Source organism: Streptomyces sp. NPDC107765, assembly GCF_055657085.1.
Genome location: NZ_JBVKBL010000029.1, coordinates 1 through 53530 on the forward strand (window position 1 = coordinate 1; position 53530 = coordinate 53530).

Below are 53530 nucleotides of genomic sequence, written 5' to 3' on the forward strand. Positions count from 1 at the left end.
TCCGTCCACGTGCCGCGCCGGCTGCAGGAACTCCGTATCGACCTCGCGCGGGCCTTCGATGACCTGGAGGCCGCCGACAACCACAATCCCTCCCCAGCCGAACTCGCCGCGCATCTGAAGCTGCCGGAGGACGAGGTGCGAGAAGGGCTCATCGCCTGCAACGGCTATGACACCGACTCCATCGACCGGCCGATCCAGACCACGGGAAAGAATCAGGCCGGGCTGGTGGCGGACCTGATGGGCAACAACGACCCAGCGCTGGACCTCGCCGAAAACATCCAGGCTCTCAAGCCCCACCTGGCACAGCTCGACGAGCGCGAACGTCACCTGCTCCAACTCCGATTCGGGCAAGAGATGACACAGGCCGACATCGGACGGGAACTCAACCTCTCCCAGATGCACATCTCCCGACTGCTGAACCGCATCTGCACCAAGCTGCGCAAGGGCTTGCTCGCCGAGGCGTGAGTACTGGGGCGCCCTGACGTGCCGAAATGGCCCGGCGTTGATGGGGATGCCCGAAATTGGCTCTGACCGCGATTACGTGAATCCCCAGGTCAGCGGTGGGAACGCGAGATCGTTTCTTCGGGGTCTTGCACTCCGTGACGGTCAAGGTGGTAGAGGATGCGCTGTTTCCCGGGATCGGTGTGCGAGTGGTGCGCATCAGTGCCTCGTCTGACGGGCTCATGGTCGAGGCGGTACCCACGAGTCGGCCGGGCCGGTGTCCGGACTGCCGTCGTCGGGCGTGGCGGGTGCACAGCTCGTACCAACGTCGCCTCTCCGAAAGGCCGGTGGGCTCTCAGCGAGTCGTGGTCCGGCTCCGGGTCAGGAGGTACTTCTGTGACCGGGAGTCGTGTTCCCGGAAGACCTTCGCCGAGCAGATCGACGGCCTGACCGAGCGATATCGGCGGTCGAGCGTGGGGCTCAAGCGGTGGCTGCGGTCCATCGCGGCGGAGCTCGGCGGCCGAGCGGGCGAGCGTCTTTGCCGCCAGTTACGGCTGGCTGCGGGCCGGACCCAGCTGCTTGATCTGCTGGAGGCGCCTCTGGTGCCAGAGCAAGCGCCGCGAGTGCTGGGCGTCGACAAGTTCGCCTTCCGCAAGGGGTGCACTTACGGCACGGTCCTGGTGGACGTCGAAGCCGGGAGAGTGGTGGATGTGCTGCCCGATCGCACGTCGGAGGCGTTCGCCGGCTGGCTGCGGGAGCATCCCGGAGCCGAGATCATCTGCCGTGACCGGGCCACTGCCTACACCCGTGCGATCAAGCAAGCCGCCCCCGGCGCCCTGGAAGTCGCCGACAGGTGGCACTTGCTTCAAAATCTGTCCTCCCCAGTCGAGAAGACCTGCCATCAGCATCGCGCCTGCCTGCGTAAACGCATTGACGAGGAGGAAACGAGCAAGCCGCCGAAGCCCCAGCTCATCGAACTGCCGCCGCCTGGTCTGCCGCGCACCCAGATCATCGAGCGGACTCGCCACCGTTACACGGACATCCACCGGCTCGTCGACGCCGGCTGGACCATCAGCGCCATCGCCCGCCGCCTGAACCTGGACCGTAAGACCGTCCGCCGCTTCCGCGACACCGACCTCGACGAGCTCCTTGCCTCCGCCCACGACCGCCGGCCTGCCGGGGTGCTGGAGCCGTTCAAGCCGTATCTCAACGCACGGTTCACAGGCACCCTCGGGCAGGTCAGCGCCAGCCGTCTGTTCCGGGAAATCTGTGAACGGGGCTACCGCGGCAGCTGTCAGGTCGTCCGCAGGCACCTTGCTGCCCTTGCGGGCTGGCACCGCCGAGCCCGTCCGGGCAGACATTCCCAGCCCACGCAAGATCACCTCATGGATCATGCGGCCCCGCGAGACGCTCACCGACAGCCAGGAAGAGCGGCTGCTTGAAGTCCGGGTCGCCTGCCCGGACATCACCCGCGCTTGCGACCTGGCCCGCGCTTTCGCAGACCTCGTTCGTCACCAGCGCGGGCACTTCCTGCTGGAGTGGATCCGCCAGGCCGAGCAGGACGCTCCCAAGCCGATGAAGAGCTTCGCCGGTTCCCTCCGCCACGACCTAGACGCCGTCACCGCCGGACTGACTCTTCCTTGAAGTTCAGGCGTTGTGGAAGGCCACGTGAACAGGGTGAAAACACTCAAGAGGGCAATGTATGGCCGGGCTTCCTTCGAACTCCTCCGAACCCGCGTCCTTACCCAGCCGTGATCTTGACGGAACTGCGGACAGAGTCGTGTGTATCGTCAGTGCGGCACCCGCCCCACGGAAAGCCCCTCACCATCCTGGAACTCGATCAGCACCCCGCTGTCGGTGAGGTAGATCCAGCACTCAGGGCCGCACTCCAACACCGCCTCCGCATGGTCCGCCACCAGTGCGGCTTCCAGCGCAACCGACGGCACCGCGAGGTTGGCCCAGAAGAGGACTACGAGTTCGTTCGTCCCGGCATACGCACGCACCAGCCTGCGCAGCTGTTCACCATCGAACGCGCTGCACCGCTCGATCACCTCGACCCCGTACCAGTCCAAGCGACTCGATCCCACCGCATTGAAGCGGCTCAGGCTTAGTGCGGCGAACTCCCGGTCCTCCTCATACGAGAGCACCATCGCCGAGTCGCCAACGGCTTCCAGGACATCCGCGAGCCACTCAGGATGTGTGCCGTACATTCCACTACCGCTCAAGATGGCCCCCGAACGTGCCCTCACCTGTGTCCACGCCAGCTGATCGGAAGGCTAGGCCCTTCGCGGCACTAAACAAGTCGGCGGGGGTACCGTCGCGCTCGTCGCGCTGCCAGTCCTGCCTCGTGACCGCCACTTCGGCCCCCGGCCTCCCACGCAACTGAACGAAGAGCGAACCTGTGGATTCACGCAATCGCGGTCAGAGCCTTGAAATTCCCACCCCTGTTCATGGGCTCCCAGACCTGCTCACCCCCCATTCCCCGCCCATTCAGGACTGTCGTATTGATGGTGCCAACGCCCACAGCCTCTGTCGATTGGCACACTATCCGTGGTGGGCCCCGGCGGTGTCAGTGCGGGAGATGGCGGAGGCGTGTACCCCGGCCGAGGCAGTGGCGATGACTTCGTCCAGGACGTCACGAGAGCGGAGGAGATCGGTGATCATTCGATTGATGCGATCTCGTTCCGCAGTGAGGTCGTTGACCAGCTGTGGTGTGGCGATCTCGCTCGGGGCCCCGTCGGCGTCCCGCATGCAGGGGAGCAGTTGCGCGATTTTCTTGCTGTTCAGCCCAGCGGCGTAGAGGGCCTGGATGCGGATGACCCGGTCGACCGCCCACTCACCGTATTGCCGTTGGCCACCCGGAGTACGCTCGGCTCTGAGCAGTCCCTGCGTCTCGTAATAGCGCAGCGAACGCTCGCTCACGCCGCTATGCCGAGCCAGTTCACCGATCCGCATTCCCCACCTCGCATGCCGACCCAGCGCTTGAACCTGACACCAATGTCAACTCCTACGGTACAGGCATGACGAACCCACCAGTTGACTCCAGCCTCTTCGAGCCCGCTCGCCTCGGCGCCCTGCGCATGCCGAACCGTTTGGTGATGGCGCCAATGACCCGCAACCGCGCCGGCGTCGACGGCGTCCCGCAACCGGTGATGGCCACCTACTACGCCCAGCGTGCCTCAGCGGGGTTGATCATCGCCGAGGCATCCACACCGAACGCCGTGGGGCAGACCTACCCCAACATCACCGCGATTTACAACGAGGCGCATGTGGCCGGATGGCGGCGCGTCACCAACGCCGTGCGCGCTGCGGGCGGCCGGATGTTCTTGCAGCTGCAGCACGGTGGCCGGGTCGGCCACCCCGACACCAGCGGGTTGACGCCGGTTGCGCCCTCTCCGGTCCCGCTCACGGAGACGATCTTCACTCCCAGCGGCCACCAGAGCGCCATCGTGCCCCGCGAGATGACGATCGACGAGATCCACTCCACCGTAACCGACTTCGCCGCTGCTGCCCGCAACGCCATCGACGCCGGCTTTGCCGGTGTGGAGGTGCACGCCGCCAACGGCTACCTTCTGCACCAGTTCCTGGCACAGGGAACCAACCACCGCACTGACGCCTATGGCGGATCGGTGGCTGACCGCATTCGGTTCACGGTCGAGGTGGTCCAGGCCGTCGCCGACGCGATCGGCCCCGAGCGGGTGGGCGTGCGGATCGCGCCCGGACTCACCGTCAACGGCATAGAGGAGGGCGATACCGAGGACATCTACCCGGCGCTCATCGCTGCCCTGGCCGACGTTGGCCTCGCCTATCTGCACATTGTCTTCGCGGATCCGGACCAGCCCCTCTTCCAGGAGATCCGTAAGACCTGGCCGGGCACGCTGATCGCCAACCCGGTCCTCGGGTGGGGCAAGCCGTTGCCGACCGACGGCGGAAAGCACCAAGGCGAGCGGCTTCTCGCCGCAGGAGCCGACCTGATCTCACTCGGCCGTCCCTTCCTCGCCAATCCCGACCTGGTCGAACGACTGCGCATCGGTGCGCCGATCAACCAGGTACGAGACCAAGGCCTGATGTACACGGGCGGTGAGACCGGGTACACCGATTACCCCCTGCTGGCCGCCGCCCAGACTCGAGCTGAGACGCCCGAACCCGTCGGGCCGTGACCACTTCGAGTCGGGACCGCCCGCACTTGCCCGGGGCTCCCTCTGCCACATCCCGACCGCCCCATCGTTGAGGGCAGCCGGCCCCGCGTAGGCGATTCCCTAAATTCGCGTATCCGTTTTCGATCTACCAGCGCTCGTGATAGATCATCGCGAATTGACGTGCGGGGCGAGTCGGTGCTCCAGCAGGCTGGTGGCCAACTGGAAGATCTCGGTGCGGGGTGCCCCAGTGTGTGGGTGGACAGGCACGGTGCAGTCGATGATGCGCACCAGGTGGCCCTGCGGCGGGTCGGACAACGTCCGCTCGGCGGCGCGAGCATGGCCGTGACGGAGTTTGGACTGCGGAGTGCCCATGACCGATAGGTAGGACGGGAAGTGGGGAGGTCGTTGGGCCGGTCACCGCAGGGTCTCAACGAAATCCTGTACCGACTGCGTACTGGGGTGCCATGGCGGGATCTACCTGCGCGTTTCGGTCCATGGAAGACGGTGTACCCACAGACGTTGGTCCGCGGACGGCACCTGGGAGGGGCTTCGCGGCCGTTCCACACCGGCCGGAGGGCAGGCCGCCTTCTGGAGCAGGAGTCCGGCGTCGGCGTCGACACGGTGGAGCAGTCCCGCCGGACCTTCGAAGCAGCCGCTCGGCTGGCCGTCAGGCTCCAGGACGGCATGCGGGAGCGCGCCGTCGCCCGCGGCCCCCGGCCACAGCCTGCCCCGGTGACGGCCTTGCCGCCGCACACCCAGCAGCCCGGCGTCCAGCACTCGCCGGGCCGGACCGCAGGAGGAGTTGGGTGAGCACGGGGCGGTCTAAATTTCTGGGCACTCTCGCGAGCCGTGCTGTCGGAGGCGGCTTGTACCCTGCACTCATTCGACGATCGGACATCTCGGGTACGGGCATGCGGGCACGGGGCGGGCGTCCAGGGGCGGGAGCGCGGGGATTTCGATGAGTGACGCCCATCCGATACGAAGCCGCAGACCGGGCCTCTCGGTCGGGGCGTGCATCATCGCCGGGGTCGTCCTCGCCGCGATCGGGGCCGTCGGCGCCTGGCTCCAGCACGACGCTCCCGGCCGGAGTGCGGAGCCGCGTACGGAGTTCACCGCGAGCAACCCGCCCGCCGGTCTGCCCACCGCGCTCACCACCGGCCAGCACCTGCACTGGTCCCGCTGCACCTCGCCGCCCGCCGCGCGTACGGGCTACGACTGCGCCGCCATGAAGGCCCCCCTCGACTACCGGAAACCAGACGGCAGGACGATCGACGTCGCCCTGATCCGCCGCAAGGCCACCGGCCCGAACGCCCGGCGCATCGGCTCGCTCGTCCTGAACTTCGGCGGCCCCGGCGTGTCCGGTGTGAGTGGACTGCTCGAACGCCTCAACCAGTACAAGCCGCTCCTCGACCGCTACGACCTGGTCTCCTTCGACCCGCGCGGCGTTGGCGCGACCATCCCCGTGCGCTGCGGGAAGACCGCGGATGACACCGGCTACGACGGGGCCGACGCCTGCGCCGAGCACTCCGGGGCGCTCCTTCGGTACATCGGCACCTCGCATACCGCGCGCGACCTCGACCTGATGCGCTACCTCCTCGGCGACGAGCGGCTGCACTACTTCGGCGTCTCGTACGGAACGGCGCTCGGCGCGGTCTACGCCCACCAGTACCCGTCGCACGTCGGACGGCTCGTCCTCGAAGCGTCCGTCGATCCGACCGAGGACCTCGACGAGGAGCAGGTGTCCCAGGTCAAGGCGGTCCAGGCAGCGTTCGACCGGTTCGCCGCGCACTGCGCGGCCCGTATCCGCCACTGCCCGACCGGCGACGGGCCCGAGGAGGCCGCGCGACGCATGGCGCGCCTGGCCGACCGCCTGAAGAAGAAACCCGCCCCGGCCGGCGGCGGAAGGAACCTCGACGCCAAAGACCTCGCATACGCCGTCAGCGACCATCTCGACCTCGGCACAGACGGCTGGTCGCCGCTCGCCAAGGCCCTCACCGCCCTGATCGACCACAACGACGGCCGTCCGCTGAGCAAGGGCGCGGACGACATCGGCTCCGCCGACCGCGCGGCGACCCCGCGCAACAGCAGCCGCGCCGCCCGGACCGCGATCACCTGCGCGGACTCCAGTCTGCGCCCCGGCTTCGAACGCCTCGACAGGGACGAGGCCCGCGTCAAAGCCGCCTCACCCGTCTTCGGCGCGGCCTGGTCCACCGGCGTCTACCTCTGTTACGACTGGCCGTTCCACGGCGAGCGCGCCACGCTCCAGGTGAACGCCGATGGCGCGGCCCCTGTCCTGGTGGTCGGCGGCACCGGCGACCCGACTACGCCATACCCTGGCGCCCGCCACATGGCCCGCGCCCTGGGCGACGGTGTCGGCGTGCTCCTGACGGCCGAGGAGGAGGGCCATGGCACGTACCCGCAGAACCGCTGCGTCATGGAGACGGTCGACCAATACCTCCGCACGGGCCGTACCCCGGCCCCGGGGACGGTGTGCCGGGGCAGCATGTCCTGAGGCCCGTACGGATCCGCCGGGCGGCCGTCAGCACACCGGTTCGCTCGCAGGGGCCCCGGGCGTGCACCGCCACAACGCCCGGTCCAGGACCGCCTTCGGGCGGGTGCCGGGTCGATCGCCTGCGGCATGATCGCCGACGGATACCGCCCCGACCGCTTCGACGTCATCTCCGTTGTGGCGGGCCGTCTCCTCGATGAGGTGCAGGAGGATCCAGCGCAGGTCAACATGGAGGCCGTTGCGAATGGCTCGCTGGGCATGCTTGTCCAGGCCCATCCCGGCGACCAGCTCGCGGTAGCCGGCGCTCTGTTCGGCGTATTGGTCGAGCAACTGCGTGAGCGGGAAGTCGACGGCGATACGCATCTCGCGGTCGGGGTCCTCCTCGGTCCAGGGGCCCCGGTCTTCCTCGCCGAGGAAGACCACTTGGAACCAGTAGTACTCGACCCAGCGGTGGTGGTTGATCACTCCGCTCATGGTCATCAGCGGTGAGCCCGGCAGGAGCGCCTTGCGTGCGTTCTCCGCAGAGACGCCATCGCACTTGGCTGGGGCGGTGTCACGTGCGTAGTCGAGGACGTGGTGAGCTGGGTGCGCTCGTCCCACGCGGGCGGCGGCGCCCTGCTCGCCCAAGCCGACACCGAGGAAGACCTGGACTGGGTTGTCGCGGTGGATTCCACAATCGTCCGTGCCCCATCAGCACGCTGCCGGGGCCCGTCAAAAGGGGCATCGGACAGCGAGCCGCACGGCTACGGCCTCGGCCGGTCCCGCGGCGGACTGACGACGAAGATCCACCTCGCTGAAAGACGGCCGGTGCCGGCCCCTGGCCTTCCGCCTCACCCCTGGGCAAGCCGGCGATGCCCCCGCGTTCACCCAGGTCATGGCTGCGATACGGGTGGAACGACCCCGAGCCCTGCCAGGATTGGCCCAACGGCCAACCCACAGCGCCTATTAGGTTTACAGCTCCCACGGCTTCCGCACATACCTGCGCAAACGTAGCATCGCACACGCCATCCCGGAGAAGACGGACCAACGAAGGCACCGGCACAACCGCGGCCGTCGCGGTGGCAGGCCACCAGGATTCCGGCCTCGGGGAACATCGGTACAGCGGTTATCGGCGAGAATGATCACGGCCGTCCAGAGCGCGTTTCGAAAGGCGGGCGTTGAAGCGAAAAGGCCTGCTCAGGGTGAAGGTTCCCTGTGACGGGTAGCGTTGTCCGCCATGGGAGATCTTCGTGTCAGGACTGCCCGGCTTTCCGACCGTGACGTGATCACAGACATCCTCACGGCGTCCTGGGGCAGTACGACCGTGGTGGTGCACAGCACGGTCTACAACGCTGCGGACCTTCCGGCCCTGCTGGCCGAGGAGGACGGCCGTGTCGTGGGCCTGCTCATCTATGAGATCTCTGTCCAGGGGCTGGAAGTAGTGTCCCTGGACGCGGTGATGCGGCGCATCGGGGTGGGCAGCGTCCTGCTGGATGCTGCTGCCCAGGTAGCCCGAGAGGCCGGCAGCCGACGGATGTGGCTGGTCACCACCAACGACAATCTCGACGCGCTTCGGTTTTATCAGCGGCGTGGCATGCGGATCGTGGATGTCTCACCGGGTGCGGTCGATGCGGCCCGGGTTTTGAAGCCGTCCATCCCGCTGGTGGGCGATTACGGCATCGGACTGCACGATGAGCTGACACTAGAGCTGCGCTTGTGACTGAAGAGCCCAGCTACAGCCACTCGTTGATGGCCACGAGATACGAGGCGACCGTCCTCGTCGCGGCCATCAACGAGTGGCTGTGACCACACCCGCGCATCGCCTTTTCGTTAACCCGTTGCCCAGGAGCCAATCGGCCAGCTAGGTTCACCCAGCCGCCTGCATTGGTGCAGGCCGGCGCTGTCGACGAGGAGGTGTGGAGCACATGCGCAGGAGTGCCCAGGAGTTGAGCTCGCGTACTGACCTTTGCCACCTCCTCACGACGGAGACACCTTGTCCCTTCGCATCACCCCACTGACCGACCCCGCTCACGGGCCGCACGGCCGGCGTCTTGCCTGGTTGGCGTCGGACGCGGATTCCATCCCTGCCGGGACGGCCTTTCTGCGCCTGTTCGATGGCGGACAAGAGCACCTGGCCGAGCTCGACCTTCGTGTTCATCCCGCGGAGCGCCGCAAGGGCGTCGGCTCCCGGCTCCTCAACATCTCCGTGGCCACCGCCCGGGACAACGCCCGACGCTGCGTTGTCGCGCAGGCAGAAGCCGGATCGCCCGGCGACCACTTCCTGGCAGCGCGCGGTTTCCGGAAGGTCCTCACCTTGAGGTTCACCCGCTTGCCGCTGGCTGACGTGGATACCGCCGTCCTCGCCGAGGTCATCGAGCGTCCGCATCCCGGCTACCGGCTGATGTCCTGGCAGGGAACTGTCCCCGACGACCTTGCCCAGACGTTCGCCGCCTCACGCCGCGCCATGGACGACATGCCCATGGACGACACCGACTACGGCACCGTGACCTGGGACGTGGACCGCGTGCGGGCCGCGGCGAAGGCCGTCGAACAGCGAGGCGACCACCTGCACACCGTCGTCGCCATCGACGCCTCCAACGGTTCGATCGCCGGGTTCACCGAACTCGTCATCCCCGGCAACGGCGCAGGTGACGGCCAGCACTACGGCACCGGTGTGCTGCCCGAGCACCGTGGACACGGCCTCGGCCGATGGATGAAGGCCGAGTCGATCCGACAGGCCCATAGGGACTATCCGGACCTCGGTGGCCTCCTGACCGACACCGCCGACAGCAACACGCACATGAGACAGATCAACGACGGTCTCGGCTACGCACCCACGCACACGACACACCAGCATCAGCTCGACCTTTAGGGCCGGCCAGGCGCCAGTACGCCAGTGCCGCCGCCCACACCACCACGAACAGGCCGACGATGACGAAGCCGGCATTGTCGAGGTTGGAGGAGATCCAGCCGGTCAGTGGGTCGTTGAGGCCGAGTTTGTCGTGGAGGACGGTGACCAGCTCGATGGTGCCGATGAAGAAGGCGACGGCGATGACCATCACGGCCACGGTGGCGATGACCCAGCCGACCTTGGCCAGGTCACCGTCGGCGATGGCGGCACCGGCGTACGAGCCGACGCCGGGCAGTGCGTAGTTCCGCTGCGGGCCGAAGGTCGGGGACGTGGCCGACGGCGGCAAGAATCGGCCAGCCGAACCACATGCCGCCAGATCAGGCGTATCAGAGCGAGCGGTGCAGCAGCCCCCGCATGGTGATGCGGTCACCGCGGAACCGGATGAACTCGAGGTCGACGGGCCGGCCATCGGACAGATGGGTCAGCCGCTCCAGCATCAGCACCGCCGCACCGCGCGGCGCCTGCAGCACGGCCGCCGAGTGCGCGTCGGCGTTGACCGCCTCCAGGGTGATCTCGGCGGTGCCGAGCGGCTGCCCGGTGAGCTCCTCCAGAAGCCGGAAGATGTCGGTGTTCTCCAGGTCGGCACCGAGCAGCCGCACGCCGATGTCCAGGGGGATGTATGTGAGATCCAGCGACAGCGGCAGCCCGCCGAGCCGTCGCAGCCGCTCCACGTACAGCACCTCGTTGCCGTCCGGCACGCCCAGCCGCTCTGCCACACAGGCGGGGGCCACGACCGGCCCGACGGTGCGGACCTCATTGCTGACCCTGCCGTGTTCGTGCAGAGTCTCGGCCAGGCCCTGCAGACGGTTCAGTGCGTGCGGGTATTTCTCGGCGACCACCACCGTGCCCACCCCCGGTACCCGCTCCACCAGCCCCTCGGCGCGCAGCAGATCCGGCGCCTGGCGCACGGTGTTGCGGCTGGCTCGGTAGTCGGCACACAGGGTCGCCTCGTGCGGCAGTGCCCCGTCCGGGAACGCTCCGCCGAGCACCTGCTGCCGCAGCAGGTCCGCGAGCTGCCGAGCCTGGTCCGCGCGCAGCCGCCGACGCCACGCGGCGGCCGCGGTCGGGCTCGTCGGGTCGGCACCCTGCTGTTGGCGGAGGCGTTGTGTGGAGGGCATGGCAGGGACCGTAACCGCGTTTGCCGACCAGGTGTGTTGCCGGAGTATTGCGCCATGCCGTATCGCCACGGCGGGGCTGTGACCTGCGTGGATGCGCATGTGGGACTCGTCGGCATCTCACCAGGTTCACCCCGACTCGTTTTTTCGTCCCACAGGTCGGGCAGGCTTTGACAACCATGTCCGAGGTCTGTCTAACTTACGCCGCAGATCGGTCATGAGCGTCAGCGACAAGCCCTGGCTTGCTGACCGGCAACCCTCGCGCCGCGGTGGGGTGCCCCAGGTGACGACCGGACCGGAAGACATTCGGTAAGCGCGAGGCCCCCAGGGGCCGGAACAGTGACGGTGATGCAATGTACGCAGCTTTCGGGACGGCCGCATGGCGGCGCCGTGGCTGCCTGTTGCTGTGCGCGAACCGGTCGGTCGATCTGCTTCGCGTCAACAGCGCGCTGTGTACCGGCACCGGCACAGGCACCTGTACCGGCTGTGTCTTCTGCCAAGGCTGACGGTCTTCTGAATCTCTGATGCCACCGCTGTCGCGGTGTGCGTCCTTCCTGCCCAGCCCCCGTTCCGCGTGCCCCGTGCGCATCGTCACGCAGAGTCCTGTCGGCTCTGCGGTGCCGTTGCCGTATCTGCGGTCCGGGGTGTCCCAATTCGCTGGAGCCCTCCATGAGTCAATCTCCTGGCGCTGCGGTATCCCTCGCCTCAGCGCCTCCTGCCGAGGAGACCCCCAAACCCTCCTCCGCGCCTCGTTCCGTACGACCCGCCGAGGCCGAACGGCCGGGTGCTGACACCGCCCCGCGGCCACTGTCAGCACAGCGGATCCTGCCGCTGCGCAGACCAGGCCGCTGGATCGCCACGGCGATCGTGCTGGTGCTGGTCGCCCAGATCGTCCACGGACTGGTGACCAACCCCTTCTATCAGTGGGACCGGTTCCAGTACTGGTTCCTGCGCCCGACGATCCTCGACGGTCTGCTCATCACCCTCGAAGTGACGGCGTGCAGCGCCGTGTTGGGTCTGCTCGGCGGCATCCTGGTCGCCATGGGCAGGCTCTCCCGGAGCCCGGTGCTGCGGGCGGTCAGCTGGACCTATACATGGCTGTTCCGTTCGGTTCCGCTGATCGTGGTGCTGCTGTTCCTCTACAACTTCAGCGCGCTGTACAAGACGCTGAGTCTCGGGGTTCCGTTCGGGCCTGCGTTCTTCACCTTCGACGAGTCCCGGCTCGCCACCGACATCGTCGTCGCGGTCGTCGGACTCAGCCTGAACGAGGCGGCGTACGCGTCCGAGGTGGTGCGGAGCGGCATCCTCGCGGTCGACCAGGGGCAGCACGAGGCGGCATCGGCACTCGGTCTGCCGAAGAGCTACCAGTTCACGAAGATCGTCTTTCCGCAGGCACTGCGCTCCATCACCCCGAACTACGTCAATCTCCTGATCAATCTCATCAAGAGCACCTCGCTCGTCTTCTACGTGTCCCTGCTCGATCTGTTCGGATCCGCGCAGAGCATGGGCAGCACCTACCCGGGTGACATCGTCCCGCTGCTGCTGGTCGCCACCGTCTGGTACCTGATCCTCACGAGTGCGGTCTCGATCGTCCAGTTCTACGTCGAGCGGTACTTCTCCCGGGGCGCGACGCGCATCCTTCCGCCGACGCCGTTGCAGAAGTTGCGGACGGGTCTGCGTGATCTGCGGGCCCGAGCCCGGAGGGAGGCGGCGATATGACCACCGAGACCATCAAGACCATCGAGACCACCGAGCTGAATGAGACCACCGACACCACCGAGATACGTCCGGCTGCCGTTGAGGTCCACGACGTGCACAAGTGGTACGGCGCTCACCGGGTGCTGGACGGCGTCGAGTTGACCGTGCGGCCGGGCGAGGTCACCGTGATTCTCGGGCCGTCCGGGTCCGGCAAGTCCACCCTGCTGCGGGTGATCAACCACCTGGAGAAGCCCGAGGTCGGGTACGTCAGCGTGAACGGCGAGCCGATCGGCGTACGCCGGTACGGTGAGAGGCTCAAGGAGCTGAGCGAACGGGTCATCCTGGCCCAGCGCAGCCGGATCGGCTTTGTCTTCCAGAACTTCAACCTCTTCCCGCACCTGACCGCGCTGGACAACGTGGCGGCGGCTCCCGTTGCCACGGGGAAGCTGACCAAGCCCCAGGCCCAGGAGCTGGCCCGCGAGCTGCTCGGCCGGGTGGGTCTGGCCGACAAGGTCGGCGCCTATCCGCGGCAGCTGTCCGGTGGCCAGCAGCAGAGAGTGGCCATCGCCCGCGCGCTCGCCCTGCGGCCGGGGGTCATCCTCTTCGACGAACCCACCTCGGCGCTCGATCCCGAACTGGTCGGCGAGGTGCTGGCCGTCATCAAGGACCTGGCCACCAGCGGCACCACCCTCATCATCGTCACCCACGAGATCGGCTTCGCCCGTGAGGTCGCCGACCAGGTTGTCTTCCTCGACGAGGGCCGGATCGTCGAACAGGGCCCGCCCACCGAGGTGTTGGACCACCCGAAACACGAGCGGACCAGGGACTTCCTGAGCAAGGTGCTCTGACCCCGCCGAACACGCAACACGTCACCACAACCACTCACCGAACAAGGACCACCATGCGCACCCCCAGCCTTCGCAGCAGACTCCTCCGCGGCCTTACGGCGGGCACCGCCGTCACCACCCTCGCCATCGGCCTCGCCGCCTGCGGAGGCAACAGCGAAGCGGCCGGCAATTCCGGCAAGTCCTCCGGGACGGTCACCGTGGGCGCCCTTTCCAACGGGGCCGCCAAGGAGACCGACCTCAAGGTCTCCGAGGTCAAGTCCATCAGCGCCAAGCTGCCCAAGTCGATCGCCAAGAAGGGCAAGCTGGTCATCGGCGTCGGTGCCCTGCCCACCGGCTCCGTGCCGATTCAGTACGTGGGGGATGACCAGAAGACCCTCACCGGATCCGAGCCCGACTTCGGTCGACTGGTGGCCGCGGTCCTCGGCCTCAAGCCCGAGCTGAAGAACTCGACTTGGGAGAACCTCTTCGTCGGCATCGACAGCGGCAAGGTCGACGCGGCCTTTTCCAACGTCACCGACACCGAGGAACGCAAGAAGAAGTACGAGTTTGCCACCTACCGGCAGGACAACCTCGGGTTCGAGGTGCCCAAGAAGAGCGCCTGGAACTTCGACGGCGACTACAAGAACCTGGCCGGCAAGACGGTCTCGGTGAGCCGGGGCACCAACCAGGAGAAGGTCCTGCTGGAGTGGAAGGCGAAGCTGAAGAAGGAGAACAAGGACCTCACCGTCAAGTACTACCCGGACAACAACAGCGTCTACCTGGCGCTGAACAGCGGGAAGGTCGATGCCCACTTCGGCCCCAATCCCAGCATCGCCTACCACACCACCCACACGGCGAACACCCCCAACGCGACCCGTAGCGCCGGCAAGTACTCCGGCGCCGGCGCGAAGCTCCAGGGACTGATCGCCGCGACGGCGAAGAAGGGCAGCGGGCTGGCCGAGCCGGTCTCCGAGGCCATCAACTACCTGATCAAGCACGGCCAGTACGCCAAGTGGCTGGCCGCCTGGAACCTCTCCAACGAGGCCGTCAAGACCTCCCAGGTCAACCCGCCCGGCCTGCCGCTCGACAACTCCTGATCAACGCTCGCACGGGCGACTGCCGCCCGGGACCGCCCGGGGACTCCGGCGTCATGTCGGAGTCCCCGGGCGCGCCGCCTCCCCATGCCTGCCCTCCGCCAGGAATTCCACGGATGCCATGGAGCGTTCCCACCACCATGTCCACCAGCGTCTCCCCTTCCCCTGCCCACAGCTCGTCCGAACCGCACCTCCTCGACAACGCTGTCTGGGCGGCGCTGGCCGGCCCGCACGCCGGGTTCGCCGACCGCGTCGGCCAAGCTGCCCGCTATCCCCTGGACGTGTGCCCCTTCACCGCCCTCGCCGACCCGGCCGACCCGGGGGCCTGGGACGACCTGACCGCGCTGGTCGGCACGGACACCGTCACCGCCGTTACGGGAGCGCAGGCCGTCCCCGATGGATGGGAGATCGTGGAAAGAGGGCAGGGTGTCCAACTGGTCGACACCGGGCTACGCGCCGAACCCGCCCCCGAAGCGGTGCGGCTCGGGCTCGACGACATCCCCGAGATCCTGGACCTGATCGCCCTGACCAAGCCGGGTCCCTTCCTGCCCCGCACCGTCGAACTCGGCACCTACCTCGGTCTCCGGCATCGCGGACGGCTCATCGCGGTGGCCGGGGAACGCGTGCATCCGCCGGGCTGGACGGAGATCAGTGCCGTTTGCACCCATCCGGCACACCGTGGGCAGGGGCTGGCCACGCGACTGGTCCGGGCGGTGGCGGCCGGGATCAGGGAACGCAGGGAGACCCCCTTCCTCCACACCCACGCAAGCAACACCACCGCCATCCGCCTCTACGAGTCGATCGGCTTCACCCTGCGCCGCCGTACGAACTTCCTGCTGGTGCGCACCCCGGGCCGCCATCCGGCACCGACGCCTTGAACAGGCAGCCGCAGTGCCCGACAACGCCATGCCCCACCACGCCCAGACGCTGAAGGGAATCGACATGGTCACCTCCGAGGAACGCCCCGCCCGATCCTCAACGGCCCTTGCCGCCGCAAACGTTGCCGCAACGACCGTTGCGTCCGACGACATACTTCGCAGCACCCTGCGGCGCCACGAAGCCGGAGTCACCGTGATCACCGTCCCGGGTCCGGCTGGCTTCACGGCCACCTCCTTCACCTCCGTTTCCCTGCGGCCACTCCGCCGACGGATCGGTGCGAGCGTCGGCTGCATGCTGATGAGCCCGCACGATGGTGGAATCAACCGAGACGTCCCAATCGATTTCACCCTGCGCGTCGGCGGCGGCTTGAACCTGCTGGAGCGACCGAGTGCGCCTCCGGGCTCCAGGGAAGCTTCGAGAGTGAGGTCGCCGTACATGGCCGAGAGGATCATGTGCGGCGAGTCCAGGGGATCGTCCGCCCGCCCGGGTTGTCCAGTACGACGACCGGTGGCCAGCCCGGTCCTGCAAGCCGGGCGGCATCGCCTACCACCACATCTCGGATACCTGCATCGCGCCGTTTACGTACTTCATCCCGTGCGGGGTACGCGAGGCCGTCTACCTCAACTAGGGCCTGTTCATGCAGCTCAGGCCCAGGTGCGGGAGCACAGCACCAGGCGGTAGCCGTCCGGGTCGGTGATCGTCACACCGTGCTCGTCCCAGTACGGGTTGTGCGCCGGAACGCGGGTACCGCCGGCCGCGACCAGGCGGTCGATCAGGGACTCGTCCGCCGGCTTGCCGAGGTAGACGACGAACAGGTCGTCCACCGTCGGGGTCGGCTCCAGCGGCCGCTCCGGATCGTGCGTCAGCTCGAAATGCCAGGCGGCGCCGGGCGGGCCGACCATCAGCAGGTCGTGCTCGCCCGGCATGCGCTCGGTCGTGCGCCACAGGACGGCCAGGCCGAGGCCGTGCACGTAGAAGCGTTCGGCGGCGGCGAGGTCCCGCGAGGGCCGGGCCACCCGGACCGGGACGGTGGAGTCGATCACGCCGAGACCTCCAGGGCAGCCCGCCAGACGGGGCTGTCGACGTAGTGGTTGTCGAACCGCTCCGCGGAGGCGGCGATCTCCTTCGCGTCGGCCTCGCCACGCATCACCCGGCCGAGCAGGCGCAGGTAGTCGAACCGGTCCATGCCCGGCGTGAACACGAACAGCACGTCCGCCTCACAGCCCGGCGCCGCGGCGAAGGCGTGCGGGGTGTGGGGCGGCACGGCCAGGAAGTCGCCTGCCTCCAGGACGGTGACCTCCTCGCCCACCAGTACCTGGAGGGACCCGCTGATCACGAAGAACAGCTCCGTCGCCTTGGTGTGGAAGTGGGCGGGTGCCCCCACGGCGCCGTGGGCGAACGTGGACCGGTAGCTGGTGAAGCCGTCCGCGGTGCTGTCCGAGTCGGCGAGCAGCGTCATCACACTGCTGGGGTCGGCACAGGTCTCCGCCTCGGCGTGACGGGTCAGTACCGGCCGTCCGCCGGTCACTGTGCTCTTCATGTCGTGTCCTTCCTGGTCCAAGGGGTGGGGAGTTGTGCAGGGAGTCGAGCGGGCCATGAGGTCTCCGGGTCAGGAGGCCCTTGTGCGGTGGGGCGGGTGTCAACCGAAGATCGCGGTGGGGTCGCCGGTGTACCAGGCGTTGTCGATGCGAAGCCGACGGATGACCCAGCGGTCGCCGTCGCGGACCAGGTCGACGTCGTAGGGGTTCTTCAGCAGCGCGTGGGTGGCGGGGTCGGCGATGAGCAGGTGCTGGGCTTCCACCAGGGCCGTGAGCCGGGCGGTGTCGCCATCGATGGTGATCCGCGTGTTGGTGATCTGGTGTGTGGTGTCCACCCGGCCGGTGAACATGTCCAGAATGGTGGTGACGATGGTGTCGCGCCCGGACATCAGCGGCGGCTTGGCCCCCCACTTGGAGGCGGCCGGGCGGAAGTCCAGCTCGGCGTCAGTGGCGAAGGCCGAGGCGAACAGCTCCTTGTCCTTCAGGTCCTGGCCCAGCCCGAAGCGGTAGAGCGTGTCGGTGATCTCCGCCCGGTCCCTGAGTTCTGCGACGGCCGCGGCGGTGTCGTGCGCGGGGGCGGTCAGGGCGCGGTCGCGGGTGACGTACATGATGTTCTCCTGTGCAGGTGAGGCGGCCTTTCAACGCCTCTGATCCTGCTGCGGTCCGGACCGGGCATCAATGCGCACCTGTGCAACGACCGTGAAGCCTCGATTAACGATGGAGGATGCGGGATGCTGGAGCGGCACGAGCTGGAGGCGTTCCTGACGCTCGCCGAGGAGCTGCACTTCGGCCGCACCGCCGAGCGGCTGCACGTCTCCACTGCCCGGGTCAGCCAGACCATCGCCAAATTGGAGCGCCGCATCGGCGTCCCGTTGTTCAACCGCACCAGCCGCCGGGTGGAGCTGTCCCTGACGGGGCGGCAGCTGTATGAAGAGATACGCCCCGCCTGGGCCCGGATCACCGACGCGTTCGAGCGGGCCGTCGACGCCGGGAAGGGGCTGACCGGGCTGTTGCGGGTCGCCTTCACCGGGCCGGCGGCGGGCCAGCTGTTAGTCGGCGCCAAGCAGGCGTACCGCACCAGGCACCCCGACTGCGAGGTCCAGATCAAAGAGGCGCACCTGCCGCAAGTCCTGCCGTGGCTGCGCAGCGGCGAGGTGGACATCGCGCTGACCTGCTATCCGATGCACGAAGAGGGCATCGTCATGGGGCCGGTCCTGGTGCGGGAGGCACGCATGCTCGCCGTCCCTACAGGGCATCCGTTCGCCCGCCGGGAGACCGTCTCCGTGGAAGATCTGGCTCGCGTGACCGTGCTGCAGATTCCCGAGACGCTGCCGGGATCCCTGCGCGAGGACCGGGCGCCGCGCCGGACCCCCGCCGGGAGACCGATCGCACTCGGTCCGTCGGCCATGACGTTCAACGAGACGCTGACGCTCGTGGGCGCCGGTGAGGGGGTCTTCGCCGTCGGCGCCCACACAAGGCGCTACTTCGCCCGCCCGGATGTCGTCTATGTCCCCTTCGAGGACGCCGCCCCGGTGGACTGGGGCTTGGTATGGCCTGCCGACGGTGCGACGGCGCGCGTTCGCGCCTTCAGCGAGGCAGCGCTCAACCTGGTGCAGGCACCTGTGCCAAACCCCTGACCGTCACCGACGGGCCGGACGCCATCAATCAGGGCCCGCCGGTCGGCGTCGGCTGTGCCGGTGGGCGGCCGGTTCCTGAAACGGCCGCGATGGCTTTGAGGGCGCCGCACTCGTGCCGGTCCCTACGCGGGGGTGCTGCGTCGGACGGGCAGGAAGACGGCGAGTTGCTCCCACTGCCGTACGGACGGGCAGTCGGGTGTGGTGGTCACAAGTTGGAGGCTTACGTGGTCGGCACCGGCGTCGAAATGCTCTTGGACGCGGTGGGCGATGTCCGCGGCACTGCCGTGGGCCACCAGTGCGTCGATTCCCTGGCCTGAAACATCCCGAACGGGGCGCGCATGAGCCACAACAGGACGCCCACTGACCGGGCCCACCCCCAAAGCCGGACGGCGGCAGGACACGGTACTCGCCCGTCTCGAAGGGGATGGTCTGTGGCCCCTTCGTTCTTGGACAGTCATCGCCCACTGGCCTGCTGCGAACGAGCTCGATGAATACCTCGCATCAGGACTTCGGCTGCCGTCCTGATGGCCTCAAGCAAGCTGCATGCTGAGCTGCTGACCGGAGCTGTTGCCGACCAACGACCAGCAAGTGAATCAGGGTGCAGTGACGCCGGTTGCCCCGCCGCGCAGCGGTAGACCCTGCCGTTCCTTCTCGCCGCTGGCCCCCCGCAGGTCCTTAGGGCGGGGGTCTGCGGAGGGTGGCCAGCCGACGGTGGTACTCCTCCTCATCGATCTCGCCGCGTGCGTACCGCTCCGCGAGGATCTGCTCGGGGCTGGGTCCGCCCCGAGTGACGCTGGGCCCGTCGTGGAGAGGGCTCGATCGACCCAGTGCGCGAATGATGAGGACAACGATGAGGACGAGCAGCGCGAAGAGAAGAATCATGCTGACTGACATCGCCAGCCAGCCCCAAGCGCTCACACCGTAGTGGTCATGCCAGAACATCATCGGGCACTCCCTCTCCGCATCCCGCGGGTGCACATCCACTGCCCGCAGACCTCACTTCCATGTTCCCTCCCCCAGGGCTGTGGGGCCACAGGCCTGGGAACCGAGAACGACGGGTCAGTGAGTGCCGGGCGCCGCTGGTCAGCCAGGAGCGAGACGGGCGCGTGCTCAGCCGTGGGGGACGACAGCGACGGGAGCCGGGCAGTGGTGCAGGAGGGCGTGAGCGATGTGCCCGATGCGGGGCGGGAGAGCCTTCGGCGAGGGCGTGTGCCGACCGATGACGACGAGGTCGGCTTGGCTCCCGGCTTCCAGGAGGTGGCGAGCCGGCTGTCCGATGACGGCTTGCTCGGCCACGTCGACGGTTGGTACTTCTCGCGCCATGGCCCCAGTGCATGGCGCAGGGTTGTCTGCTCTTCGGCCGCGAGAGCGGCATCCCGGTTCGGGTTCGAGTTGGCGGCGTAGAACGTCGGAGGGTTCCAGCCGTGCACCACGAGCAAGGGGCAACGCGCAGCGCTGCGGAGTCGAAGGCGAAGCGGATGACGTCGTCGCAGGGCCGGCCGAGGTCGAGGCCGAGAACCACCGGCCGTGGGCGGCCCCGGTGCTCCCCGTCGTCCGCGGCCCGGGCCCGGACGGCGACGACGGGGCGCTCGCAGTGTGCCACCGATCGTCGTACATGCCCTCGTCGAGGATGCGTGTCGATCGAGTCGTTCTCCTCGCAGACTCGCAGGTCAGGTGACTGCGGCCGACGGCTGCAAGTTCGTAGAAGGTCCAACCCTACCGAGACCCGACGCAACCTCCCGCCGGAGGTAGGCCGATCCCTGTCCGTACGCATCCTCGACGAGGGCATGCACGACGATCTCGCCGTCACATGCGCACCGGTTGCGACGCTTCCGCCGCCGTCCGACAGGCGTTGCTCATCCTCGCGAACGTGTATGACGCGGCAGGGTCACACGGGCACTACCCGCCAGGCGTAGCACCCGAGATCACCGCCGCAACGCTCAACCCGTACCGCCCCGTCCGACGGTCCGTATGACGCGCTGCGCCCCGCTGTGCGACACGGTGGGGCGCGCGCAACGTTCTGCCATTTCGCGCAACGTTCGGGATTTCCACAGAATCGGCGGAACGCCAGGCGAGGGCCCCCAGCGACCGCGTATCGTCGCGTACTGCGGACGACTTGCTGTCACACGCACGCAACCTCCAGCACATGCATCGATCTACATGGAGGCATCGTGCGTCATCGGCGGTTATCTAGAAAGGGAAAGGGCCCGTGGGGGCCCCTTACGTTCCTGGTCAGCGTCATGCGCTTTCTGTATGACATCGCCAGGCACTGAGGGCACACACAAGCCCAATCCACACAGCTGACCGCGTGAGCGGTCGACCCGGGGTCGCAGTGTTCCCGCACTGCGGCCCCTTGCTTCCTGTGAGACACAACATTAGCGGCGCCCCACTGCATGTGTATTGGGTACCCACTAATTTACTCATGTTGTGGCGTCGATTTGGGACGCAACAAGGCTCCGCGACTCCACTTGCAACGTTACCAATATGTGATCTCGAGTTGCGCCCGTCTTCGGCGTGTCCAGAAACGGCCCGCCTGCAACGACTCTCACGCGGCGCCTGGTCCAGGACATCGTCAACACCGTTGCCATCACCGCCATCCAGGCACAGAGCGCCCGGCTCGGCGCCTGAGCCACGACTGACCTGAGCTGTGCCTCCTACGCCCCGTCGCACACCGCGGCGGGGCGTTTCGCATGCCCAGGACCGTGCGGGAGGTGAAACCCCATGGCGCCCCATCACCGACAAAGACCGCGCCGCGGTGCGCCGACTACACGCGCAGGGCAAGGCCCGCAACGAGATCGCCCGCGAACTCAAGCGCAGCCACTCGACGGTGTCGGAGATCGCCGCCGCGTTCGAGCCACCTCTTACGTTCGACCGCGCCGGCGAGGGAGTCATCGCCACTTAGGTACGGTGCGCAGACCTCGCAGCCCGCCGCGCCCAGCTCGCCGACCTGCTGCAGACGGACACCGAGCGGCTACGGGGGCGCAGCTATGTGAGCCATGCACGATTGGTGCCTTTGGCGGCAAGGACAACGTGTGGTCCGAGACCCACCTCGAACGGCCGACGTTTCGGCGATCAACCCCAGATCCTCGCCGCTACCGGCGCCGCGATTGAGAAGTCGCTCAAGCTCGCCCCCGCAGCCGGGGGAGAGGGAGCCGAGCAGGTGCGTTCGATGCTCGGAGCGCTCGGCGAGGCGTTGACCCTCGCGGCCGGTGACGACGCCGACGACGACGGGGGGCCTCCACGCCTCTGGCGAGCAGCACTTCGGCCGCCCGCTGCGAGCGGTTGCCCGAATGGCAGATCACGACGACGGGCTGCCGGGCCTGTGCCTCGGCGGGCAGCCCGGCACCGGCGGAGAGCGCCGTCAGGGTCAGGTGTACGGCGCCGGGCGCGTGCCCGGCCTGCCACTCGTGGGGTTCGCGTACGTCGAGCAGCAGGGCGTCACTGCCCCGTCCGGCGGCATGACCGGTGCGGGGAGCCTTCCTCACCCTGGGATGCGCACTCATCTGCTGGCGACGCTTGAAATCATTCCGTTAGGAGTTCTAAGTCAACGTGCTGCTCCTCGTGGGCGGGGGTGGGGGCAGAGGTTTTGTGCGGCGCGGAGCCGGGCCAAGGTGCGGTGGCCTCGCTCCACCAGCTCGGGATCGCCGTGGGCGGCGCCGTAGGAGATGCCGGAGACGGCATCGAGGGCGGACAGCACCGTGAGCTGGGCCTCTTCCTCCGGTGTGAAGGAGCGTCCGTAGCCGTCCATCACGGCTGCACGAAGGTCGGGACGGCCGTGCCACACGTCGGACAGCCGGACGAAGTCCCGTACCGCCGGCCCGGGTTCGGACCGTTCGAAATCGATCACGTACAGGATGTCGGCAGCCTCGTCCCAGCGCAGATTGCGCAGCTGGAAGTCGCCGTGTGTGGGGACCACCGCCAGGGCGGGCAAGGATGCGGCGCTCTCGGCTGTGGCGCGGATGAACTCCTCGTCACCAGGGGCGAGATGCGGCCGGGCGCCGTCCAGGTGCCGCTCCAGCTTCCCCACCAGCGGTGCGCCGCCGCTCGACCGGGGCGTGGCGCTGGTGTGGACGGAGGCTGCGAGCTGCCCGATGCGGTGGAAGATCCGGCGCTGCTCCTCGGGCGGGTGGATGGCGCCGTGCAGGGATCGGCCCCCCACGGCGGTGAGGACCACGGCCCGCCGCGCGGCATCGGCAGCCACCAGGCGGGGCGCGGCCACGCCTAGAGCGGGGACCCAGCTACGCAGCGCGCCGACTTCGCGTTGGTGGAAGCGCGCGTTCTGGTGGATCTTGACGTACCACTCGCCGCCTTCGGGGCCGCGGGCCCGCCACACACGGCTCTCCTCGCGCGCCCAGGACACGTCCGTCCAGGCGGTGACCCGGCCCACCGCCCGCTCGGCGAAGGCGCGCACCGCCCGCTCCGGGACCGCGCTGCGGTCGCCGGGGTCGAGGACCAGGGCCAGCCGGTCGACGGACCGGTCGTAGGCGATCGGGTCGCCGGGCTCCTGGAAATGCACGGCCATCCGCGCGCCGGCCCGGTAGGCGTCCAGCCCGGCCCGGCAGTACGCGACCATCGGCTCGGGCAGCTCATCAAGGGCGAACCAGCCCATGGCATCGCACACCGCATGTTCCATCACCCGCGGGGAGCCGCGCCAGCGCCGCACCTCGAAAAACACCCCGAGGCGCGCTCCGCCGGCGGGGGAGCGGTGGTGCACGGTGACGGCCGCGCGGGCATCGGCCGGATCGACCACGACGCCGGTCTCCTCGCGGGTCTCGCGCACCAGCGCCGTGACCATGTCCTCCCACGGGCCATCGAGATGTCCGGACGGAAGGTGCCAGCAGCCAGCGGCGTACACGTCACCGGCCCGTCGGGACAGCAGCACCTCGGTCCCGGCCGTGCCGTCGCGCACCGCGATCAGGTGGACGTCGAGCGGCTCGGTGTGCCGCTGGCCGCCGGTCACGCCGCCTCCCCCAGCAACGCCCGCAGCGCAGCGGCGTCCTGCTGCAGCTGCCCCTCATCTTGGCGGCCCGCGTCGAGAGCCTGCCACGGCAGGGGCCCGCCCGGCGCGGGATCAGCGTCCCCGGTGTACCGGGGGCAGATGTGGCTGTACAGGTGGGGTACGACGTTGCCGAGGGTGGAGTAGTTCATCTTCACCGCTCGGTCGAAGGCCGTCAGGGCCCTGCCAAGCGCGAGGGTGTCGCGCCAGTAGGCGGCGGCGTCGGCTTCGGACAAGTCGGTGGGCTCGGCCACGTGCGGGGCACCGTGGTGGATGAGCACGCAGTAGCCGCGTACACGTCCGCTGCGCCACAGAAGATACGCGTTTGCCACTTCACCGCGGCGGAGCAGGATGCCCCAGCCGATGTCCGCCGCGGCGTAGTCGTTCGCGCACATGGGCCGCCCATCGCCGGAGCGTTGGCGGAGGAAGTCCTCGGGACAGCCAGTCGGCACGGCGGAGCTGTCGGCTCGGGGAGGAAGAGGGTTGTGAGGCTGGCGCATCGTGCTCCTGTTCGCTGAACGGCTGGTGTGCGGGGCAACGGCGATCCGCGCGGGCGAGGTCACGGCGTTGGCCGGGGAACGGTGGCAAGAGGAGGCAGCGTCCAGGTCAGCGCCTTCGGCCCCGCGCCGGACGTGACGGTCTGGGCCCCAGTACCGTCGGTGAGGTCGACTCGGTACGACTCTGGCCGGCCGGCTTCCTCCCAGCGGGCGTGCAGGTCCTCGATCTCGGCCCACACATCGCGGGGCCCGTGAACGCGAACAGTCCCGTCGACGGTGCCGGTCACGGCCCAGGAGTCGTCCTCGGGGGCGACGATCGTCATCGTCTCGGCCTGGAAGTCCCGCACCGTGCCGGGGACCAGGTACGCGACGGCAAGCCAGAATCCGTAGGCATCGTCCGGCGGCGGCGCGAGCCGGGTGGGCCGCGCCGCGCCGGGGTCGGCCTTGATTCGCGTCCGGTGATCGAGGGCGGACAGCCACCGGTAGCCCAGCATCGGCCGGTATCCCCGCGGCTTGCCGCGCAGAACGGCCTCGATCGAGCCTGAGCCGTTGTGGGTGCCGAGGAGCTGTCCGGGCCAGCTCGGCGTCCGGGTCGCGAGCGTGGTCAGCAACCGTCCGCCGGGCGCCAGCTGCTCCACCCATGCGGGCGGGACGCAAGGCACGCCGATGCCAGAGTGGATCCGGTCGTACGGCGCCCGAGCCTCGTGCCCGTCGAGCGCGTCGCCCTCAACCATCGCCGCGCCGACGCCGAGCCGGTCGAGGTTCCGCTGCGCGAAGGCTGCCATGTGCGCGTCCCGCTCCACACCGGTGGAGAGCCCGGGGCCGGTGATGGTAGCGGCGAGCGCGAGGGAGACGCCGGGGCCGGGCCCGAGCTCCAGGTAGCGCAGGCCCGGCGCCAGCCCCAGGGCCTGGAGGGCCTCGACCGTGGCTGGCGTGTACGTGGACATGGAGGTCATATGGCCGCCGGTCACTGGCCCGCGGGCGAGCGTGTCGAGGGGTTCGCCATCGCGCTGAAGCAGGATCGACTCGTCGCTGTGGATCAGGTCGAGCCACTCCTGACGGTCCTCGGCGTGGGATCCGTCGAGGAGGCGCCAGTCGATGGGATCGGCGCCCGGGCCGCTGACCCGCACATAGGCGTGTGGCATCAGCACCTCGCGGCGCACGCGGAACAGGGCGGCGCGGAGGTGCGAGTTGGTGAGGACGCCCGCGGAGGTGAGGCGGTCGACCATGGCGGCACGCAAGTCGCTCGTGTCGGTGGCCTGGTGATTAAGGCGCATGAAGACCGTCCTTCGCGGGAGGGCGTGCGGGCATGGCGGTCAGGCGGCGGACGGGGGAGAAACACAGCAGGACGGCAGGGGTGAGGTAGGCAGCGGTTCCGGCGAGCGGCGCCGCGTGCACCGAGAGCGCGGAGGCGATGCCGCCGGCGATCAGGGCGGCGGCCTGCCGCAGGCCGGTACGCCTCGACAGGTTGCGGATCGAGGAGGAGCTGGGGGCACGAGTGTCGTCTCGCCTTCGACGTACGGTCGGGGCTGTAGAGGTCACGCTGGGGCGGGTCAGCTCGCCGTCTTGTGGTCGGACGGCTGGGTGCCGCGGGGGCCTGGAACCGTCTCGGCCGCGGGCGTGAGCCCGTACTGGGCGGCCTGGGCGGTGAACATGCCCTGGTACAGGCCGCCCGCGCGGGCCATGAGTTCGTCGTGGGTGCCGTTCTCGACGAGGCATCCCTGGTCGAGGACGTAGATGTGGTCGGCGTGCATGGTCGCGGCGAGCCGGTGGGTGACGAGCACGACCGCGTGCCCTTCCTCGGCCAGGGACCACAGCCCCTGGAACGAGGCGATTTCCGCGTGGGGATCGAGGGCGCTGGTGGGCTCGTCGACCAGCAGGAACGGCGCCTGGCGGTATCGGGTTCGAGCCAACCCCAGTCTCTGCCACTGTCCGCCCGAGAGCTGGACACCGCGCTCGTAGCCCTTGAACACGATCGAGTCCCAGCCGTGCGGCAGACCCTCGATCAGGTCGAGCACGCCCGCGTCCCGGGCGGCCTTGCGGACGCGGTCCATGTCCCGGGGACGGTCGCCGGCGCCGATGGCCACGTTCGCGGCAGCCGTCATCTCCCAGCGTGGGAAGTCTTGCGCCAACAGCCCCACTGCGCCGAAGACCTGGGCGCGGTCCGCCTCGCGGAGCTCGACCCGCTCGCCCGACTCACCCACCCACCACACGTTTCCTTCGGAGGGCAGCAGCAGCCCGGCCAGCACCTTCGTCAAGGTGGTCTTCCCCGAGCCGTTCGCCCCCACCAGGGCCGTCACCTTCCCCCGGGGCACCCTCACGCTGACGCCCTTCAGCGAAGGAGCGTCGGCCCCTGGGTAGGTGAAGGACACCGACTCCGTCCGCACCTCCAGTGCCGGCGCGGGCAGCGGCGTACCGGCAGACGGAATGGCGTTCTCGCCTGCCACCTTGATGGCGTCCTCGGTGTCGGTGAGGAACAGCAACTCCTCGTACAGCCGGTTGACCTGCTGCACCAGCGACGTGAGGCGCGCCGTCGAAGTGCGGATGGCGATCACCGCCGTGCCGCCGACGGCGAGCGGCAGGCCACCGGTCGACAGCAGCCACCACAGCACCCCGTAGCAGGCCAGCGACGCCACCCCCGCGAAGCCGCCGGCGATCAGATCCGTGGATGCCTGTGCCCGGGCCAGACGCCGCTGTTCCGCCTCCGTCTGCCTCGACATCTCCTCGTAGCTGGACATCAGCTTGGTGCCGGCTGCGTGCACGCGGATCTCCCCGCCGGCGTGCGGGCGGGTCAGGTAGGCCAGCAGGGAGGCGATCGCCCTGCGGTGGTCGACCCAGTTCAGGCGGGAGAGGTACTCACGGCGCGCGGAGCGGACCGCCCCCCACCCCTTGGGCAGGGCGATGGCCAGCAGCATCGGCAGCAGGATCCAGTGCAGCGACGCCAGCACGACCGCGGCTGCCGCCATGCCGATCACCACATTGCCCACGCCCACCGACAGCCGGAGCATGCTGCGGGCCGAGTCCGTGCCGAACTTCCCCGCCTCCAAGGCCCGCTGGGCCTCCGGCCGCTCCGTCGCCTCCACCTCGACGTGGGTGACGGCCATGTAGTATCGGGCGGAGATCGCCCGCTCCACCTGCGGCTCCAGCCGGCCCGACATGGCCGTCGACCACCCCGACAGCACCGCGGTCGCCACGGCCGCGACGGTGAGCACGGCCAGCGACGGCAGGGCGTCGCGGAGCTTGTCCGCGGTCGGCCCGTCGGCGAACAGCTGGGTGAGGACGCTGTTGACCGCCACCAGTCCCCAGCCGGCCGTCACGCCCTGCCCGAGCTGGGCCACCACGACCCCGGCGAGCGCCCGCCGGTCCGCCTGCCAGCCGGTGCGCAGAACCATGCCCACCATGCGCGGCAGCGCTGCCGCCATGTGACCGAAGCCCAGCCGGGTCACAGGCCCTTCGTGTCGGACGTAGGACTGGTCGTAGCGCAGCCGGCCGCCGTACAGCTCCCGCTCAGCGCCCGAGATGGTGTCCGTGGCCGCGGCCTTCGCTGGGTTCTCGGTCTCGTCACCGCTTGGCTTGACTTGCGTCAAGGTGTTCCCCCTCGTGGACGTGATGGGCGGTTCGGCGTGTTCAACGACGCCGCCGCAATTTCGAACACCTGTTTTTCGGACGGGTCGCGCGCCCTGGGATTGAGCGGTTCTCCCAAGGTGCGCAGTGCACCGACCCTTGCCGCACAAGAGCCCACAGCCGGGGCGGATTGGCCGAAACGCCGACACTCAAGCGCTGCCGCTGCGCGCGATCAGTAGGGGTTTGCTTCACGCAACGGGTGCGAGACCGGGATCCGCGGCGCCGCCCCCGTTCCTGGCGCAGGTGAGGTCGGCGGCGGATTCATGGCCGGCCTTCAGTGCGGGCTCGGGCTTACGGGATCTTCGGGCGGTGGCGTGCCCGGGACGCGTCTTCGAAGCCGAGGTGGGCGAGGAAGCCAGAACTACCCCCGCAGGTGTGGGGACGACACCCCCGGTGAACCCTGCGACCGGCGGCCGCGGGAACTACTCCCGCAGGTGCGGGGACGACGCTGACTGGTGTCCGACACCTCCGACTCCGCCGGACCCCCGCAGGTGCGGGGACGACCTCAGAACCAGGACCACGACGGACGCGACGCGGGGAACTATCCGCGCAGGTGCGGGGACGACTCTCTGTGAGCGCCTCCGCGATGCTCAGCTCCCGACCTACCCCCGCAGGTGCGGGGACGACGACAACCTCGGCCGCATCTACAACCAGCCGCCGGAACTACCCCCGCAGGTGGGGGGACGACGCCAGGTCAGACCACAGGGTGGCAGCCGTGACGGAACTACCCCCGCAGGTGCGGGGACGACCGCTGGACGATCTCAAGCGCAAGCAGGATTCGGGAACTACCCCCGCAGGTGCGGGGACGACCCCACCGCGATGCGGCGACGATGATGCGCGGCGGAACTACCCCCGCAGGTGCGGGGACGACTCCCGCCGGGCCCGGATCTTGGTCGTGGTTGATGAACTACCCCCGCAGGTGCGGGGACGACACGCTGGTCGCCGGCACGGTCGAGACGACGACCGAACTACCCCCGCAGGTGCGGGGACGACCTGGTGTGGACGAAGCTGACGCGGTGCCATGTGGTACTACCCCCGCAGGTGCAGGGACGACGAGCTGGCCCGGCGGGTCGCGTGGATGGAGGGAGAACTACCCCCGCGGGTGCGGGGACGACTCGATGGCGGCCGCATACCGCGCCGCCTTGACCGAACTACCCCCGCGGGTGCGGGGACGACCCTCGATGCCATTGCGTTGAGAGGTTGTCGGTGGAACTACCGCCGCGGGTGCGGGGACGACCAGCGTGGCCACCCCCTCCCCAGGAAGCCGCCGAACTACCCCCGCGGATGCGGGGACGACAAGGTCGTCGGACAGGTGCGGCGGATCCGCCGCGAACTACCCCCGCGGGTGCGCGGACGACTGGCTTCGGTCGGCACGCGCATGGCCTGTGCGGGAACTACCCCCGCGGGTGCGGGGACGACAACGCCCTGCCGTTCGGCTGGTATCGGAGCCAGGAACTACCTCCTCAGGTGCGGGGACGACGCCGCTCCTCATTGCTGTTCGCCCTGACCCGAGGACTACCCCCGCAGGTGCGGGGACGACACCGGCTACATCACGCCCGGCGCCTACGCCGTGGAACTACCCCCGCAGGTGCGGGGACGACCATCATCGAGCTGGTCCAGCGCAGCAAGACGACGAACTACCCCCGCAGGTGCGGGGACGACGTTTCGCGTGACGGTGTTGTACATCCGCCGGAGGAACTACCCCCGCAGGTGCGGGGACGACCGCATTTCTGCAGCTATGCAGGTACCGGGAGGCGAACTACCCCCGCAGGTGCGGGGACGACCTCCTGGCGGCGGTACCGGTGCGTGTGCCCCTCGAACTACCCCCGCAGGTGCGGGGACGACGCCGAGTCGGCGGACGAGCGGCAGGCCGGATGGGAACTACCCCCGCAGGTGCGGGGACGACGCCGGGGCTGGCATCGCGCTCGGCGCCAAGCTCGAACTACCCCCGCAGGTGCGGGGACGACACGCCGAGAAGCCGTACGCCCCGGAAGTGCTCGGAACTACCCCCGCAGGTGCGGGGACGACACGTGGCTGGGGCGCAACGGCGTGCCTGCCGCCGAACTACCCCTGCAGGTGCGGGGACGACCCGCCCGCGGTCCCGATCTGCATGGACTCAGGCGAACTACCCCCGCAGGTGCGGGGACGACACGATGCCGACGCCGAGGGCGACACCGCCCAAAGAACTACCCCCGCAGGTGCGGGGACGACGGGGGCCGGCCGGGTGGGGCCGGGGCAGGTGTGGAACTACCCCCGCAGGTGGGGGGACGACAGGACCGGGTGCATCCCGCGAACTGCACGCGAGGAACTACCCCCGCAGGTGCGGGGACGACTCGGATCCGAAGCCCGCACCGGTCGCGCCGATGGAACTACCCCCGCAGGTGCGGGGACGACCGGCCGTACTCGTGGCTGGGCTGCACATGCTTCGAATTCGAACTACCCCCGCAGGCTCGGGGGACGACGAGCTGCCGGAGCGTGCACAGACCGGCGGGGGCGAACTACCCCCGCAGGTGCGGGGACGACGAGCTGGCCCGGCGGGTCGCGTGGATGGAGGGAGAACTACCCCCGCGGGTGCGGGGACGACGGTCCGGTGGATCGACAGATGGGGCACTGTGGGGAACTACCCCCGCAGGTGCGGGGACGACGCAGCACAGCAGCAGGGAGTTTCCGCCAGCGGGGAACTACCCCCGCAGGTGCGGGGACGACTCCCTCGGCGTCGTCCTCAGGGGATATGACCAGGAACTACCCCCGCAGGTGCGGGGACGACGCAGATGAGCCTCGACGTCGGCACCGGCGGCAAGAACTACCCCCGCAGGTGCGGGGACGACGCCGCACGCTGACTCGCCGACCAGATCCCGCACGAACTACCCCCGCAGGTGCGGGGACGACGGGGTGATGCGGCTGGTGTAGTCGGCCAGCGCGGAACTACCCCCGCAGGTGCGGGGACGACTCGCGGGCTCGGCGGATGGCAGCCTGCCGGGTCGAACTACCCCCGCAGGTGCGGGGACGACGACACCGAGATCCACATGTCCGCCAAGAACCCGGAACTACCCCCGCAGGTGCGGGGACGACCACGCAAGTGATGGCGGAGAACGTCATGATCGCGAACTACCCCCGCAGGTGCGGGGACGACGGGACGCCGGCGGCTCGGAAACGGCGGAGCGAGGAACTACCCCCGCAGGTGCGGGGACGACCAGAGAGCGTCCGCTTCGGACATCCCGGGGGAAGAACTACCCCCGCAGGTGCGGGGACGACGAACCGAGGTTCCGTCCGACCGCCGACGCCAGGGAACTACCCCCGCAGGTGCGGGGACGACACCTCAAGGGCCGGCCGCATCCCTGGCCCCTCGGAACTACCCCCGCAGGTGCGGGGACGACGATCTCGTTCGAGCTCACGTTTTCTCCCTCCGGGAACTACCCCCGCAGGTGCGGGGACGACAATCCCGGGCCGCTCCGCTTTTTTTGAGCCCGTGAACTACCCCCGCAGGTGCGGGGACGACGCCGGGATCGTCCAGCAGCACAGCGAGAGCGGGGAACTACCCCCGCAGGTGCGGGGACGATTTCGGAGAGGCAGAGCGTCGTCTGTCCCTCCAGGAACTACCCCCGCAGGTGCGGGGACGACCGGGGGGTCGATGGCAACGCGCGCTTCTACGGCGAACTACCCCCGCAGGTGCGGGGACGACGGCGACTGCCTGGGGATGGGTGGCTCGCTGGTCGAACTACCCCCGCAGGTGCGGGGACGACGAATTGTGGGCCCGGCCTCGAATCCCAAATGGCGAACTACCCCCGCAGGTGCGGGGACGACCGGCACGTGGGCGGCCTATGGCGGCGCGGCGGTGAACTACCCCCGCAGGTGCGGGGACGACAGCGTGGCCAGGAAGGCGTCGAGGTCGTCGGGCGAACTACCCCCGCAGGTGCGGGGACGACCGGACGCGGATGCCCGGCGCCAGCCTGAAGGACGAACTACCCCCGCAGGTGCGGGGACGACTTCGGTGATCAGGCGATCGCGGTGCAGGCCAAGGAACTACCCCCGCAGGTGCGGGGACGACACGTACCGTCAGATTCCGGGTCGGGTGTGGGTGGAACTACCCCCGCAGGTGCGGGGACGACGGCAGTGCCACGCCATCGGCGTCCACCACCGCGGAACTACCCCCGCAGGTGCGGGGACGACGCTCCAGGTCAGGCAGCGGCGTCCCCTGGTGGCGAACTACCCCCGCAGGTGCGGGGACGACACCCATGCAGTCCCCCATGCCTCCGCGAAAAGGGAACTACCCCCGCAGGTGCGGGGACGACTGCACGGTCAACGTGCTCTTGCCGACCCCACCCGAACTACCCCCGCAGGTGCGGGGACGACCCTGCGCCCCGCGGCAGAACGACGCACGCTGGAGAACTACCCCCGCAGGTGCGGGGACGACGGGCAGGTGATGGAGTGCAGCTCCGCCGCAGCCGAACTACCCCCGCAGGTGCGGGGACGACCCGTAACGCGCGACGGCCAAGCGGGCATCTCGGGAACTACCCCCGCAGGTGCGGGGACGACACTTCTTAACCTGCGCGGATGCTAGCAGTGGGGCCGGTTTTCATTTGGCAGTGTCGACGGTCGGAGCATGCGGTCCAGGGCCAATGTCAGTGGGCGGGTCTATGGTGCGGATCCACTGTACGGAGGGGGCTGCGCTGGTGGAGCACATGCGGTCGATTGTCGACTTGATGCGGGGGATGGGGCTGTCGGAGGAGACAGTTGCCCGGGTGTCGCGGTTATGGGGGAAGTCTGCGGCGCGGAACGGGGGACGGACTCACCTGCTGCTTGGGCACTTGCTGGACACCGCTGCCGTGGCGGAGGTGATGTGGGAGCGGTACCTGTCGGCTGCGTTGCGGCAGAGGCTGGAGGAGATCAGTGGCGGACGTGGGCGTCTGTGGTTCATGTGGATCTGTGGGATTCATGACTGCGGAAAGGCGTGCCCTGCCTTCCAGGCGCTGGATGAGGCGGAGGCTGCTCCGGTCAGGGCAGCGGGTCTGGTGTGGGGGCGGTTGCCGGCGGACCGGCGGCAACAGTGGCGGCATGACGTGGCGGGCGCCGCGTTGCTGCGGCCGAGATTGGTCGCAGAGTGGGGGAGTGCGGAGAGCGCGGCATGGGTGTGGCCGCTGGTGGCCGGCCATCACGGGACGTTTCCGCCCGTGCAGGGGCTGAAGCCGAAACATCGGGAAGTCCAGGGGCGCGGAGCTGCGTGGGAGGAGGCGCAAAGGGCGGTCGTCGATGTCTTTACCCGGGCCGTCGGTTTCGCGGACCTGGCCGACGCGCGACCGGTGGGGGCTTTGAACAGGGCGGAGCAGCTGGCGTTGTCTGGGCTGATCGTCATGGCGGACTGGATCGCCAGTGACAGCGAGCAGTTCGAGGGGATCGCGGATGCGCGGAAGGTGTCTCTCGCTTCGGCTCGTCACCGGGCTGAAGCGGCGTGGCAGCGGCTCGGTCTGCGAGGTGGGTGGAACGAGCTCGCGATTCCGGAAGATCGGCTTGCTCCTCTGAGTGGGCGGCTGGGAGTGTCCCCGAGGGCTTCGCAGCAGGAGTTGGTTGAGCGGGCGTGGTCGATGCCGGTGCCGGGGTTGATGGTGGCTGAGGCTCCGATGGGGGAGGGCAAGACGAAGGCCGCTTTGGCAGCGGCCGAGGTGCTCGCAGCGCGGTTCGGGCTGGACGGTGCTTTCGTGGCCATGCCGACCCAGGCGACGAGCGACCCGATGTATCAGCAGGTGCTGGAGTGGGTGCGGACATTTGACCCGGAACTGGAAGCTCAGGTAGCGCTGCTGCACGGCAAGCGCCGTTTCAACCCGGTGTGGCGGGAGATTTGGGAGAGCAAGCGGATCGGGCCGGTTGGCGAATGCGACCGGGGCGATGAGCCGACGGCTTTGCATCCGTTCGACGTCTACGGGGCGACTGATGAGGACGCCGAGTACGGCATGCCTTCGTGGGCATTGGGCGAAAGCTGCGATCCGCAGGAGCGGCGTGACGGACCAGCTCGGTGGTTTCTGGGGAACAAGCGGGGCTTGCTGACGGCGTTTGCCGTCGGCACCGTGGACCACCTCCTACATGCGGCGACCCGTACACGGCACGTGATGCTCCGTTTCGCCGGCCTGGTCGGCAAGGTCGTGGTGGTGGATGAGGTGCACGCCGCGGATGTCTACATGCAGCAGTTCCTCTTGGAGGCGCTGCGCTGGCTCGGGCAGGCCAAGGTCCCGGTGGTCCTGCTCTCGGCGACGCTTCCGCCGGCGCAGCGGCAGGCATGCGTCGATGCGTATCTGTCGGGCGCTCTGAGCGCTGCGGATGTGGTCTGTGCGGTGCCAGAGCCAGCGGGATATCCGTGTGTCACCGTGGCCTATGCCCTCGACGGCGCTCCCGTTGCGATGAGTTCGCGTGAAGTGGTGCCGTCCTGGCGTGCTTCGACGTTGACCCGGGTCGACTGGCTGCCTGATATCGCCCAGGACGGGGCGCTGCTTGCCTCGAAGGTGAGGGAAGCAGTGGCCGACGGCGGCGTGGTTCTGGTGGTGGTGAACCAGGTCGATCGAGCCCAGGCTATTTACCGTGCTTTGACGGAGGCTGGTTTCGAGGGGCAGGTGCGGCTGCTGCATGGTCGGCTGTGCTCGGCTCACCGGGGGGAGCGAACCGAGGAGTGCCTGCGGCTGCTGGGGCCAGGGGCCAAGGAGGAGCGGCCTGGCCGGATGGTGGTGATCGCGACGCAGCTTGCCGAACAGTCCTTCGATGTGGATGCGGATCTGCTCATCACCGACCTTGCCCCCGTCGACCTGCTGCTGCAGCGCATCGGTCGACTCCACCGGCACAGCGGAAACCGAAGGCCCTCTGGGTTGGCGGCGCCGCGTGTGCTGGTGACGGGGGCGGTGGCCGGTGAGCGAGGGCGTCCGCGCTTCCTGCCCGCGTCCAAGGCGATCTACGGGGAGTGGTCGCTGCTGAGGGCGGCCGCCCTGGTCGCTGAAGCCGCGGGACCGCTGAGCGGAGGAAGGCGGAACAAGGACGGGTGGAGCATCCCGGCCGATGTGCCCGGTCTGGTGGCCAGGGCCTACGGGGAGGCAGAGGTCTGCCCACCGGATTGGGGTGAGGGCGCAGCTCGCCAGGCGTGGCGGGCAAAGGAGCAGGAGCGGGAGAAGAACGCGGAGGGATTCCTGCTGACCCGACCTCGGGAATGGGGTGCGCCAACCTTGGAGGGCCTGCACTACGGAAGCCTCCAGGCAGCCTCCGAAGACGACCTCAACGCCGTGGTGCGGGACGGGCAGCGGTCGGTGGAGGCCGTGATCGTCCGCCGCTCGGCCAGCGGCTACCGGGCGATCGACGGGACCTGGATCGGTGTGCACGGGGAGGTGGACGACGAAACAGCGATCGGCCGGCTTCTGGGCGGCACGGTGCGACTGCCTGCACGGCTGACGGAGGCTGCGGAGGCGGAGGGGACGGGGCTCGTTCCGTTGCCTGGGTGGGGCGGGCATCCCTGGCTCAAGTACATGCCGGCGCTTGTGCTGGAGGAAGACGGGGCGGCTGTGCTGGGCAAGGACAGGGTCTCGTACGACGACGTTTTGGGGTTGGTCGTCGAACGAGGGTGAACGGCGCGTGGAGCCGGACCCAAAGCCTTCTCACCCCGCGCTGCGGGGACGACATGAAGCATTAAGCGGGAACACCCCCGAACTCGGGGAAGGGGCGGCTCCGCGCGCCGTCGGGCAGGGTACAGGGCCGCCGCTCGACGCAGGCCTCGGGGGCGTGCAGGTCTCTGGATGCGCCGGATTCGGTTGTAAGCAATAAGCGTTGTGTGCAAGCCTTGTCACAACGGGTTACGCGTGAACTCACTTGAAACCAGGGTGAGTTGCTGCGTCCTGCCGTGCGCTTCTGGGGAGATGCGCTGCATGATTCACGGAGGGGGAACCATGATGGACGGCGACGGAGATCTCGTTCACGGTGGTTGGCTCACTGCTGTCGACGCCGACGGCGCAGTCCGCACGGTCGGGTTATTCGAGGCGTTGAGGGGCGCGCATGCGGTCCGGAGGCTGGAGCTGCCGGTGCCGACGATGGTGCCCGCATTGCTGCGACAGATGCTCCTGCCGGTCGTGTTTGATGCACTTGGCCTGCCGCGCACGCGGCAAGAGTGGGCGGAGCGGTTCGACCGCGGCCGATTCTCCGACGCCGAGGTGGCGCGGCTGACCGACTACCTCGGGCCCCGCTATGGCGACCGTTTCCGGCTCTTCGACGACAAGAGGCCGTTCGCGCAGGTCGCCGGTCTGGAAGCGCTCAACAAAGAGACGAAGTCGGCCGCGCAACTCGTGCCGTCCATCGCCTCCGGCAACAACGTGCCCCTCTTCAGTTCGCTCACCGAGGGCGATGAGCTGCTGTTAACACCTGGTCAGGCGCTGCTGTGGCTCCTTCACGCGCACTGCTGGGACACCGCTTCCATCAAGACCGGCGCCGTCGGTGATCCACAGGCGAAGAACGGCAAGACGACCGGAAACCCGACGGGCCCGCTCGGCCAACTCGGGGTGACGGTGCCGGTGGGCCGGAGCCTGTTCGAGACGCTGATGCTGAACACGCCGATCGTTCCCGACGGCCTGGCCCCGGCGGACCGGCCCCAGTGGGCATGGGACGAGCGCCCAACATCGCTCGGCTGGAAGTCGCCGGCCCGTCCCGAATGGTCACCACGCCCGGCCGGCGGACTGTTGGACCTGCTCACCTTCCAGGCCCGCCGCATCCGACTGACTCCGTGCGAGACGGAGCACGGGCCGCGCGTGCATCGAGCAATCGTCTGTGCCGGCGACCGCCTCGCCCAGACACCGGAATGGGACCCGCACACAGCTTGGTCCCACACCGCCAAGCCGAAGGCTGGTCAGCCCCCGCGGCGCCCTCGCCGCCACGCCTCAGGGCGTTCAGCCTGGCAGGGACTGGGCACGCTGCTTGCGCTGGCCCTGCCCATCGAAGGTGACGGACCTTACACGTCCGTCCTCCTTCGCCAGGCCGGTGATCTGGGCGCCGAAGACGTCCTGCCCGCCGACTACCCGCTCGGCGTGGAGATCTGCGGTCTCGAATACGGCACCCAATCCGCCGTGGTCGAAAACGCCGTCGGTGACAGCCTGCCGCTGCCGGTGGCTTCCCTGCTCGCCGAGGACGACTGGCTGCGCGCCGCCATCTTGGAGTGCGTCAGCCAGGCGGACCAGGTCGCTCGCGCGCTGGACAACCTCAACAATGATCTGCGCCGGGCTTCCGGCGGCGATCCACTGCCGCGGGACAAAGGCCAGCGCCCCTCCTCACGGTTCCTGCACAGCCTCGACGCAACGATGCGCCGGCTGCTTGCCGGGCTGCGCACCGTGGGTGAGGACGACGACCTGATCGAGCGCGCCCAGGAAGCCTGGGAGCTGTCCGTACGGGCGGCGGCCATCAGGGAGGCCGACGCGCTCCTTGCTGCCGTGCCGCCGCGCGCGGTGGTGGGACGGGTCGAGAAACACAACGGCAAGGAGGTTGTGTATCGCAGCGGCAAGGCCATCGGCTTCTTCCACAAGAAGCTCACCCAGATTCTGACCCGGCTGACGGGGAACGGCTCGGACAACGGGGAGGCGGCGGCATGAGCACCCCAACTTGCAAGACCCGCAGCGGATTGCGCCCCTACTTCTGGGAAGAGGCCGCAACCGACTGGCAAACCCGCAACCAGGAAGGCCGCCCCCGGTTCTCGGAACACGTCACACGGAAGCTGCGCGGCTTGCGCGATGGCACCAACGGCGAGCCGGGCACCGTACCCACCATGCGGGACACCCACCGGGTACGGCTGACAGACGCAGCCTGGGACTCGGACTGTCTGCCTGACCTCTACGTCGCGGAGCACGCCGCCCTCACCCTCTTCGGCCGGCACCAGCAAGCAGCCACCGAACCCGTCCATCGGCCGAGGACCGGCCTGGGCACAGCCTCCCGGGAACTGCGGCGCGCTGAAGCCTTTTCGGCAAGTGCTGTGGAGCAGCGGCTGATTGCAGCGGCCACTGCACAAGATCTCGGTGAGCTTGTCCAGCACCTGCACCGGCTCGTCCCACTGTTGAGCCAGGTGGGCATCGGCCTCGACTACACCCGGCTGATGTATGACTTTGCTGCCTGGGAAAGCCCCGGCCGAGACCGGGTCGTGCGTTCCTGGGGGTTGCAGTACGCCGAACCCTCCGATGCCGATGATGAGGCACACGCCACCCCATACTGGACTCGCTTCGCACCGAATGGGTTGGAGAACGGCGCACAGCTCGCCGCCCTGAGGTCCGGCACAGGCCGTGAGGCCGGCACTGTCCCCGCAATGTGGCCGTACTACCGGACCCGCATGTCCTGCGACCTACGTGAGAAGGGCGCCCTCACCCGGGACCTGATCGCCGAACACGCCGCACTCGCCCTCTTCGGACGGCACCAGCAGGGCCGCCGCGCCACCATGCACGTCCCCGGCCATACCCCCGGCACCGCAGCTCGCCTGCTGCTGGCAAAGACCGCCAGCGCAGAGCAAGCCTTGGAACGGCGGTTCGGTGCCCTCCTCACCTCGATCGACAGCGGCGAGCTCGCCATGCACCTGCGGGGCTTTGTCACCCTGCTCTCCCGCGCCGACATCGGACTCGACTACGACCTTCTGCGCACCGCCCTGCGGACGTGGGACGACCCCAACCGTCCGAACGCCCAGAGCCGATTTCGTGACCGCTGGGACCGCGACTTCCGAGTCCAGCCCACGGCCAACAACTCCTGAGACCAGCGCCGGACACCCGCTTACGCGTCCCGCGCCGCATCACCCTGCCTCATCCAGCACCGTGTCGCCGCTCGGCGACACTCATGTCACCGAGGAGCCCGTTCGTGACTCAGCCCACCCTGTTCGTCGAGGTCCACATCCTGCAGAGTCTGCCCCCCTCCAACGCCAACCGGGACGACTCCGGAACTCCCAAGCAGGCGCTTTACGGCGGCGCTCGCCGCGCCCGGGTCTCCTCCCAAGCGTGGAAGCGAGCCACCCGCACCGAGTTCGCCAAGGCCGTCGAGCCGGCCGACCGCGCCACGCGGACCAAGCGGATCGCCGCGCTGCTCGCCGAGCGGCTCACCCTGCCGGTCGACGAGAAGGGCGCGGGACTTAAAGCCACCCAGGCCGACCGTCTGACTGCTGCCCTGCTGGAGCCCCTGGGGATCACCAAGTCGTCCAAGAAGGAGGAGCAGTCCGCCTACCTCCTGTTCTTCGGCAAGCGGCAGCTCGATGACATCGTCAAGCTGTTGAACGGCCGTGCCTCGGAACTGGTCGCCCTCTCCGACGCGGACCTCAAGGCCGAGGTCGGAAAACTCCCGGTGGTTGCCACCCTCTCGACCGGCCACCCGGCGGAGGTCGCGCTCTTCGGCCGCATGGTCGCCGACCTGCCCGCCCTCAACGTGGACGCAGCCGTCCAGGTCGCCCATGCCTTGTCCACCCACGCCGTGCGCACCGAGTTCGACTACTACACCGCGGTGGACGACGAGAACACCGAGGACCACGGCGCGGGCATGATCGGCACCATCGAGTTCAACTCCTCCACCCTCTACCGCTACGCGGTCCTTGGCGTACACCAGCTGCGCGACAACCTCAGCTCCCACCAGGCCACGCGCGAGACGGCCATCCGATTCGTCGACGCCTTCACCCGCTCCATGCCCACCGGGCACCAGAACTCCTTCGCCCACCGCACCCTGCCCCACCTGGTGCTCCTGACCCTGCGCACGGACCAGCCGGTGAATTTGGTCTCCGCGTACGAGGAGCCGGTCGTGGGTGTGACCGGCCTGGCGACCGAGTCCGCGGTTCGCCTGGCCGACGAGCTGAAGTCCGTCGGCGCCACCTGGGGCGCCGAACCGGTCACCACCTTGGCCGCCTACAACGTCGAGGCAGACAAGCTCGCAGAGATCTTCGGCCCGTCCACCACCTTCCCGACACTGCTCGACTCCCTCGGTGAGCTGGTCGGGGAATGGCTCGACGGCGGCGAAATCGCGAAGGCCGGCGCATGATGACCGACCACGCCGTCCTCATCCTCAGGCTGGCCGCCCCACTGCAGTCCTGGGGCGGCCCCTCCCGCTACAACCGGCGCGAGACCCGGCCCCAGCCCACCAAGTCCGGCGTCCTCGGTCTCCTCGCGGCCGCCGAGGGCCGCGCCCGCGAAGCATCGATCACCGACCTCCTCGACCTTCGGCTCGGCGTGCGAGTCGACCAGCCGGGCTCGCTGCTGCGCGACTACCACACCTTCAGCGACCACCGTGGCATCCCGTTGCCTTCCGCCAAAGTGAACGCCAAGGGCGTCCAGACCAAGACCAGCCCGGCCAAGTACACCGGCGTCACCCAGCGCTTCTACCTCCAAGACGCCGTCTTCGTCGCCGCCCTGCGCGGCCCAGCACCCCTTCTGGAGCGCCTGGACCACGCAGTACGCCACCCCCTCTACCCGCTGTGCCTTGGTCGCCGCTCCTGCCCGCCCACCGGACCGATCAGCCTCGGACTGCAGGCCGACGCCGAACTCCCCGGGGCGCTGGCGGCCGTACCGTGGCAAGCGTCCACCCACCGGCGCAACCAAGTGCGGACCACGGAAGTGACCTTGGAGGCCACAGTCGAGGATCTCGTCGGCGACGAGCTTGCCGTCGATGTCCCCGACACCTACGACCTCAAGACCGGCACACTCTTCGGCCGACGAGCCGTCCGGCACCTGTGGGTCACCGTCCCCACCGGCCGGCAAACAGCAGAACCGGCTGACCGGAAATCGCCTCCGGCCGTCCCCGGCCACGACCCGTTCGCCCTCCTGGGCTGGTGACCTGATGCCCTACCTGTCGAAAATCCCCCTCAACCCACACCGCCGCAAAGCAGTCTTGCTGCTCTCCAACCCGCACCGCCTGCACGCGGCGATCCTCGCCGGTCTCGCCGTGCAGCCCGTCACCGAGCGCGTCCTGTGGCGGATGGAGAACAACACCCCTCATCGCGCCGAGATCCTCGTCCTCACCGAAAGCCGACCCTCCTGGCAGCACCTTGTGGACGAAGCAGGCTGGCCCGGAGCCGACGGCGGCGAACCGCTCATCGCCGACTACGCACCCTTGCTCGAACGCATCACGCTCGGCGAGGAGTTCGGCTTTCGCCTGACCGCCAACCCCGTCCAGAGCGTGCCGCGCCCCACAAAGCCGAGCGAGCAGCAAAACGCCCGCCTCAAAGCCCATACAGAAAACCCCGACGCCGTCGGCCGCCCGCGGGGCTTCCGCGTAGCCCACCGAACCGCAGCGCAACAACTCGACTGGCTCCTTGCACGAGCCCAACGCCACGGCTTCACCATCCCCGAGGCTTCTTCCGAAGCGCCAGCCCCAGGACTCAAGGCGGACGACTCACTTGCCGCGGGACCTGCCGTGTCGATCGTCAGCCGCGACATCGTGCGTTTCAACAAGCACCGCGATGGACCTCGGGTCACCCTCTCGACGGCCACCTTCGAAGGACGGCTGAGGGTCACCGACCCCGACGCGCTACGTACGACGTTGCTCGGGGGCATTGGGCCGGCCAAGGGATACGGGCAAGGACTGCTCACCCTGGCCCCGGCAAGAGCGGAAGCGGCGGTGACGAGTGCCTGAGCCTTGGTGGCGGGCCGGTCCGCAGCAAGTGCACAGGCTGGAGGACCGCGTTTCCAGTCTGTACGTCGAGCGCTGCCATATCGACCGCGACGACAACGCCGTCGTCCTGGTCAACAAAGCACGAGTGGTACACGTTCCAGCAGCCTGGCTTGCCGTCCTTCTCATCGGCCCCGGAAGCCGCATCACTCACGGAGCCGTCACCCTGCTCGCCGACTCCGGCACCTCCGTGTGCTGGGTCGGCGAGCACGGCGTCCGCCTCTATGCCTCCGGCCACGGTGTCGCGCGCGGCTCCCAGCTTCAGCTGCGGCAGGCACGGCTCGTCACCCGTCCCAAAGAACGCGTCGCGATCGCCCGCCGCATGTACGATATGCGCTTCCCCAATGAAGACACCGTGGGCCTCACTCTGCAGCAGCTACGAGGACGGGAGGGCACACGCGTCCGCCGGCTTTACGCCCAGCACTCTGAACGCACTGGAGTGCCCTGGACCAAGCGGGAATACAAACCCGGAGATGCCTTCGCAGAAGGCGACGACGTCAACCGACTGCTGTCCGCGGCGAACTCCGCCCTGTACGGGATCTGCCATGCCGTCATCACGGGCATCGGTGCGAGCCCAGCTCTCGGCTTCGTGCACACGGGCTCCGCGCTGTCCTTCGTCCTGGACGTCGCCGACCTCTACAAGGCCGAGTTCACCATCCCGCTGGCCTTCGACCTTGCCGCCAAGGGACTGACCTCGGAGCGCGACGCCCGTACGGCTCTGCGCGATGCCGTGGTCCAAGGCAAGCTACTGTCCCGGGTTGTCGCGGATATCAAGAACCTTTTGGTCCCGGAAGGCGCCACCCTCCTGGAGGAAGACCTCGGAGGACTATGGGGCGATGGAAATGACATCGTCACCGGCGGCCGCAACTGGGGTTCGAGTCCCTTCGGCTCTGACGGCCACCTTGACGTCATCCCAGACCTGGGCGGGAGCACAGCCTCATGAGCGCCGCGACCACCGTCGTGGTCCTCGTCGCCGCCCCACCCGGTCTCCGGGGCCACCTGACCCGCTGGTTCGTCGAAGTCGCCCCAGGGATTTTCGTGGGCAGCCCCAACGCGCGCATTCGCGACGGGCTATGGAGAGTCTTAGCTGACCGCATCTGTGACGGTCAGGCAGTCATGATCGAGCCCGCCCGGACCAAACAGGGCTGGGCCGTCCGCACAGCTGGCCAGGACCGTTGGACCCCCATCGACTTCGACGGACTCACCCTCATGTCCAGACCAAGGGGGAACGCTGGACAGCTGGGGAAGGACGTCAGTCAAGTGAACGAAACGCCGCGATGACGCGACAACAGCCCACGGCAACAAGGCTCACAACGGTACCGGCAGGGGTGGTTAGCGGCAGCGACGAAAGCCAGGCCAGGACAGCCCGCCATCCTCGAACCCACAGGCCAGCCCCCGGGCTTTCGGGCCGGTTCTCAATCCGGGCCAAGCCGTACCGCCCCACGGGTAGTTCAGACGCTGGATGAGGGGCCTATCCACGCATCGTCATTCCCATACCTGCTCCGCTCCAAGCTCGCGGCCGGCATGCGACCTGTCTCGAAAGATCTCCTCGATCGGTGCCGGCAGGAGGGGCTGAGCCTGCGGCCGAGCGTGTCGAAGCGGCACACGACCTCGACAACCCTGTGCTCGTCGCTGCGATCCACATCCAGTTCAGGCCACGTGATGGGAATGAACTTTCGATTCGTGCAAGTGTGCGATAGGTGTATGGGTGTCGACATGCCCGTCGGGCATGCCTAACGCCTATTCAGAGGGATTATGGGATTAATTCGATATGGTCGTCGCTGGAGACCGCTCAGGAGCGTGTCGGTACTGGCCACAGCCGCTTTAGCGGTAGGGCTCCTGCCAGCGATGTCGTCGGCCAGTTCGCCGGAGCGGCAGCGGGTCGAAACGTTCGTATTGTCTGCTGGAACTCCGACGCCCTCGCTCGCGGAGCTGGAGTCGGGTCAGGGGCTGCAGCGATTGCGACGGGAAGCTATACGGTCTGACGGGCCGCGCAACCCGCTGGAAACCGTGGGGGCGGCCGCCGGGTATGCCGCCAAATTGACCAAGGCATCGGCTCTTGGTGCCACGAGTCCTGCATCCCAAGGGAGCGCGGTTGCTGCAGCACCTCTGACGTACCCCGACCCGCCGCGTTCGATGTCCCTGGCTGAGTGCCAGAAGCATATGGGCGGGGACGCTAAGTACTACCTCAAATCACGGTATGCCGTTTGTACGGCACTGAAGATCACGCAGGTGTGGATCAGTACGCGCGGCCGGGCTGGCACCAGCAGCTTGACGTTCTAAATCCGAGGTACGGTGCCAAAGGAAAGCAGCCGAACCATCAACTTCGACTGGGACATCACCAACTTCGACAAGGTCGGTAACCCGCCGACCGGCGGCCTGATGTACACCGTCAAGGCCAACCTCCCGATAACCTGGCCTTCTAAGGTCAAGGTGGCCTACGGCGGCACCACACCCAACGCGAAGAGCTACGACCAGCTTGCCCGGATGAAGCCAGCCCACTTCACCCATACCGTGACTGTGGCACCAGGTCAGGGCAGCTATGGCCGCACCGACGTCGTCGAAGCCATCTACGAACCGACAATCAGTGGGAAGCAACCACCAGGCTGGATCGGGGCTAACGCCAGTGGCAAGCCCTTCATGCTTGCTCTGCGCTGGGACTCGGCCCCATACTTGAAGAACTCCACGGGCGGAGGCGACCCGGCCAAACGCGGCGCAGCATCCTTCGCCTATCTGGGCTTCATGCACTACAGCACCAAGAACTCGGCACCCGAGCGGGGCGTAGCGCGTCACATAAAGATGGCGTACATGACCCCATCCCGCACGAAGCCAACAAATCCTGGTAAAAAGGTCGCCGGGCAGGATCCGCAGCATCCTCTTCATCGCATAGTCGCGGACACCAAACGGCACGACCGCAACCGCGAGTTGGCCGTGGCCGACTGCAAGCGCTACTTCGGCCCTTGGTACTCGGAGAACAACACCAAAGACTGCGACGAGTTCCCCTTCGCCTCCACCTACGAGGGCGCGGCGGAGTTCGAGTACACCGGCGACGTCATGAAGAACAACTACTCGGTCCTGCCTGTCGATAAAAAGCAGAACGGCGCCGGCACCCTGCTCAAGAGCTTCTACGCCAAGAACCGGATCATCGACGGGTTGGACGACGGGTTCCTTATTCAAATCGACTAACCGACACCTGGCGCAGCTCCAACCAGATACCCGGTGCCGGCCGACCAGCCTGAATCGTTGACCAGGTTGGGGAGGTAACTGCAGAGATGCCGCTTCCGGGTATGTCATAGCGGCAGGGCTTCGCCCCGGCGGTAGCTGGGTCGCGTCGTTGTGACCCAGCTACCGAACTACACGAAGCGCACGTCACGCGTCGGGATAGAACTGCAGTAGCCACCGCTCCACCCCATGGGCGACACCCACGTCCTCTGTCACGCGCTCCACTTCTGCGCGTCCCTTCGAACCCACCCTGACACGCCAACGACCCGCCGTCGGGCCGAGGAAGACAACTTCATCCGCACGTTGCATGCCCCACACGGCGAGCTCACCACAGGCCGTTTCAAAACGTGCCTCCTCGTGTGCTTCCCAGTTGGCATCGGTCCACTCATCAGGTCGCCCGTCCCACACCTCAACCGTCATAGCGGCGGTGTGAGTGTGTCCGGCGCTGTGAAAGTCGAGACGGCCCGGGAAGACGTTGAGGAACTTCCCGAACTCGTTCTCGTCCGGGTAGGGGACCGCGAGCGACATATCATCCGAGTCCTGCAACGCAAAGCTATGGTAAGCCACACGCACCTGCAGCTGCTGTTGGCGAACCAACTGCGACACGCACCCTCCCAATTCGTCGGATCCGGCACCGACCCTACTCGTTATGCGCCCTGGACTACTGACCTTCTCGTTAGTTCTGTGGGTGTGACGGGCTTGTTGGTGGGACCGGTGATGTTGTGTCTTTCAAGCCTTCGCCTGTTGCTTCCAGATCTGTCGTTCCTCCTTTGACGCGGCCGCAGTTGGCCGAGGCCCGGCGTGTACGGGCGGCCGAGTTGTTCGGGCAAGGACGCACGAGTACTGAGATCGCACGGATGCTGGAGGTCAGTCAGGAGAGCGTGCGGCGGTGGAAACGGGTATGGGAGGAGGGCGGCACTGATGCCTTGCGCCGGCGTCCGGCCACCGGTCGTCCGCCCAAGCTGGATGACGCCCAGGTCGAGCAGGTGCGGACCGCGCTGGAGCAAGGCGCCCAGGCACATGGCTTCGAGGCCGATCTATGGACGTTGGAGCGGGTCGGCCTGGTCGTCGAGCGGATTGCAGGGGTGTCGTTGTTGCGGGCGTCAGTGTGGCGGTTGCTGACCGGCCGGCTGGGGTGGAGTCTGCAGCACCCGGAGCGTCGGGCGGTGGAGCGGGACGAGGCCGAGATCGCCCGGTAAATCGCGCACTAAGGGCCGCGTATCAAAAGGGGGCGGTGAACACACGTGCCTGGATCGTCTTCCTCGACGAGTCAGGAGTCTCACTGCTGCCCCAGGTCCACCGCACCTACGCACCCCGCGGACGCACCCCGCTCCTGCGACATCGACTGAACTGGAAGCGCGCCTCGATGGCCACAGCTCTCGGCTACCACGCCGCCGAGCCCGACCGCGGACCTCGTCTTTGCTTCCACCTCAAGCCCGGCAGCTACAACACCACCGCCCACATTGAGGTCCTGGAACAGCTCAAGGTGTTCTACCGAGGGGAACGAGTGGTACTGGTCTGGGACGGATTGTCGCCCACTGGAGCCGGGCCATGCGTGCCTGGGTCGCCCAACAGGACTGGCTGACCCTCGAGCGATTACCCGCCTACGCGACCGAGCTCAACCCGGTGGAACTGTTGTGGGCCTCGCTCAAGAAGTGCGAACTCGCCAACCTCGCCGGCGAGCACCTTGCCGATGTCGCCGACGCCACTGAACAAGGCATCCACCGCATCAACCAGAACCGGCAGCTGCCCTGGTCCTTCCTCGTCCACACCGGCCTGACCATCCACCCACCAACCCCACCGAACTAACGAAAAGATCAGTAGTGGTCCAGACGCCTCCAGGCGCACCTTCGTTGCGTGGAGTCAAGTGGGTAAGTGGGTGTCGTTGGCGAATCGGACCGGCCCCTGGCGCAGAGGATCACGCCACGGCTCACCAGGTGCCGTGGTAGGCCAGGCTCACGGCCAGGGCAGCCACCGGCAGACAGAAAAATACGGCCCAGGGGCCCAACTGATAGTCACTGACCCGCAGGTGGGCACGCAACGCACCCAGGAAGTACAGCACGAGGCCGGCGGCAGCGAGGATGCCCAGCACCGGCACAGCGAACCCGGCCAGTAATCCCAGGGCGCCCGCCGCCAGTAGGGCGCCCAGCGGGCGCATCCAGGACCGAGGCACGCGCAATTTGTCCGCCTGGCTTTTGGGGTACTCGTGGCCGATGAAGTTGGCAGTGGCGGCCAAGCCGTTGATGGCCGAGGTCAGGCAGGTGACCACGAGGTAGACGGCGAACACGCAAGGCTCCTTCTTCGCGAGAATGATGGTTCGCGTCTAGGACGAGGCAGCGCCCCAAAGCGTGACATGCCACGGGTCTACGTCAGTCGCCGCGCTCACTTTCGATACACGCCCTACTAGTTGATCCCCCGTCAGACGCCCGACTCCGTCAACGTGTGAGGCTGGCCCGGGTGGTCTTCCAGCATGACGTCGAGACGTTCGCGGAGCAGGGTGCGGCCGAGATCGTCGTAAGCGCGGGCCCACAAGGGGTGGAGGTCCGGGAGGCGCCCTACATCCTCGTGGTAGGCGGCGGTGAGTCCCAAAAGAGCGCTCGCCGGGTAGCCCGCGTCGAGTATCCGGGAGGCATCAGCCAGGATGAAGTCAGTGTCCCCGGTGAAGGCGGGATACTCATCGGCGAAGGCGTCGTTCGGTGCGAGAACGCCGACACCGATGCCGGACGGGTCGGGTTCGTGGCGCCAGCCGGCCGGCGGCGCAAGATCGAGGGGGACCTCCGCGTCGCTGAGCCCGCCGGGGGTAAGGCCGTACTCCGGGGTGGGATGGATGCCCAGTACGGCCGACAGACGTGCCACCTGGGTGCGACGGCGCTCTCCTTTGCTGCGCAGGGCGAGGGAGAGCAGAAAGGTGAGGCCGTCCAGGGTATTCCGGCCGATGACGCCCGGCTCCTTGTGGCCGAAGGAAGCAACGGGATGGTCGGTGCGTCCGAGTTCCGGCGCAGGGACCACCCATCCGACGCAGGTGCCGGTGCCAAGGTCCGCGAAGGGCAGGAGTTCCGGCACGGACATGAACGGTACGTGGTGCCGGCGGGACGCTTCCCCTGCGTAGCAGTACTCCCACCCCTGGGGTGCGAGGGGTACCTCGCACAGGTCGAACGGCAGGGCAAAGCTGGTCTGCACGCGGCCAGCGTCGTACAGGCCCTCCTCGTATAGGTCCGTCGTGAGGAACCCCTCCTCCCAGGCGATGTCGATCACCTTGGCGAGTGCGGGTGGGGTGGGGAACGGGAACAGGTCATCGGTCCAGTGTGGTGGTGTCGTCATGGGAGGGGAGTGTGGCAGCCACGTCTGACAGCCGGAGAAGAGGCGTCAACCCCCGAAGGATTTCCGAAGCCGATCACTAAGCTGCTGGTCTTGCTCGGCTGGCTGGCCGAGGTCTTTTGTGGGTTCTTGTCTGGGATGGACCGGGGTCAGAAGAGGGCTCAAGGGCGGGTACGGGTCGGCCGATGGCGCTGGCATGGAAACGCGTTGTCTCGTCGCTGTTCGGTGTTTTCTGTATCGCTGCCTGTCCGGGATGGTTACCGGGGGCTTGGCTGTCTTGTGGGTGGTGGTGCCCGTGGCCCCAACTGTGGCGGCCGCGGTCACCTTTTCGCCGTGCCTGGCGGCGACTGCGGACGGGGACGGTCTGCGGGTGCTGTTCGGATCGGAGAACCGGCTGATCCGTACGCGCGAGCGGGTGGTCGCGGTGACGTTCAACGCGGCCTGGAACGACGCAGGCCTGGACCGCGTCCTTGGTGGGCTCGCCCGTCGGCATACGCCGGCCACGTTCTTCCTGACTGGCGATTTCGCGGACCGCTACCCGCAGGTCGTCAAGAGGTTCGCGGCCGGCGGGTACGGGTTGGGCAACCACTCCTACAGCCACCCCTACTTCAAGGACCTGGCAGCGGCAGGGGTGCGTCGCGAGGTCCGGGCAGCGGACCGGGCCCTGCGCGCGGCCGGTGCAGGACGGGCCCTGACCCCGTTCTTCCGGTTCCCCTACAGCGAGACCACTCCTGCCCTGATCAGCGAGGTCAACAGCTACGGCTTCGCGGACATCGAGTTCACCACGGACACCAACGGGTGGATGGGCCTCGGGGGCGGCATGAGCGTCGACGGTGCGGTGCGCAGGGCCCTTGACGCCCTGGGCCCGGGGGCGATCCTGCAGATGCACGTCGGCGACCGCGAGGGCGGCACGGACGTGATCGACGCCCAGGCCCTGCCACGGATCCTCGATGCAATCGCCGCCCGTGGATACCGCGTCGTCGACCTCCGTACTCTCCTGCCACGGGCGATCCGTCACCTCGGGAGCCGGTGATGGTCGGGCGCTTTCAGGCACCGTTGGGGCCGGGCGCACTCCCAAGACCCCTTTCCGCGCTCGACGCGCGGGGCGGCCGGGGAAACCAGGGTGGAGGTGCGCAGTGGAGCGTGCCGCCGGCCTGCGTCTCACCGGCAGCACGCTTAACCGCAGAGCCACACCCCTGAGAACCTGCCGTAGGGCCCCAACGACGGGGGCGCGACGTCACGCCTCAGGCGTGAAAGCCCAGAGAATTCGAGCCGACTACGACACCGGCGCGTCTGCGAGCTGGACTGCCAGGGTTCACCCCGCTCTTCGGCACGGATCGCCAGGCGGACGGGGCCGGCACGCAGATCGATCCGTACGACCGCAGTGTGCCAGTCGGGCGGGGTGAGTCCTCCGGGGACGCGTGCGGGAAGGCGACGCGGCCCTAGTGGGCGTTCTCGATGACGGCCCCTCACCTGGGGGCGATGAACCTCCAGCTGCCGCGCTCCGTGCCCGGCGCCGGCGCCGGGCCGGTCGGCCGAGCACCGCGTGCGGCCGGGCGGCGACGTGCACTCCACGGATCCAGCACCGGCCACAGGCGGGTCGGGATTCGCGGGGCCCCGGCTCACCTCCGCTCGCGCGGAGAGTGCGTTGGCGTTGCGGTCGCACGCGGCGGGGCCGGTGGTTCACCTCCGCTCGCGCGGAGAGCGCCTCGCGCCGCACATGAACACCCTCACCGACGCCGGTTCACCTCCGCTCGCGCGGAGAGCACGCGAGCCCGGAGGATGCCGCCGGTTCACCTCCGCTCGCGCGGAGAGCACTCACGGTGGAAGGCGTTGAGCGCCGCGATCGCCGGTTCACCTCCGCTCGCGCGGAGAGCATCCTTCGTGACCTGTGAGGTTAGGTGTGCTTTGTCGATTCGTGATTCAAGGAACGTGCGGTGTACACCCGACCGAATGTACCGGAGTGTCGAGGCGTTCGTGGTTGCGGCCCGGATAGCGTTGTGGTGGCACGGGTTTCGCGCCCGTTGTTCAGTGTGGGATGGCGTGTATCCGGGGCGGGGCGGGGGCTGTGGGGAGCGTCGGGGTGGGTTCCTCTCCGGGGTTGGTGGGGTGTGGTGTTCGTGGGTTGGGGTGCGGGTCGTCGGTGAGCAGGAGGGTCAGCAGCAGTCCGGCTGAGCGTTGGCTCAGGGCGTGGGCGGTTGGCAGGAGCCGGTGGCGTTGGCCGGCGGGCAAGGACAGGGCGACGCAGGTAGCCCGTCCGGGGATGCCCAGGGGGAAAGCGGCACAGACTTCTTGCTCCGAGTACTCCAGCAGGTCGAACTGGGCGGCGTGCGGCCCGTGCCCATCCAAAGCCCGAAACAGCGCACGCGGATTGGTGATGGTCCGCTCGGTCAGCGCAAGAGGCCGGTAGCGGGCGAGATGATCCATACGGCCCTCGAAATCCAACTGCGCCAGCAGACTCTTTCCCACAGCACTGGCATGAGCCGCATCACGAAAGTCCACCCACTCCTTGGCGGCGGGCGCTTGGGGCCCACACGCGGCCTGCAAAACGTTGATGTCCCCATCGGTGTAACTGCTGACATACACCGCGGCACCGATCTGGTCCCGCAGACCGTCCAGAGCATGCCGCAGAAGCTGCGCACGCTGCTCGGGGTGGCGTGTCATTTTCATCAGCGGGCCGGGCAGGTGGGCGTCGGCGACGGTACATCAGATGCTGACCACGCAGCCGATCCGGCGGCCTGGCCACCTCTGCGTATGCAAGTCCGCTGCGGCCGGTCAGATCCTGGGAAGGTAGCCACTCCGCGGATACCGCGGGTCTTGTTGTGACCTTGCCTGGGTGCTTGTGTGGGGCCTTGGAAGGGACCTTGTGTCATGACTTCGCGTCAGATCAGGTAATGCCTGGTCAGATCCCCTGGGTAAGGGTTGATACGACTGCGACAACTCTCCTTCTCCTCTCCTTTTCGATGGGTGTGGGGTGGTTGTTGGTGTGGCTGGCTGGAACTGGGGGTGCGGGTCGGTGGTGTCGGGTTGGGCGGGGCGCTGCGCTGTGCTGGTTGCATGGTCGGGCGCGGTTGTTGGTGCGGTTCTGGCGGCCCGCAGCGCCTTGACCCTTACCTGGTCCCGTGGGCCGGGCTGGGCTGGGCCGCCAGCCGGGACTGGCCCGCGCTCCTTTCCCCGCCCCGCAGAGAACGGGCCCCGCGTGAAGCCCATGGGCTGCTGGCTCGACCGCGCCGAAATCCTCCTGACCCGCCATGTGGGCGCCATGCTGGGGGAGTTCGGCCTCGTCCGGTCACCTGGCAGGTCCTCGACGTCATCCAGCGCGCCGATGGCGGCTGAGCAGGGCCGCCCCTGGTGGTCGATCGGCTACGACAACGAGGTCGGCGCCGCCGACGCCGAGATCCGCCAGACCTGGCTGTCGGCGCCCCGTCTGCGACCGTGACTGCGACCATCGATACGACCTTCACCGTCGGCTGGTCGATCCGCCCACGCCCGACCTGGCTGTCGCTGACCACCGACGGTCGTCACCGCCTGGTCGACGTGGCCGTCCGCGTCGCGGCGTTCCGCGAGGTCTCCACCAGGGACATCACTGAGGCCGAGTGCCTACAGGTGGTCGCCGTCCTGGAGTACATGAGGCACAGCGTGGAGGCGGGGCCGGTTGCCGCCCGGCCAGGCGAGCCCCTCCGCGCGCGGTTGTTGTAGGCAACCACGCAGTGCTGCTGCGCGGCAGCCTGCCGCAGCACGCGTGGAGCCCTCACGCACCGAGGGGCTCCACGCGCGAAGCCTCAGGCACCGGAGGCTGATGTCAGAACTCGTCAAGCGGTGACGGCGTTGAGGCTGCGTTTCGGGGGGTTGGGTGAAGCTTCGCAGGAGGCTGGGCAGTTCGGTGGTGGAGGTGGCTGCTTCGACCAGGTCGGCAACTGGTTGCCCTGGAGGTGAGCGACCCTGTGCTACGCCACCCGAACGCCGGGCTTGGTCCACCCGGTGTTCGGGTGGCGTGCCATGCAGGCAGACCTTGTCGACCTCCGCCGGATCATCACTCGTGCCGTCGCGGAGCGCCATATCCGCCAAATGAGCGGGTTCCGCGGATCGACCGCTGACCAGGTCACTCGCGTACGCCCGCCAGCTCCACCGCCCTGCGGCGCAGGCAGAGGCCGGACGGAGCGACCGTCGAGATCACGGCGAGCACCGCGCAGGCGCCCTGGCCGCCACGAGCGTGGCCCACGGCATCTCGATGGACGTCTACACCGAGCACAGGCCCAGCGCGCTCCACATGCCCCCACATTGAGCCCGGCGACCAGCGCTCCCAGCAGCCCGCCGACCATGACCACCATCAGCGCCTCGGCGCCCCCCAGCCGCAGCACCTGTCACCTGGTGGCGCCGGCCAGCCGCAGCACCTTGATCAAGGCGCGAGTGCCTTCGTCCGTCACCTGTGCCTTGCCGCGGCCGCCGCCAGGCGTCGTGGCCTGGGTGAACTTGCCTGCGGAGCAGGCCTGTTCGAGTGCGGTCGCGCCGGTAAGGCACCCTTTTCGCGGATCGGGCTTCGAGGTAAAGGTTCAGCTCCTTGCGGCAGCCGCGCTGGACGATGCGTCGCTCGTGCGAGCCACTTCCACGTTCTTGTCGTAAACCACCAGGTGAGAGGCGTGCAGTATCACCCTGTCCCCTGACCCGTTTGCCGACCAGTCTCACTGGCACCGAGTAGCGGTTGTCCGGACCCCGATCTGGCGGTAGCGGTCGACGCGCGGGGCGGACAACCCGCCCGGTCTCGAACGGCTTCTCCGGTAGCGGCCTGAGCAGTCCCCGCTCGACCTCGAAGTACTTGTCAATCGTCCGCGGCCTGGACCCGATCCGGCGCCGGCCGTCGTGCCGGTCCCCCTGCTCGACCGGCTCGTTCAACTCCGCCGACGAGGAGGCCTCGCGCACTGGGGTGAAGCGATGGCGGTGGAAGCAGCTGGTCTCTGCCTCGATCCGTCCTTGTCGTGGGCACCTTCGAGGCCGGGCCGGCAGTGAAAGCTGTCGATGGCGAAGTGCGACTGAAGGCGATCCACCGGTCGGTCTCCACCCTCGCCCGGCTCAGCCCCGGCACGTCGGCGACGGGGGGTTCACGTTGTCGTAGCGGACCGTGCTCCGCGGGACACGGCCCAGCGTCCGCAGCGCGTGCACGTGTCCCGAAGGAGGCTTCTCAGGTCAGCACGCTCTTCACCGAGGTGAGTCACCCCTTCCGGGGTCCGCCGGCGACTTGCCCTCGGTGAAGAGCTCGAGCCGGGAAGCTTTGGAGCGGACACATCCCGCGCGACGTCCCGGCAGGGCACCTGGAGGACAGCGACACCTAGAGCAACAGTCGGCACCTGGAGGACAACGGCACCCAGAGGAGAGCGGCACCTAGTGACCTGAGTCGGAGATTCGTCGTTGGTTGGGTATGAGTCGTCCGGGTCCGAAGATTCCGCCGTTGTCGGTGACCGATGCCCAGCGGGCTG

Annotated in this window: 45 protein-coding genes, 6 pseudogenes, 2 CRISPR repeat arrays and 1 riboswitch; of the genes and pseudogenes, 30 read left to right on the forward strand and 21 right to left on the reverse strand. The window is 68.3% G+C overall.

Going from position 1 to position 53530, the window contains the following annotated elements; all coding sequences use genetic code 11:
• The 3 genes from ACZ7MX_RS39020 to ACZ7MX_RS39030 form a co-directional block, all read left to right on the forward strand.
• On the forward strand, window positions 1-465 hold a 465-nt coding region (locus ACZ7MX_RS39020; protein WP_472139399.1), incomplete at its 5' end, for a sigma-70 family RNA polymerase sigma factor.
• Between the two features lie 218 nt (window positions 466-683).
• Entirely contained in the window at window positions 684-1883 is a 1200-nt protein-coding gene (locus ACZ7MX_RS39025; RefSeq protein WP_472139469.1) for an ISL3 family transposase, read from the forward strand.
• The gene (locus ACZ7MX_RS39030; protein ID WP_472139401.1) at window positions 1834-2085 is read left to right on the forward strand and encodes a transposase; all 252 of its coding nucleotides are present in this window, start codon (window positions 1834-1836) and stop codon (window positions 2083-2085) included. Before ACZ7MX_RS39025 ends, ACZ7MX_RS39030 begins: the two co-directional genes overlap by 50 nt.
• Before the next feature lie 146 nt (window positions 2086-2231).
• On the opposite strand, the gene ACZ7MX_RS39035 is transcribed toward ACZ7MX_RS39030, so the two are convergent.
• Window positions 2232-2651 carry a CDI toxin immunity protein gene (locus tag ACZ7MX_RS39035; protein WP_472139402.1) on the reverse strand — a complete coding sequence of 140 codons (420 nt, stop codon included), beginning with the start codon at window positions 2649-2651 and terminating at the stop codon, window positions 2232-2234.
• A gap of 334 nt (window positions 2652-2985) precedes the next feature.
• Window positions 2986-3396 (reverse strand): MerR family transcriptional regulator, encoded by a 411-nt coding sequence (locus ACZ7MX_RS39040; protein WP_472139403.1) that lies wholly within the window; start codon window positions 3394-3396, stop codon window positions 2986-2988.
• 65 nt (window positions 3397-3461) lie between these two features.
• Between ACZ7MX_RS39040 and ACZ7MX_RS39045 the strand changes: the two genes are divergently transcribed.
• On the forward strand, window positions 3462-4601 hold the full coding sequence (locus ACZ7MX_RS39045) for an alkene reductase (protein WP_472139405.1): 1140 nt from the start codon (window positions 3462-3464) through the stop codon (window positions 4599-4601).
• 144 nt (window positions 4602-4745) lie between these two features.
• Here the strand turns inward: ACZ7MX_RS39045 and ACZ7MX_RS39050 are convergent, their stop codons facing one another.
• Window positions 4746-4952, reverse strand: a complete 207-nt coding sequence (locus tag ACZ7MX_RS39050) for a hypothetical protein (protein ID WP_472139406.1) — start codon at window positions 4950-4952, stop codon at window positions 4746-4748.
• 63 nt (window positions 4953-5015) lie between these two features.
• Here ACZ7MX_RS39050 and ACZ7MX_RS39055 point away from each other — a divergent pair.
• Together ACZ7MX_RS39055 and ACZ7MX_RS39060 are read left to right on the forward strand one after the other, a co-directional pair.
• Window positions 5016-5090 (forward strand): annotated as a pseudogene (locus tag ACZ7MX_RS39055) (transposase); the annotation flags it as partial.
• 448 nt (window positions 5091-5538) lie between these two features.
• Window positions 5539-7092 (forward strand): alpha/beta hydrolase, encoded by a 1554-nt coding sequence (locus ACZ7MX_RS39060; RefSeq protein ID WP_472139407.1) that lies wholly within the window; start codon window positions 5539-5541, stop codon window positions 7090-7092.
• A 168-nt stretch (window positions 7093-7260) separates the two neighbouring features.
• Here the strand turns inward: ACZ7MX_RS39060 and ACZ7MX_RS39065 are convergent.
• Window positions 7261-7724: pseudogene (locus tag ACZ7MX_RS39065) on the reverse strand (DinB family protein); the annotation flags it as partial.
• Between ACZ7MX_RS39065 and ACZ7MX_RS39070 the strand changes: the two are divergent.
• The 3 genes and pseudogenes from ACZ7MX_RS39070 to ACZ7MX_RS39080 form a co-directional block, all read left to right on the forward strand.
• Window positions 7705-7884, forward strand: a pseudogene (locus ACZ7MX_RS39070) (IS5/IS1182 family transposase); the annotation flags it as partial. The pseudogenes ACZ7MX_RS39065 and ACZ7MX_RS39070 sit on opposite strands and share 20 nt — an antisense overlap.
• Before the next feature lie 466 nt (window positions 7885-8350).
• A complete protein-coding gene (locus ACZ7MX_RS39075; RefSeq protein ID WP_472139409.1) occupies window positions 8351-8788 on the forward strand; it encodes a GNAT family N-acetyltransferase in 438 nt (145 codons plus the stop codon).
• Window positions 8789-9061: 273 nt separating this feature from the next.
• A complete protein-coding gene (locus ACZ7MX_RS39080; protein ID WP_472139411.1) occupies window positions 9062-9940 on the forward strand; it encodes a GNAT family N-acetyltransferase in 879 nt (292 codons plus the stop codon).
• Here ACZ7MX_RS39080 and ACZ7MX_RS39085 read toward each other — a convergent pair.
• Window positions 9879-10139, reverse strand: a pseudogene (locus tag ACZ7MX_RS39085) (HoxN/HupN/NixA family nickel/cobalt transporter); the annotation flags it as partial. The gene ACZ7MX_RS39080 and the pseudogene ACZ7MX_RS39085 overlap by 62 nt on opposite strands.
• A gap of 166 nt (window positions 10140-10305) precedes the next feature.
• Window positions 10306-11097, reverse strand: a complete 792-nt coding sequence (locus tag ACZ7MX_RS39090) for a GntR family transcriptional regulator (protein ID WP_472139413.1) — start codon at window positions 11095-11097, stop codon at window positions 10306-10308.
• Between the two features lie 210 nt (window positions 11098-11307).
• Window positions 11308-11416: riboswitch (SAM riboswitch) on the forward strand.
• Between the two features lie 347 nt (window positions 11417-11763).
• Here ACZ7MX_RS39090 and ACZ7MX_RS39095 point away from each other — a divergent pair.
• The 5 genes and pseudogenes from ACZ7MX_RS39095 to ACZ7MX_RS39115 all read left to right on the forward strand — a co-directional run.
• Window positions 11764-12813 (forward strand): amino acid ABC transporter permease, encoded by a 1050-nt coding sequence (locus ACZ7MX_RS39095; protein WP_472139415.1) that lies wholly within the window; start codon window positions 11764-11766, stop codon window positions 12811-12813.
• A 62-nt stretch (window positions 12814-12875) separates the two neighbouring features.
• Window positions 12876-13640 (forward strand): amino acid ABC transporter ATP-binding protein, encoded by a 765-nt coding sequence (locus ACZ7MX_RS39100; protein ID WP_472139471.1) that lies wholly within the window; start codon window positions 12876-12878, stop codon window positions 13638-13640.
• 53 nt (window positions 13641-13693) lie between these two features.
• The gene (locus ACZ7MX_RS39105; RefSeq protein ID WP_472139417.1) at window positions 13694-14716 is read left to right on the forward strand and encodes an ABC transporter substrate-binding protein; all 1023 of its coding nucleotides are present in this window, start codon (window positions 13694-13696) and stop codon (window positions 14714-14716) included.
• A gap of 137 nt (window positions 14717-14853) precedes the next feature.
• Complete coding sequence (locus tag ACZ7MX_RS39110) at window positions 14854-15591, forward strand: GNAT family N-acetyltransferase (RefSeq protein ID WP_472139418.1); 738 nt, start codon at window positions 14854-14856, stop codon at window positions 15589-15591.
• 443 nt (window positions 15592-16034) lie between these two features.
• Window positions 16035-16220, forward strand: a pseudogene (locus tag ACZ7MX_RS39115) (Tn3 family transposase); the annotation flags it as partial.
• A 16-nt stretch (window positions 16221-16236) separates the two neighbouring features.
• Here ACZ7MX_RS39115 and ACZ7MX_RS39120 read toward each other — a convergent pair.
• The 3 genes from ACZ7MX_RS39120 to ACZ7MX_RS39130 all read right to left on the reverse strand — a co-directional run bounded on the left by ACZ7MX_RS39120 (window position 16237) and on the right by ACZ7MX_RS39130 (window position 17738).
• Complete coding sequence (locus ACZ7MX_RS39120) at window positions 16237-16635, reverse strand: VOC family protein (protein WP_472139420.1); 399 nt, start codon at window positions 16633-16635, stop codon at window positions 16237-16239.
• Window positions 16632-17132 (reverse strand): cupin domain-containing protein, encoded by a 501-nt coding sequence (locus ACZ7MX_RS39125; protein WP_472139422.1) that lies wholly within the window; start codon window positions 17130-17132, stop codon window positions 16632-16634. Before ACZ7MX_RS39125 ends, ACZ7MX_RS39120 begins: the two co-directional genes overlap by 4 nt.
• A gap of 99 nt (window positions 17133-17231) precedes the next feature.
• On the reverse strand, window positions 17232-17738 hold the full coding sequence (locus ACZ7MX_RS39130) for a nuclear transport factor 2 family protein (protein ID WP_351531582.1): 507 nt from the start codon (window positions 17736-17738) through the stop codon (window positions 17232-17234).
• 123 nt (window positions 17739-17861) lie between these two features.
• Between ACZ7MX_RS39130 and ACZ7MX_RS39135 the strand changes: the two genes are divergently transcribed.
• The gene (locus ACZ7MX_RS39135; protein WP_472139424.1) at window positions 17862-18767 is read left to right on the forward strand and encodes a LysR family transcriptional regulator; all 906 of its coding nucleotides are present in this window, start codon (window positions 17862-17864) and stop codon (window positions 18765-18767) included.
• A gap of 122 nt (window positions 18768-18889) precedes the next feature.
• On the opposite strand, the gene ACZ7MX_RS39140 is transcribed toward ACZ7MX_RS39135, so the two are convergent.
• From ACZ7MX_RS39140 to ACZ7MX_RS39150, 3 genes are all read right to left on the reverse strand, one after another.
• The gene (locus ACZ7MX_RS39140; protein WP_472139426.1) at window positions 18890-19060 is read right to left on the reverse strand and encodes a hypothetical protein; all 171 of its coding nucleotides are present in this window, start codon (window positions 19058-19060) and stop codon (window positions 18890-18892) included.
• Between the two features lie 382 nt (window positions 19061-19442).
• Window positions 19443-19712 carry an SHOCT domain-containing protein gene (locus ACZ7MX_RS39145; RefSeq protein ID WP_472139428.1) on the reverse strand — a complete coding sequence of 90 codons (270 nt, stop codon included), beginning with the start codon at window positions 19710-19712 and terminating at the stop codon, window positions 19443-19445.
• A gap of 165 nt (window positions 19713-19877) precedes the next feature.
• Window positions 19878-20384, reverse strand: coding sequence for a universal stress protein (locus ACZ7MX_RS39150; RefSeq protein WP_472139429.1), 507 nt, complete (start codon window positions 20382-20384; stop codon window positions 19878-19880).
• A 1030-nt stretch (window positions 20385-21414) separates the two neighbouring features.
• Here ACZ7MX_RS39150 and ACZ7MX_RS39155 point away from each other — a divergent pair.
• Window positions 21415-21669 carry a helix-turn-helix domain-containing protein gene (locus ACZ7MX_RS39155; protein ID WP_472139431.1) on the forward strand — a complete coding sequence of 85 codons (255 nt, stop codon included), beginning with the start codon at window positions 21415-21417 and terminating at the stop codon, window positions 21667-21669.
• Between the two features lie 217 nt (window positions 21670-21886).
• On the opposite strand, the gene ACZ7MX_RS39160 is transcribed toward ACZ7MX_RS39155, so the two are convergent.
• The 5 genes from ACZ7MX_RS39160 to ACZ7MX_RS39180 all read right to left on the reverse strand — a co-directional run bounded on the left by ACZ7MX_RS39160 (window position 21887) and on the right by ACZ7MX_RS39180 (window position 27745).
• On the reverse strand, window positions 21887-22270 hold the full coding sequence (locus ACZ7MX_RS39160) for a rhodanese-like domain-containing protein (RefSeq protein WP_472139432.1): 384 nt from the start codon (window positions 22268-22270) through the stop codon (window positions 21887-21889).
• A 41-nt stretch (window positions 22271-22311) separates the two neighbouring features.
• Complete coding sequence (locus ACZ7MX_RS39165; RefSeq protein ID WP_472139433.1) at window positions 22312-23727, reverse strand: phosphotransferase; 1416 nt, start codon at window positions 23725-23727, stop codon at window positions 22312-22314.
• Entirely contained in the window at window positions 23724-24158 is a 435-nt protein-coding gene (locus ACZ7MX_RS39170; RefSeq protein ID WP_472139435.1) for an HIT family protein, read from the reverse strand. Before ACZ7MX_RS39170 ends, ACZ7MX_RS39165 begins: the two co-directional genes overlap by 4 nt.
• Window positions 24159-24322: 164 nt before the next feature.
• Entirely contained in the window at window positions 24323-25537 is a 1215-nt protein-coding gene (locus tag ACZ7MX_RS39175; protein ID WP_472139437.1) for a methyltransferase domain-containing protein, read from the reverse strand.
• 276 nt (window positions 25538-25813) lie between these two features.
• On the reverse strand, window positions 25814-27745 hold the full coding sequence (locus tag ACZ7MX_RS39180) for an ABC transporter ATP-binding protein (protein ID WP_472139473.1): 1932 nt from the start codon (window positions 27743-27745) through the stop codon (window positions 25814-25816).
• 2634 nt (window positions 27746-30379) lie between these two features.
• Window positions 30380-32420: direct repeats of the CRISPR family, unit length 28 nt; unit sequence GAACTACCCCCGCAGGTGCGGGGACGAC.
• Between the two features lie 167 nt (window positions 32421-32587).
• Between ACZ7MX_RS39180 and cas3 the strand changes: the two genes are divergently transcribed.
• The 9 genes from cas3 (at window position 32588) to ACZ7MX_RS39225 (ending at window position 44702) form a co-directional block, all read left to right on the forward strand.
• Window positions 32588-35482 (forward strand): CRISPR-associated helicase Cas3', encoded by a 2895-nt coding sequence (cas3, locus tag ACZ7MX_RS39185; protein ID WP_472139474.1) that lies wholly within the window; start codon window positions 32588-32590, stop codon window positions 35480-35482.
• 318 nt (window positions 35483-35800) lie between these two features.
• The gene (gene casA / locus ACZ7MX_RS39190; RefSeq protein WP_472139439.1) at window positions 35801-37486 is read left to right on the forward strand and encodes a type I-E CRISPR-associated protein Cse1/CasA; all 1686 of its coding nucleotides are present in this window, start codon (window positions 35801-35803) and stop codon (window positions 37484-37486) included.
• Window positions 37483-38625, forward strand: coding sequence for a type I-E CRISPR-associated protein Cse2/CasB (gene casB / locus ACZ7MX_RS39195; RefSeq protein WP_472139441.1), 1143 nt, complete (start codon window positions 37483-37485; stop codon window positions 38623-38625). Before casA ends, casB begins: the two co-directional genes overlap by 4 nt.
• Window positions 38626-38729: 104 nt before the next feature.
• A complete protein-coding gene (gene cas7e / locus ACZ7MX_RS39200; protein WP_472139443.1) occupies window positions 38730-39890 on the forward strand; it encodes a type I-E CRISPR-associated protein Cas7/Cse4/CasC in 1161 nt (386 codons plus the stop codon).
• Window positions 39890-40681 (forward strand): type I-E CRISPR-associated protein Cas5/CasD, encoded by a 792-nt coding sequence (gene cas5e / locus ACZ7MX_RS39205; RefSeq protein ID WP_472139476.1) that lies wholly within the window; start codon window positions 39890-39892, stop codon window positions 40679-40681. The genes cas7e and cas5e overlap by 1 nt, the downstream gene beginning before the upstream one ends.
• A 4-nt stretch (window positions 40682-40685) precedes the next feature.
• Window positions 40686-41480 (forward strand): type I-E CRISPR-associated protein Cas6/Cse3/CasE, encoded by a 795-nt coding sequence (gene cas6e / locus ACZ7MX_RS39210; RefSeq protein ID WP_472139445.1) that lies wholly within the window; start codon window positions 40686-40688, stop codon window positions 41478-41480.
• On the forward strand, window positions 41473-42459 hold the full coding sequence (gene cas1e, locus ACZ7MX_RS39215; RefSeq protein WP_472139447.1) for a type I-E CRISPR-associated endonuclease Cas1e: 987 nt from the start codon (window positions 41473-41475) through the stop codon (window positions 42457-42459). Before cas6e ends, cas1e begins: the two co-directional genes overlap by 8 nt.
• Window positions 42456-42797, forward strand: coding sequence for a type I-E CRISPR-associated endoribonuclease Cas2e (gene cas2e / locus ACZ7MX_RS39220; protein WP_472139449.1), 342 nt, complete (start codon window positions 42456-42458; stop codon window positions 42795-42797). Before cas1e ends, cas2e begins: the two co-directional genes overlap by 4 nt.
• Window positions 42798-43811: 1014 nt before the next feature.
• Entirely contained in the window at window positions 43812-44702 is an 891-nt protein-coding gene (locus ACZ7MX_RS39225) for a NucA/NucB deoxyribonuclease domain-containing protein (protein ID WP_472139451.1), read from the forward strand.
• Window positions 44703-44885: 183 nt separating this feature from the next.
• On the opposite strand, the gene ACZ7MX_RS39230 is transcribed toward ACZ7MX_RS39225, so the two are convergent.
• Entirely contained in the window at window positions 44886-45344 is a 459-nt protein-coding gene (locus ACZ7MX_RS39230; RefSeq protein WP_472139453.1) for a hypothetical protein, read from the reverse strand.
• 116 nt (window positions 45345-45460) lie between these two features.
• Between ACZ7MX_RS39230 and ACZ7MX_RS39235 the strand changes: the two genes are divergently transcribed.
• A complete protein-coding gene (locus ACZ7MX_RS39235; protein ID WP_472139455.1) occupies window positions 45461-45937 on the forward strand; it encodes a helix-turn-helix domain-containing protein in 477 nt (158 codons plus the stop codon).
• Window positions 45938-45972: 35 nt separating this feature from the next.
• Window positions 45973-46547, forward strand: a pseudogene (locus tag ACZ7MX_RS39240) (IS630 family transposase).
• A 121-nt stretch (window positions 46548-46668) separates the two neighbouring features.
• On the opposite strand, the gene ACZ7MX_RS39245 reads toward ACZ7MX_RS39240, so the two are convergent.
• Both ACZ7MX_RS39245 and ACZ7MX_RS39250 read right to left on the reverse strand, forming a co-directional pair.
• The gene (locus ACZ7MX_RS39245) at window positions 46669-47025 is read right to left on the reverse strand and encodes a DoxX family protein (RefSeq protein WP_472139457.1); all 357 of its coding nucleotides are present in this window, start codon (window positions 47023-47025) and stop codon (window positions 46669-46671) included.
• Between the two features lie 131 nt (window positions 47026-47156).
• Window positions 47157-48059 (reverse strand): hypothetical protein, encoded by a 903-nt coding sequence (locus ACZ7MX_RS39250; RefSeq protein ID WP_472139459.1) that lies wholly within the window; start codon window positions 48057-48059, stop codon window positions 47157-47159.
• A gap of 292 nt (window positions 48060-48351) precedes the next feature.
• Here ACZ7MX_RS39250 and ACZ7MX_RS39255 point away from each other — a divergent pair, with 292 nt between their 5' ends.
• On the forward strand, window positions 48352-49089 hold the full coding sequence (locus tag ACZ7MX_RS39255) for a polysaccharide deacetylase family protein (protein WP_472139461.1): 738 nt from the start codon (window positions 48352-48354) through the stop codon (window positions 49087-49089).
• Window positions 49090-49675: 586 nt separating this feature from the next.
• A CRISPR array of direct repeats spans window positions 49676-49933; the repeat unit is 26 nt; unit sequence GGTTCACCTCCGCTCGCGCGGAGAGC.
• Between the two features lie 151 nt (window positions 49934-50084).
• On the opposite strand, the gene ACZ7MX_RS39260 is transcribed toward ACZ7MX_RS39255, so the two are convergent.
• Entirely contained in the window at window positions 50085-50720 is a 636-nt protein-coding gene (locus tag ACZ7MX_RS39260) for an IclR family transcriptional regulator domain-containing protein (RefSeq protein ID WP_472139463.1), read from the reverse strand.
• Window positions 50721-51255: 535 nt separating this feature from the next.
• On the opposite strand from ACZ7MX_RS39260, the gene ACZ7MX_RS39265 reads away from it, so the two are divergent.
• Together ACZ7MX_RS39265 and ACZ7MX_RS39270 are read left to right on the forward strand one after the other, a co-directional pair.
• Window positions 51256-51495 carry a hypothetical protein gene (locus tag ACZ7MX_RS39265; protein WP_472139465.1) on the forward strand — a complete coding sequence of 80 codons (240 nt, stop codon included), beginning with the start codon at window positions 51256-51258 and terminating at the stop codon, window positions 51493-51495.
• A complete protein-coding gene (locus ACZ7MX_RS39270) occupies window positions 51492-51755 on the forward strand; it encodes a hypothetical protein (RefSeq protein ID WP_472139467.1) in 264 nt (87 codons plus the stop codon). The genes ACZ7MX_RS39265 and ACZ7MX_RS39270 overlap by 4 nt, the downstream gene beginning before the upstream one ends.
• Window positions 51756-53530 lie beyond the last annotated feature (1775 nt).

Bases quoted from the DNA above. Each gene is read 5' to 3' on its own strand.
- ACZ7MX_RS39025 (WP_472139469.1), top strand. From the start codon at position 684: ATGGTCGAGGCGGTACCCACGAGTCGGCCGGGCCGGTGTCCGGACTGC.
- ACZ7MX_RS39030 (WP_472139401.1), top strand. From the start codon at position 1,834: ATGCGGCCCCGCGAGACGCTCACCGACAGCCAGGAAGAGCGGCTGCTT.
- ACZ7MX_RS39035 (WP_472139402.1), bottom strand. From the start codon at position 2,651: ATGTACGGCACACATCCTGAGTGGCTCGCGGATGTCCTGGAAGCCGTT.
- ACZ7MX_RS39040 (WP_472139403.1), bottom strand. From the start codon at position 3,396: ATGCGGATCGGTGAACTGGCTCGGCATAGCGGCGTGAGCGAGCGTTCG.
- ACZ7MX_RS39045 (WP_472139405.1), top strand. From the start codon at position 3,462: ATGACGAACCCACCAGTTGACTCCAGCCTCTTCGAGCCCGCTCGCCTC.
- ACZ7MX_RS39050 (WP_472139406.1), bottom strand. From the start codon at position 4,952: ATGGGCACTCCGCAGTCCAAACTCCGTCACGGCCATGCTCGCGCCGCC.
- ACZ7MX_RS39060 (WP_472139407.1), top strand. From the start codon at position 5,539: ATGAGTGACGCCCATCCGATACGAAGCCGCAGACCGGGCCTCTCGGTC.
- ACZ7MX_RS39090 (WP_472139413.1), bottom strand. From the start codon at position 11,097: ATGCCCTCCACACAACGCCTCCGCCAACAGCAGGGTGCCGACCCGACG.
- ACZ7MX_RS39095 (WP_472139415.1), top strand. From the start codon at position 11,764: ATGAGTCAATCTCCTGGCGCTGCGGTATCCCTCGCCTCAGCGCCTCCT.
- ACZ7MX_RS39105 (WP_472139417.1), top strand. From the start codon at position 13,694: ATGCGCACCCCCAGCCTTCGCAGCAGACTCCTCCGCGGCCTTACGGCG.
- ACZ7MX_RS39110 (WP_472139418.1), top strand. From the start codon at position 14,854: ATGTCCACCAGCGTCTCCCCTTCCCCTGCCCACAGCTCGTCCGAACCG.
- ACZ7MX_RS39125 (WP_472139422.1), bottom strand. From the start codon at position 17,132: ATGAAGAGCACAGTGACCGGCGGACGGCCGGTACTGACCCGTCACGCC.
- ACZ7MX_RS39130 (WP_351531582.1), bottom strand. From the start codon at position 17,738: ATGTACGTCACCCGCGACCGCGCCCTGACCGCCCCCGCGCACGACACC.
- ACZ7MX_RS39135 (WP_472139424.1), top strand. From the start codon at position 17,862: ATGCTGGAGCGGCACGAGCTGGAGGCGTTCCTGACGCTCGCCGAGGAG.
- ACZ7MX_RS39145 (WP_472139428.1), bottom strand. From the start codon at position 19,712: ATGATGTTCTGGCATGACCACTACGGTGTGAGCGCTTGGGGCTGGCTG.
- ACZ7MX_RS39150 (WP_472139429.1), bottom strand. From the start codon at position 20,384: ATGTACGACGATCGGTGGCACACTGCGAGCGCCCCGTCGTCGCCGTCC.
- ACZ7MX_RS39160 (WP_472139432.1), bottom strand. From the start codon at position 22,270: ATGAGTGCGCATCCCAGGGTGAGGAAGGCTCCCCGCACCGGTCATGCC.
- ACZ7MX_RS39170 (WP_472139435.1), bottom strand. From the start codon at position 24,158: ATGTGCGCGAACGACTACGCCGCGGCGGACATCGGCTGGGGCATCCTG.
- ACZ7MX_RS39175 (WP_472139437.1), bottom strand. From the start codon at position 25,537: ATGCGCCTTAATCACCAGGCCACCGACACGAGCGACTTGCGTGCCGCC.
- cas3 (WP_472139474.1), top strand. From the start codon at position 32,588: ATGCGGGGGATGGGGCTGTCGGAGGAGACAGTTGCCCGGGTGTCGCGG.
- casA (WP_472139439.1), top strand. From the start codon at position 35,801: ATGATGGACGGCGACGGAGATCTCGTTCACGGTGGTTGGCTCACTGCT.
- casB (WP_472139441.1), top strand. From the start codon at position 37,483: ATGAGCACCCCAACTTGCAAGACCCGCAGCGGATTGCGCCCCTACTTC.
- cas5e (WP_472139476.1), top strand. From the start codon at position 39,890: ATGACCGACCACGCCGTCCTCATCCTCAGGCTGGCCGCCCCACTGCAG.
- cas6e (WP_472139445.1), top strand. From the start codon at position 40,686: ATGCCCTACCTGTCGAAAATCCCCCTCAACCCACACCGCCGCAAAGCA.
- cas2e (WP_472139449.1), top strand. From the start codon at position 42,456: ATGAGCGCCGCGACCACCGTCGTGGTCCTCGTCGCCGCCCCACCCGGT.
- ACZ7MX_RS39250 (WP_472139459.1), bottom strand. From the start codon at position 48,059: ATGACGACACCACCACACTGGACCGATGACCTGTTCCCGTTCCCCACC.
- ACZ7MX_RS39260 (WP_472139463.1), bottom strand. From the start codon at position 50,720: ATGACACGCCACCCCGAGCAGCGTGCGCAGCTTCTGCGGCATGCTCTG.